The organism is Thermus thermamylovorans (assembly GCF_004307015.1).
Classification (GTDB): domain Bacteria; phylum Deinococcota; class Deinococci; order Deinococcales; family Thermaceae; genus Thermus; species Thermus thermamylovorans.
The window spans coordinates 1-55,335 of record NZ_SIJL01000002.1 but is presented as its reverse complement, the minus strand read 5'-3'; the positions used below and the strand labels follow the sequence as shown (position 1 = coordinate 55,335).

The window sequence follows — 55,335 nt, the reverse complement described above, 5'->3', positions numbered from 1 at the left end:
CCGGAAGGCCTCCGTGAGCCTGGGGTGGCCGAGGCCGCAGAGGACCGCCAGGGGCATCCCGTGGATGTTGCCCGAGGGGCTGGTCTCGAGGGTGTTGAAGTCCCCGTGGGCGTCCACCCAGACAACCCCCACCCGGCCCCGGGCCACCCCGGACACGGAGCCCATGGCGAGGGAGTGGTCTCCCCCCAAGACGACGGGCAGCACCTCCTGGGGCAGAGCAGCGAGGCGCTCCTTGAGCGCCAGGGCCGCCTGGCGGACCTGTTCCAGATAATCCCCTTTCTGGCGGCGCAGGACCTCCGCTGGGGACACGGGCACATCCCCCAGGTCCTCCACCTCGTATCCCAAAGCCTCCAGTTCCTCCAGGAGCCGGGCGTAGCGCAGGGCGGAAGGCCCCATGTCCACCCCCCGTCGCCCCGCGCCCAGATCCATGGGCACGCCGATGACGGCAATCCGCTCCACGCAGGGCATGGTAGCAGAAAGGCCTATGCGGCGCCGGAGAAGTTTATGCAGCCAACCCAGGACCGCGGGGAAAGCCCTGGCCAAAGCCGCCTCGCCGGGCTATACTCAAAAGGATGGCATACCGCGAGGTGGCAAGCATCAACCTGGCCCGCCTACTAAGGGAGGGGGGCACCGCCCGCGCCTCCGGGGTGGTGCTGGAAGCCTTTTCCGTGGGGCAGGAACGGTTTCCCCTGGAGGGCGAGGCCTCCTGGCGCGTGGCCGTCTCCTCGGTGGGAGGGGAGGAGTACTGGCTTTCCGGTGAGGTGGAGGGGGTGGCCCTCATGGAGTGCCGCCGCTGCCTCAAGCCCACCCCTACTCGGGTCCACGCCCACTTCCAGCACCTCCTCCGTTACCAGCCAGGGCTAGAGGAGCTGAGCTTCCACGAGGAAGGCGAAGACGAGTACTACGCCTTCGGTGAACCCGACCTGGACCTCCTCCCCTTTCTCACCGAAGCCTTCGTGACAGAGCTGCCCTACACCGTGCTGTGCGAGGAGGGGTGCAAGGGGCTGTGCCCGGTGTGCGGCGCCGACCGCAACCGGGTGGACTGCGGCCACGAGGTGGAGGCGCACCACCCCCTCTTGGGCCTCAAGAACCTCCTTCCCGAACTCTAGCGGTTCTGCTATACTACCAGGGGTTTAGCGGGGGTACCCCCCTGGAGGACTGGAGATGGCCAAGCACCCTGTACCCAAGAAGAAGACCTCGAAGGCGCGGCGCGATGCCCGCAGGAGCCACCACGCCCTCACCCCCCCGACCCTGGTCCCCTGCCCAGAGTGCAAGGCCATGAGGCCCCCCCACACCGTCTGTCCCGAGTGCGGCTACTACGACGGGCGCAAGGTGCTGGAAGTCTAGACCGGGTCAAAACCCCAGGGCCCCAGGCTATGGGGCCTCAACTTTTTCCCTTTTTGGTGGGTATAGTGGAGCCCATGACGGGAGGTCGGAGATGAGTGGCGTTCTAGCCCTGGGGGCCTACGCGCCCCAGAGGGTCATGGGCAACGAGGAGTTCGAGGCCTACCTGGACACCTCCGACGAGTGGATCGTGACCCGGACCGGCATCAAGGAAAGGCGCATCGCCGCCGAGGACGAGTACACCTCGGACCTGGCCTTCCGGGCGGTGGAGGACCTCCTCGCCAGGCACCCGGGGGCCCTGGAAGGGGTGGAGGGGGTCATCGTGGCCACCAACACCCCCGACGCCCTCTTCCCCGACACCGCCGCCCTGGTGCAGGCCCGCTTCGGTCTTAACGCCTTCGCCTACGACCTTCTGGCGGGATGCCCGGGGTGGCTTTACGGCCTAGCCCAGGCCCACGCCCTGGTGGAGGCGGGCCTGGCCCGCAAGGTGCTGGTGGTGGGGGCGGAGGCCCTTTCCAAGATCCTGGACTGGAACGACCGGGCCACCGCGGTCCTCTTCGGGGACGCGGGGGGCGCGGCGGTGGTGGGAAGGGTGCGGGAGGGCTTCGGCTTCAAATCCTTCGTCCTGGGAGCCGACGGCACCGGGGCCAAGGAGCTTTTCCACGCCTGCGTGGCCCCGCGCCTGCCCGACGGCACCTCCATGCGCAACCGCCTCCACATGAACGGCCGGGAGGTCTTCAAGTTCGCGGTGCGGGTGATGAACACCGCCACCCTGGAGGCCATCGAGCGGGCGGGCCTCACCCCGGAGGACATCAAGGTTTTCGTGCCCCATCAGGCGAACCTGCGCATCATCGACGCCGCCCGGGAGCGCCTGGGCCTCCCCTGGGAGCGGGTGGTGGTGAACGTGGACCGCTACGGCAACACCTCCACCGCCTCCATCCCCTTAGCCCTCAAGGAAGCGGTGGACGCGGGGCGCATCCGGGAGGGGGACCACGTGCTCCTCGTCTCCTTCGGGGCCGGGCTCACCTGGGCCGCGGCCGTCCTCACCTGGGGAGGGGCCTGATGTACGGGGCGCTTTTCCCGGGCCAAGGCTCCCAGCGGGTGGGGATGGGCAAGGCCCTCTACGAGGCCTTCCCCGCCGCCCGCGAGGTGCTGGACCGGGCCGAGGCCGCCCTGCCGGGCCTCCTAAGGCTCATGTGGGAAGGACCCGAGGAAGCCCTCACCCTCACGGAAAACCAGCAGCCCGCCCTCCTGGCCGTGGGCTACGCCGCCTACCGGGCCTTTTTGGCAGAAGGGGGGAAGGAACCCGCCCTGGCCGCCGGGCACTCCTTAGGGGAATGGACGGCCCACGTGGCCGCGGGCACCCTGGAGCTGGAGGACGCCCTCCGCCTGGTGCGCCTCAGGGGGCGGTACATGCAGGAGGCCGTACCCCCCGGGGAAGGGGCCATGGCCGCCATCCTGAAGCTTCCCCTCGAGGCCATCCAGGAGGCTTTGGCGGGGCTAGAGGGCGTGGAGATCGCCAACCTCAACAGCCCCGAGCAGACGGTGATCTCCGGCAGGAAGGAGGCAGTGGAGGAGGCAGCGGAAAGGCTAAGGGAAAGGCGGGCCCGCATTGTCTTCCTCCCGGTTTCCGCGCCCTTCCACTCCTCCCTCATGGCCCCGGCCCGGGAGCGCCTGGCCCGGGACCTGGCCCAGGTGGCCCTGAGGAGGCCCCGCTTCCCCGTCTACGCCAACGCGACCGCCAGGCCCGAGGAGGACCCTGAGCGCATCCGGGACCTCTTGCTGGAACAGATCACGGCCCCGGTGCGCTGGGTGGAGATCCTCTTGGACATGGAAAGGCGGGGCCTAAGGCGCTTCCTGGAGTTCGGGAGCGGGGAGGTGCTCAAAGGCCTGGTGGCCCGCACCTTGAAGGAGGCCCAAGCCCTTTCCGTGGGGGACCCGGAAGGGGTACGGAAGGCGTTGGAGGTGGAGGATGCGTAAGGCGCTGGTGACGGGGGCCAGCCGGGGCATCGGCCGGGCCATCGCCCTGAGGCTGGCCCAGGAAGGCTACGCCCTGGTGATCCACTACGGCCAGAACCGGGAGAAGGCCGAGGCGGTGGCCGAGGAGGCGAGGAGGCTGGGAAGCCCCCTGGTGGGGCTTTTGGGGGCCAACCTCCTGGAGGCGGAGGCGGCCAGCGCCCTGGTGCACGGGGCGGCGGAGATCCTGGGGGGCCTGGACACCCTGGTGAACAACGCCGGCATCACCCGGGATACCCTCCTGGTGCGCATGAAGGACGAGGACTGGGAGGCGGTGCTGGAGGCCAACCTCTCCGCCGCCTTCCGCACCACCCGGGAGGCGGTCAAGCTCATGATGAAGGCCCGCTTTGGGCGCATCGTGAACATCGCCAGCGTGGTGGGCCTCCTGGGCAACCCGGGCCAGGCCAACTACGTGGCCTCCAAGGCGGGGCTCATCGGCTTCACCCGGGCGGTGGCCAAGGAGTACGCTGCCAGGGGCATCACGGTGAACGCCGTGGCCCCTGGGTTCATAGAAACCGAGATGACGGAAAAGCTCCCGCCGGAGGTGCGGGAGGCGTACCTCAAGGGCATCCCCGCGGGCCGCTTCGGCCGACCGGAGGACGTGGCCGAGGCGGTGGCCTTTCTGGTCTCAGAGGGGGCGGGCTACATCACCGGCCAGACCCTTTGCGTGGACGGGGGGCTCACCCCCCACTGAGCCCCCTTTTGCGGCCCATACCCGGAAAGAGGCCCAAACCCTGGGGCGTGGTACAATCCCTGCGGGAGGTTTGCATGACCGAGCAGGAGGTCTTTGAAAAGGTCAAAGCGGTTATCGCGGACAAGCTCCAGGTGGAGCCGGAGAAGGTGACCCTCGAGGCCCGCTTCATCGAGGACCTGGGGGCGGACAGCCTGGACACCGTGGAGCTCATCATGGGCCTGGAGGACGAGTTCGGCCTGGAGATCTCCGACGAGGAGGCGGAAAAGATCCGCACCGTCAAGGACGCGGTGGCCTACATCCAGAGCAAGCTGGGCTAAGCCAAGGGGCAGGGCCAGCGCCCTGCCCCAAAGCCGCTTCCCGCCAGGAGGCCTTACCTCCTGGCTACCGCCTCGATGTGGCCGTAGAAGGCGTTCACCCCGGTGACGAAGGCCGCCAGGGTCATGAGCCCCAAGACCGCGGCCCCCAGGTAGGCCAGGGGCTTGCGGTAGGCTTCCAGGTAGGCGTAGAGGAGCAGCCCGATGCTGGCCAGACCGGCGCTGAGCCAGAGGAGGAAGGTCATGGCGGGGTTTCGGGTGAGCTCGAAGTCCAAAACCGCCCGCGCCCCCTGGAGGAGAAAGAGGCCCACCAACACCCCCGGCCAGGCCAGGGCCTTCAGGTCCATGCCCAGGACCAGGTAGAGCCCGGCCAGGATCATCACCAGGGCGAAAAGCCCGGTGGTGACCCCGAAGAGCTCGGTGAACTGCCGGAAGGCGGCGTGCCACTCGGTCCAGAGGAGCTGGACAAACCCCCCCAAGGAGAGCACCCCGATCACCAGGAAGAAGAGACCGTACTGCCGCCTCAGGGCGGGGCTGTCCTGCCCGCGGGCCACCTGAAGCAGGTAGGCCACCCCGGAAGCCCCCGCTACCGCCACCAGGGCCAGGACCAGGACCAGGGGGTTGTAGGTCTGCATACCCTTCACCTCCCAAACTCACTTTAAAGGTCAAAGTCCCAAGGCGCCAGGGGCGGATGTACCTGGGGTGAAGCCCGTTCCGTCCCCCGAGGCCTGGTATACTACCCCCATGCGGCGCGTGGTGGTCACCGGCCTCGGAGCCCTAACCCCCATCGGTATCGGGGCCGAAGCCTTCTACCGGGCCCAGATTGCGGGCAAAAGTGGGGTAAGGCCCATCACCCGCTTCGACGCCTCGGCCCTTCCGGTGCGCATCGCCGCCGAGGTGGAGGTGAACCCCGAGGACTACCTGGACAGGAAGGAGCTTAGGCGCCTGGACCGCTTCGTCCAGTACGCCCTCATCGCCGCCGAGCTGGCGCTAGAGGACGCGGGGCTGAAGCCCGAGGAGCTGGACCCCGAGCGGGTGGGCACCCTGGTGGGCACGGGCATCGGGGGGATGGAGACCTGGGAGGCCCAGAGCAAGGTCTTCCTGGAACGGGGCGCAAACCGCATCAGCCCCTTCTTCATCCCCATGATGATCGCCAACATGGCCTCGGCCCACATCGCCATGCGCTACGGCTTCATGGGACCCAGCTCCACCGCGGTCACCGCTTGCGCCACGGGCTCGGACGCCATCGGCCAGGCCTTCCGCATGGTCCAGCTGGGGGAAGCCGACCTCGTCCTGGCCGGGGGCACGGAGGCGGCCATCACCCCCATGGCCATCGGGGCTTTCGCGGTGATGCGGGCCCTCTCCACCCGGAACGAGGAACCCCATAAGGCCAGCCGTCCCTTCACCCTGAGCCGGGACGGGTTCGTGATGGGGGAAGGGGCCGGGGTCCTGGTGCTGGAAGAGTACGAGCACGCAAAGAGGCGGGGGGCCCGCATCTACGCCGAGGTGGTGGGCTTTGGCCGGAGCGCGGACGCCCACCACATCACCGAGCCCCATCCCGAGGGGAAGGGGGCCGCCTTGGCCATGCGCCGGGCCCTCTGGGACGCCCAGGTGAATCCCGAGGCGGTGGGCTACATCAACGCCCACGGCACCTCCACCCCCGTGGGGGACCGGGCGGAGGTCCTGGCCATCAAGGAGGTCTTTGGGGCCCACGCCCAAAAGCTCATGGTCTCCAGCACCAAGAGCATGATCGGCCACCTCCTGGGGGCAGCCGGGGCGGTGGAGGCCATCGCCACGGTGCAGGCCCTCCACCACGGGGTCATCCCCCCCACGGCCAACCTGGAGGACCCGGACCCCGAGCTGGACCTGGACTTCGTGCCCGAACCCCGGGAGGCCCGGGTGGACTACGCCCTCTCCAACTCCTTCGCCTTCGGCGGGCAGAACGCCGTGCTCCTCTTCCGGCGGGTCTAGGGATGCTCTTCCCCCGGGAGCGGCTTCTGGAGCTGGAGGCGGAAAGGCTCGCCCCCTACGCCCAAAGGGCCCGGGACACCCGGGGGCGGGAGCACCCCGAGGCCGAGCCCGCCTACCGCACCCCCTACCAGAAGGACCGGGACCGCATCCTGCACACCACCGCCTTCCGCCGCCTGGAGTACAAGACCCAGGTCTTCCCCATCTTCACCTACCGGGGCGAAGGGCCCATCTACGGGGGGGACTACTACCGCACCCGCCTCACCCACACCCTGGAGGTGGCCCAGGTATCCCGCTCCATTGCCCGCGCCCTGGGCCTCAACGAGGACCTCACCGAGGCCATCGCCCTCTCCCACGACCTGGGCCACCCCCCCTTCGGCCACACGGGGGAAAAGGTCCTGCACGGGCTCATGGAGAACCACGGGGGCTTTGAGCACAACGCCCAGGCCCTGCGCATCCTCACCCGGCTGGAGGTGCGCTACCCCGGCTTCAGGGGCCTAAACCTCACCCACGAGGTCCTGGAGGGGATCGCCACCCACGAGGCGGCCTACGCCCCCCACTTCAAGCCGGGGTACGAGGGCAAGGGCACCCTCGAGGCCCAGGTGGTGGACCTCTCGGACGCCATCGCCTACGCGGCCCACGACCTGGACGATGGGCTCCGCAGCGGCCTCCTCCGGCCCGAGGGGCTTGTGGAGGTGCCCCTCCTGCGGGACCTCGCCCGGGAGGAGGGCCTGGACTTTCTGCGCTTCAGCGAACTCTCCCGCCGGGTCTTGGTGCGCCAGCTCCTGGGCTACCTCATCGCCGCCGCCATAGGGGCCACCCACGCCCAGGTGGCGGCCGCAGGGGTGCAAAGCGCCGAGTCGGTGCGCCGGCATCCCGAACGCCTGGCCTCTTTGACCCCGGAGGCGGAAAAGGCCCTCCATGAACTCAAGGCTTTCCTTATGGAGCGGCTCTACCGCCACCCCGAGGTCCTGAGGGAACGGCGCAAGGCCGAGGCCGTGCTGGAAGGCCTCTTCGCCGCCTACACCCGCTACCCGGAGATCCTGCCCAAGGAGGTGCAGGCCCAAATCCCCGAGGAGGGGCTTTACCGGGCGGTGTGCGACTACGTCGCCGGGATGACGGACCGGTACGCCCTCGAGGCCTATCGGAGGCTATTCCCCTGAAAGCCCAAGGGGGAAGGGATAAAATGGGCGGGTGAAAACCCTGGAGTGGAATACCCTTTTCGGCGAAGGGGCCAGGCGCATCCAAGCCTCCACCATCCGCGAGCTTTTAAAGCTAACCCAGCGCCCCGGAGTCCTGAGCTTCGCCGGGGGACTCCCCGCCCCCGAGCTTTTCCCCAAGGAGGAGGCGGCCCATAAGGCGGCAGCGATCCTAAAGGAGAAGGGGGAGGTGGCCCTGCAGTACGGGCCCACGGAGGGCTACTTCCCCTTGCGGGCTTGGATAGCGGACTGGCTTGGGGTGAGCCCGGAGGAGGTCCTCATCACCACGGGAAGCCAGCAGGCCCTGGACCTCCTGGGCAAGGTCTTCCTGGACGAGGAAAGCCCGGTTCTGCTGGAAGCCCCCAGCTACATGGGGGCCATCCAGGCCTTCCGTGCCTACGGGCCCCGTTTCCTCACGGTGCCCGCGGGGGAGAAGGGGCCGGACCTGGACGCTTTGGAGGAGGTCCTTAAGCGGGAGCGCCCCCGCTTCCTCTACCTCATCCCCTCCTTCCAGAACCCCTCGGGGGGCCTCATACCCCTAAAGGCCCGGGAACGGCTCCTGGAGATGATTATGGAGGGGGGCTTGGTGGTGGTGGAGGACGACGCCTACCGGGAGCTCTACTTCGGGGATGGCCGCCTGCCGAGCCTCTTTGAGCTCTCCCGGGAGGCGGGCTACCCCGGGGTGGTCTACCTTTCCAGCTTTTCCAAAATCCTCTCCCCTGGCCTGCGGGTGGCCTTCGCCGTGGCCCACCTCGAGGCCATCCTCAAGCTCACCCAGGCCAAGCAGGGGGTGGACCTGCACACCCCGGTCCTGAACCAGATGCTGGTGCACGCCCTGGTGCAGGAGGACTTCCCCGAACGCCTTGAGAGGATACGGGCCACCTACCGGGCCAAGGCCAAGGCCATGCTGGAGGCCCTGGACCGGGAGATGCCCGAAGGGGTGCGCTACACCCGGCCCCAGGGGGGCATGTTCGTCTGGATGGAGCTTCCCCAGGGGCTTTCCGCCGAGGCCCTCTTCCGGGAGGCCATCGCCCAAGACGTGGCCTTCGTGCCGGGTGGGCCCTTCTTCGCGGGTGGCGGCGGGGAGAACACCCTGAGGCTCTCCTACGCCACCCTGGGGCCGGAGGGGATCGCCGAGGGGGTAAGGCGGCTCGCCAAGGCCTTGAAGGGGCTACTGGCCCTGGCCTAAGAAGAGCAGGGGTTCCCTCTGGCGCAGGGCCTCCACCAGGGCATCCAGGAAGCCCTCGCCCTCTTGGGCCGTCCGCAAAGGGTCCCGTAGAAGGGGATTCTTTCGGGTGTCCACCTCTATGGCCCAGTAGCCCTCCACCAGGCCCTGGGCCCATAGCGGAGGCTGCCTTTGGGAAAGGGCTTTCAGGCCCGCTTTGAAGCGGTCGTACAGGGGAGCAAGCTCGTCCCCTTCCGGATATTGCTCCACCCCCTTCCGCTTGGTGGGCGCCCCGTAGTCCAGGACCACCACGTACCCCACCACCACTTCCGGGAAAAGCATCTGAACGGAGGAAACCTCCCCCACCAGGTCGTCCAGGCGGTTAGGCCAGGAGCCGCTCGGGTTGCGCAGGATGGACTTTAGGGAGAGGAGGAGTCGAGGCTTTGGGGGAAGCTCAGGCCCCCCGGGATACACCAGGCCCACATCCCAGGACTTCTCGCGGGCCAGACCCGGTACCGGGGCTTCCCTCTGCAGGTGGGGCCAGAGGTAGGGGGGAAGCCGGGAGCGAAGCCTGTGCAGCAGGTAACCCGCCAGGGGGTTTTGCCGCCCGCTATCTTGAGAAGAAGCCTGGAGAACCCCCAAGAGCGCCTTCTGCAAATCTTCTGCCAAAGCGGCTGGGTCCACTAGGCCTCCTCCACCCTAAGGGCGTAGCCCTCTGCTTCGCGCAGAAAGCGCCTCCGCGCCAGCTGGGCGTACCGGGGCACCAGCTCCACCCCGATGGAGTTCCGCCCGTGCCGGGCAGCGGCGATGAGGGTGGTGCCCGTACCGGCGAAGGGGTCCAGCACCACGTCCCCCACGAAGCTGAACATGCGCACCAGCCTCTCCGCCAGCTCCAGGGGGAAGGGGGCGGGGTGGGCCTTGGTGCTCTCCCCGGGGATGTCGTCCCAGATCTGGCGGAACCACTTGGCAAAGAGGTCCCTGGGGATGCGGCTCAGCTCCCTTTGCTCGGGGGTGGGCCTGCGGTAGCCCCCGGGCTTCCTCTGCATCAGGATGTACTCCACCTCGGTCTTGATGATGGCCCCGGGCTCGTAGGGCTTGCCCAGGAAGAAGCCAGGGCGCTGGGCCTCGAGGGCCGCATTGGTATGCTTGTGCCAGAAGATGGGGTTGAGGTTGTCAAAGCCGATCCTGCGGCAACGCACCTGGATGTCCGCGTGCAGGGGGAAAACCAGGTGGCGCCCGAACCGCCTCCGGGCCACGGCCACATCCCCCACCACGATCACCAACCGCCCCCCCGGCGCCAGCACCCGGAAGACCTCCCGCCACACCCGGTCCAGCTCGTCCAAAAAAGCTTCGTAGTCCTGCACGTGTCCCAGCTGCCCAGGGGTTTCCTCGTAGCGTTTTAGGGTCCAGTAAGGGGGCGAGGTAAGCGCCAGATGCACCGAGGCCTCGGGAAGACCCTTCAAGACCTCGCGGGCATCCCCCACCAGCAGGCGGTGAGCGGTGGGAGGAGGCGCAAGGGCAGGCCCGTCCCGCCCCTCCTGGAAAAGGGGGTTCGGAAGCTCCCCCTCGGGGTCCAGGAGGTGCGGCGGCGTGGGCAGGCTCATTGGGCCTCAGTATACCGGGGGGCTTCCTGGAGGAAACCTTCCGGCCACCGCCCCCCCAGGGCCTCCCAGGCCTGGACCATATCCCCGGGCACCGGGGCCAGGAATTCCAGGATCCGCCCGGTGCGGGGGTGGGGGAAGCGGAGGGCGTAGGCGTGGAGGGCCTGCCGCCCGATGTGGGGGCTTTTCCTGCCGTAGACCTCGTCCCCCAGGATGGGGGCCTTGAGGTGCTTAAGGTGTACCCGGATCTGGTGGGTGCGGCCCGTGTGGGGCCGGGCCTCCACCAGGGCGTAGGGCCCGGCGGTGGCCAGCACCCGGAAGCGGGTCTCGGCGTAGCGGGGGGCGACGCCCCCTATGTGCATCCTGTGCCGCTCCACCGGGTGGCGGCCGATGGGGGCGACGAGGGTGCCCTCCCTGGGGTGCCCCTCGGTGATCGCCAGGTAGCGCTTCAGCACCAGGCGGTCCCGGAAGGCCTGGGCCAGGGCCTCGAGGGCCCCCTCGTGCTTGGCCACCACCAGAAGGCCGCTGGTGTCCTTGTCCAGGCGGTGGACGATGCCGGGGCGCACCTCCTCGGGCCGCTCCGCCCTAAGCCCCTCCTCCGGAAAGTGGCGCGCAAGGAGGGCGTTCACCACCGTGCCCGTGTAGACCCCGGGGGCGGGGTGGGTGAGGAGGCCCGGGGGCTTGTTGAGGACCAGGAGGTCCTCGTTCTCGTAGAGGACAGGGATGGGCAGGTCCTCGGGCACCACCAGGGGCCTTTCCTCCTTTGGGAAGACCACCACCTCCTCCCCCTTGAGGCGGTAGGCGGCCTTCTCCACCACCTTCTCCCCCACCCGCACCCGGCCCTGGGCGATCCACGCCTGGGCCCGGGCCCGGCTCACCCCGCAGGCCTCGGCCACCGCCTGGTCCAGGCGCACCCCCTCCGCGCGAAAGCGCACCACGCCCCCTATTGTAGGCGCCAAAGGGCAGGGATGGGCACAGCGTAGGATATGCCCCCCCAAGCTAGCACAGAGGTCGCCGAAAATAAACGGCTTTGCCGCAGAAAATCTGCGAGAAGCTCGCAGATTTTTCACGGCAAGAGAGGCTAGAAGCTATGCTCCTGCCCGGGGAAGACCCCCTCCCGCACCTCCCGCACGTACTGGCCCAGGGCCTCGAGGAAAAGCCGCTCCCCCTCCAGGTAGCGCTTGACGAAGCGGGGCTGGAACTCCCCGTAAAGCCCCAGCACGTCGTGGAAGACCAGGACCTGGGCGTCGGTGTGGGGCCCGGCCCCGATGCCGACGGTGTGCACGGCAAGCCGTTCCGTGATCTCCTTGGCCAGGAGGGCGGGCACCATCTCCAGGACCACCCCGTAGGCCCCCGCCGCCTCCAGGGCCAAGGCCCCCCTCAGGATGCGCTCCGCTTCCTCGGGGCGCTTCCCCTGAAGCTTGTAGCCCCCGAGGAGGCTTGCGGTCTGGGGGGTGAGGCCCATGTGGCCCAGGACCGGCACCCCGGCCCGGGTGAGGCCCTGGACGATCTCCGCCACCTCCTCGCCCCCCTCCAGCTTCACCGCGTCCGCCCCCCCCTCCTTGAGGAGGCGCTCCGCGGCGAAAAGGGCCCGGTCCAAGGTGGCGTAGGCGAGGTAGGGCAGGTCCGCCACCAAGAAGGTCTCCGGGGCGCCGCGCCTTGCCGCCTTGGTGTGGTGGAGCATCTCCTCCAGGGTCACGGGCACCGTGGAGGGGTAGCCCAGGACCACCATCCCCAAGGAGTCCCCCACCAGGATGGCGTCCACCCCCGCCCGCTCCGCCAGCCGGGCGCTGGGGTAGTCGTAGGCGGTGAGGTAGACGAGCCGCTTGCCCTTGGAGGTGCGAAACGCCTTCACCGTGCGCCTCATGGGGAAAGGCTATCATAAGGGGGCGTGGCGACCTCCCCTCGAGGACCCCAAGAGGACCTGGCCCTAAGGCCCAAGACCCTGGAGGAGTACATCGGCCAGGAGAGGCTGAAGCGCAAGCTCCGGGTGTACCTGGAGGCCGCCCGGGCCCGGGGGGAGCCCCTGGAGCACCTCCTCCTCTTCGGGCCCCCTGGCCTGGGCAAGACCACCCTGGCCCACGTGATCGCCTTTGAGCTCGGGGTGAACCTCCGGGTCACCTCGGGGCCGGCCATCGAAAAACCCGGGGACCTGGCCGCCATCCTGGCCAACTCCCTGGAGGAGGGAGACATCCTCTTCATCGACGAGATCCACCGCCTAAGCCGCCAGGCGGAGGAGCACCTCTACCCGGCCCTGGAGGACTTCAAGATGGACATCGTCATCGGCCAGGGGCCGGCGGCCCGCACCATCCGCCTGGAGCTTCCCCGCTTCACCCTGATCGGGGCCACCACCCGCCCCGGCCTGATAACCGCGCCCCTCAGAAGCCGCTTCGGCATCGTGGAGCACCTGGAGTACTACTCCCTGGAGGAACTCGCCCAAGGGGTGAAGCGGGACGCGGGGCTTCTGGGGGTGGGGATCACCGAGGAGGCGGCCCTGGAGATCGCCCGGCGTAGCCGCGGCACCATGCGCATCGCCAAAAGGCTCTTCCGGCGGGTGCGGGACTTCGCCCAGGTGGCTGGGGAGGAAATCATCACCGAGAAGCGCGCCCGGGAGGCCCTAAAGGCCCTGGGCCTGGACGAGCTGGGGCTAGAAAGGCGGGACCGGGAGATCCTCGAGGCCCTCATCCTCCGCTTCGGCGGGGGGCCCGTGGGCCTCCAGACCCTGGCCACCGCCCTGGCCGAGGACCCGGGCACCCTGGAGGAGGTGCACGAGCCCTACCTCATCCAGCAGGGCCTCCTCAAGCGCACCCCTCGGGGCCGGCTGGCCACGGAAAGGGCCTACCGCCACCTGGGCCTGCCCCCACCGGTGGAGCCCCTCCTCTAGATGCCCCCTTGAGCCAACGGACCGGCACAGGGGCTCGGGCACAAGGAAGCGGCCTCGCCCTTGCGCGGTGGGACGGGCCCAAGGCCTTGCGCCCCGGGGGGAAGCCTTGGAGAATGGGGGGCGTGATCCGGGCCACCCTGGAGGAGCTGGACCTAGGGGAGCTCCTGAAGGCCCTGGCCGCGGGCCGAAAGGGGGCGGTAGTGAGCCTGAAGGGGCGGATCCACGGCCGGGTCCACCTCCAGGGGGGCCGCATCCTCTACGCCCGCACCGAGCCGGGGCCCCACCTGGGGGAGTACCTGGTGCGCCTCGGCCACCTCTCCCTGGAGGAGGTTCAGGAGCTGGTGGAGCGCCAGGGGCGGGAAAACCCCGGCACCCCCTTGGGGGCCCTGGCCCTGGAGCTCGGCCTCGTCGGGGAGGAGGAGCTTAAAGAAGCCCTAGAAGCCCAGGTGCTGGAGGCTCTGGCCACCCTCTTGGGGGAAAAGGAAGGGGAGGTCCTGGCGGAGCCCCTCTCCGAGGGTAGCCAGGTGGCCCTGCCCCACACCCTGGAAACGGGGTGGGTCCTCATGGAGGCCGCCCGGCGCCTGGACGAGTGGCGGCGGGGCCAGGTGGACCCGGACGCGGTCTTCCACCTGGCGGAGGACCCCACCCGCCATCCCCTGCCCCCCGAGGCCTGGGCGGTGCTGGAACACCTGGACGGGGTGCGGCGGGCAAGGAGCGTGGCCCTCCTTTCCGGGCTCCCCGAGGAGGAGGTCTACCACCTCCTCCACGAGCTCAAGGGCCGGGGCCTGGTCCGCCCCTCCACCCTGCTCCTGGAGGACCCCCTGGTCCTGGTTCTGGCGGAAAGCGGGGTGGTGCGGAGGCTTCTCCTCTACCTCCTGGAGGCCCACCGCTTCCGCGTCCTGCTGGCCCGGGACCTGGAGATGGCCCTAAGGCTCCTCAAGGAGCGGCCCAAAGGCATCATCCTGCAAGGGGAAAGGCCCCTGGAGGCGGCCCGCAAGCTCCGGGCCCACCCGGCAGGGCGGCTCGCCTCCTTGTACCTGGTGAGCGAAACACCCCCCGGCCTCCTCTTCCGACCCCTAAGGGTTTTGCACCTGCCCAAGCCCCTTAGAGCCCAGGAGGTGCTAAGGGCCCTCGCTCCCTTACGGCGGGGAGGCTAAGCGTCCGCGCGCAGATGTTGCCCCACGGGGTGAAGGAGAAGAGGCCCGCGCTCCCTTACCTCTTGCTGGCAGGGCAAACTCCGTACGCAGCCTTTCATCCCGCTGAACCCCTCGCCCCTTCGCCCGGGGCGGAAGCCGTACCCGCCCTTTCACCGGGGCCCCCACCCGCAAAGTAGCCCTTCGGACCGACGAAGAAGTCAGGGTGGGGTGGTATCAGTTGGGCCGCCGGCCCTCCCGCAGGATGGCCCCCGCCCGCTCCCGGTAGGCCAGGAGGGCCTGGTGCCACTCGTCGCCGGGGTGGACGTAGGGCAAAACGGCCTCGGCCCGGGCCAGGATCTCCTCGGGAGAGCGGTAGCCCAGCTGGGCCAGGGTGTCCACCACCATCTCCTGGGCCCCCACCCACTCCCGGCTCCCCTCCTCGGCCACCTCCGCCGCCTTCCGGTAGTGGAGGAGGGCCTCCTCCAGGTGCATGAGGTCGTAGGCCACATGGCCCAGGATGAGCTCCCCGGCAGCCTCCACCCCCTCCTCTATGGCCGCCTTTGCCGCCTCCTCCGCCTCCCCATAGCGCCCCTGGCGGTAGAGGGCCTCGGCCAGGTCGGCCAGGGCCTGGGCCCGGTAGGGGTAGCCTTCCTCCCGGAGAAGGGCCTGAAGGTGGGCCTCCGCCTCCAGGTAAGCCCCCTGGTCCAGGGCGGCCACGGCCATCTCGTGGAGGACATGCCCCCGCTCCCCCCCCTCGGCCCGCCTGAGGGCCTCCTGGAAGGCGTCCATGCCCTCAGGGTAGCGGCCCAAGCGGAGGAGGATCTGCCCCTCCAGCAGAGGGGTGCCGTAGGCCTTGTGCCCCCCCTCCTCCTCCAGGCGCAAAGCCTCCCGCACCTCCTCCAGAGCCCGGTTGGGATTCTCCAGGAGGAGGTGGGCCCGGGCCAGGAGGTAGTGGCGGGTGGCGGCGTCCTCCACGGGCTCCTCCCCCACCGCCTCCGCCGCCTCCTCCAGGGCCAGAAGGGCCCTTTCCGCCTCCCCTGCCTCCAGCCACATGGCGGCAGCGTCCAGGAGGAGCCAGTACCGCTCTACCCCCAGGGCGAGCTCCGCCCCCCGCTCGTAGGCGAGGGCGGCCTCCGCGGGGTGGCCCAGGCGCTCCAGGGCCCGTCCCCTTAGCCCCTCCGCCCGCCAGGCCAGAAAGGCAGGGAGACCCTCCTTCAGGGTCCTCAGCACCTCCTCGAAGCGGCCCAGGTAAAAGAGGGCCTGGGCCTGGTGGTAGCGGGCCCGGGGATCTTCCGTGGGCAAGAAAAGGGGGAGGACCTCCCGCTCGTCCCGGCCCTCCTGGGCCAGGAGCTCCCCCAGGAGGGCGCGGTAGAGGGGATCGAGCTCCAGCCCCCCCAGCTCGTAGGCTTCCTCCAGGGCCCGGTGGGCCCGCTCCAACCCCTCCTCCCCGTAGAGGCTGTGGACCTCCGCCAGGAGAAGGAGGGCCTCCTTGGCCTCGGCCCTGGACCCGAAGAGGGCCTTGCGGGTGAGGCGCTCGATGGCGGTGTCGTAGTCCCCCTGGTGCAGGGCCTCGAGGACCCCCCTCATCGCGGCTAGAGGATACCACACCCCTCAGTCCTCTCACCCGCCAGGCGCTACCATAGGGCCAGGGAGGTAGACCTTGCCGCAGCGGATCAACCCTTTCACCCTCATCTTTTTGCTCCTTCTGGGCTATCTGGTCTATACCGCCTTTACCGGCCCTCCGGCCCCTACGGTCTCCTACACCGAGTTCCGGGAGCTGGTCCGGCAGGGGAAAGTGGCCGAGGTGACCCTGGAGGAAACCCGCCTCCAGGCCCTGCTCAAGGAGCCGGAGCGCTTTCCCACTCCGCAAGGGGGGAGCCAGGTGACCCGGCGCTTCACCGTGCCCCTGCCCCCGCCCGCCGTGGCGGACCGCGACCTCCTGCCCTTCCTGGAGGCCCAGGGGGTGAGGATCGTCACCAAGCCCCCTTCCCTCTGGCCGCAGGTCCTCCTCTACGTGGGCCCCACCCTACTTCTCATCCTCTTCTTCTTCTGGTTCTTCATGCGGGCCCAGGGCGGGGCGGGACAGGTGATGCAGTTCGGCCAGAGCCGGGCCAAGCTCTACGGCAAGGAGAAGCAGGTCTCCACCACCTTCAAGGACGTGGCCGGGCACGAGGAGGCCAAGCGGGAGCTCATGGAGGTGGTGGACTTCCTCAAGGACCCCAAGAAGTACCTGGATCTGGGGGCGGAAATCCCCAAAGGGGTCCTCCTGGTGGGCCCCCCGGGCACCGGCAAAACCCTGCTGGCCCGGGCGGTGGCGGGAGAGGCCGGGGTGCCCTTCTTCTCCGTCTCCGCCAGCGAGTTCATGGAGATGTTCGTGGGGGTAGGGGCCAGCCGGGTGCGGAGCCTCTTCGAGGACGCCCGGAGGAACGCCCCCAGCATCATCTTCATCGACGAGCTGGACTCCATCGGCCGCAAGCGGGGCGCGGGGATCGGCGGGGGGCATGACGAAAGGGAGCAGACCCTGAACCAGATCCTCTCGGAGATGGACGGTTTCGAGAAGGACACCTCGGTGATCGTCCTGGCCGCCACCAACCGCCCGGATATCCTGGACCCCGCCCTCCTGCGCCCCGGGCGCTTCGACCGCCAGGTGGTGGTGGGGCTGCCCTCCCTGGAGGAGAGGAAGGAAATCCTCCTGGTCCACATGCGGAAAAAGCCCGTGGACGAGGGGGTAGACCCCCTGGAGCTCGCCCACCTCACGCCGGGCTTCTCCGGGGCCGACCTCAAGAACCTGGTGAACGAGGCCGCCCTCTTGGCCGCCCGGGAAGGGGCCAAGCGGATCCGCAAGGACCACTTCCAGAAGGCCCTGGACAAGATCGTCCTGGGACTGGAGCGGCCCACCCTGAAGCTTTCGGAGGAGGAAAGGCGGGCGGTGGCCTACCACGAGGCGGGGCACGCGGTGGTGGGGGAGGTCCTGCCCCACGCGGACAAGACGGAGAAGGTCTCCATCGTGCCCCGGGGGATGGCCCTGGGGGCCAGGTGGAGCAAGCCGGAAGAGCGGGTCTTGGTCTCCCGGGAGCACCTCATGGACGAGCTCTCCGTCCTCCTGGCGGGCCGGGCGGCGGAGGAGCTCTTCACCGGCACCGTGACCACCGGGGCCCAGGACGACTTCAAGCGGGCCACGGCCCTGGCCAAGCGCATGGTCCTGGACTGGGGCATGGGGGCCCACTTCCGGAACATCGCCTGGGGCTCGGATTCGGGGCCGGTCTTCCTGGGGGAGGAGATCGCCAAGAAGAAGGACCACTCCGAGGAGACCGCCCGCCTCATCGACCAGGACATCCGCGCTATCCTGGACGAGGCCTACGAGCGGGCCCAAGGGGTGCTCCGGGAGCACCAGGAGGCCATGCACCGGATCGCCGAGGAGCTCCTGCGGGAGGAGACCATCCCCGGGGAAAGGGTGCGGGCCATCCTCAAGGAGGCGGAGGAGGCCCAGCCCGTGCAGCGGGCGGCCGAGGAGTAGCTCAGCAAAGGGCCGGCAGACACCTCCTGGCCTCTTCCAGCCGGGCCCTCCTCTCCTCCTCCCCCCAGCCCAGGAGGGGGGCCATCAGGTCCACCACCCGGGGCAGGGCCGCTTCCGCCCCCTTCTGGTCCAGGAGGGCCAGGCCCAGCCTGCGGGCCAGGACGTCCAGAGGCTTCCTGGCGAGCTCCGCCCGCACCGCCCAGGCCACCTCCCCCTCCAGGTAGGGAAGCCCGGGGAGGAGGGGCCTCTCCCCCAGGGCGGCCACCCGGGGGGCCAGGGCGCCGTAGGTGGCCCAGAGGTGCTCCACCACCTCCTTCGGGAGGGGAAGAGCCGGCCTCGGCCCCGAGCCCACGAGGGGGGTGCGGTGGCTTTCCGAGGGGGGAAGGGAAAGGGAGAGGTCCCGGGCCAGGCGCTCCAGGAGGTCCAGGGCCATGAGGCGGAAGGTGGTCCACTTGCCCCCGGTGAGGGTGTAGAGGCCCCGCTCCTCCAGGATGAGGTGGTCCCGCACCAGAAGCCTCGTCTCCCCCTGCCCCACCAGGGGCCTCAGGCCGGCCCAGGCCGCCCGCACCCGGCCCGAGAGGTCCCCCAGGTAGGGCCTCACCTCCTCCAGGAGGTAGGCCACCTCCTCCTCCCGGGGCAGGGGGCAGGCCGCGGCCTCGGCGGGGAGGTCGGTGGTGCCCAGGAGGGCCTTCCCCCGGTAGGGGAGGAGGAAGAGGACCCGGCCATCCCGGGTCCTGGGCAGGAGGAGGCCCACCTGCAAGGGGTAGTCCAGGACCAGGTGGGCCCCGGAAGAGGGGGTGAGCAGGGGGGGCAGGTGGGGGTCCAGGAGATGGCGCACCCGGTCCGCCTGGGGGCCGGCGGCGTTCACCACCGCCTTGGCGTAGACCTCCACCTCCTTCCCCGTGAGCCGGTCCCGCACCGCCGCCCCCTGCACCCTTCCCCCCTTCCGGAGGAAGCCCGTAGCCTCCGCGTGGTTCAGGGCCACCGCCCCCCGCTCAAGAGCGGAGAGGACCAGGGCCAGGTTCAGGCGGTGGTCGGCGAACTGCCCGTCCCAATAGAGCACGCCCCCCAGGGTGGGGGGCAGGTCGGGGAAGAGGGCCCGCACCTCCTTGGGAGGAGCGTAGCGGCTTGGGGCCAGTTGCCTCCTTCCCGCCAACAGGTCGTAGAGCTTGAGGCCGAGCCCATAGTAGGGGAGCTCCAGGGGGCGGAAGAGGGGGGTGAGGAGGGGGAGGGGGCGGGCCAGGTGGGGGGCGAGGTCCAGGACCACCCTCCTTTCCCTCAGGGCGTCCGCCACCAGCCTCAGCTGGCGGCGGTCCCGGCGCCTTACCGCCAGCTCCAGGTAGCGCACCCCCCCGTGGAGGAGCTTGGTGGAGCGGCTGCTGGTGCCCGAGGCGAAGTCCCCGGCCTCCACCAAGGCGGCCCGCAGGCCCCTCAGGGTAGCCTCCCACAACACCCCGGCCCCCGTGGCCCCGCCCCCGATCACCAGGAGGTCCAGGGGCTCCTTGAGGTGTTCCCAGAGCTCCTCCCGGCTTGGGGTCATCCCTCCTCCCTCGCCCAGCCCAAAGTCCGCTCCACCGCCCGCCGCCAGCCTTGGTGCAGGGCCTGCCTCCGTTCCAGGGACATACGGGGAGGGAAGGAAGCTTCCAGGATCCAAGCCCCCTTCACCCCCTCCAGGTCCAAAGCTCCCGCCCCCACCCCCGCCATCAGGGCCGCCCCCAGGGCGGTGGTCTCCGTGACCTCGGGTCTCAGGACCGGCACCCCCAGGAGGTCCGCCTGGATCTGCAGGAAGAGGTCGTTCCGGACCATACCCCCGTCCACCCGCAGCTCCTTGAGGGCCACCCCCGCCGCCTCCATGGCCTGCGCCACATCCCGCACCTGGAAGGCCACCCCCTCCAGGGCCGCCCGGGCCAGGTGGGCCCAGGTGGTCCCCCGGGTAAGGCCCAAAATCGCCCCCCGGGCGTGGGGGTCCCAGTAGGGGGCCCCCAGGCCGGTGAAGGCGGGGACCAGGTACACACCCCCTGAGTCCGCCACCTCCCGGGCCAGGGCCTCCACCTCGGCGCTCTCCCGGATGAGCCCCAGGCCGTCCCGGAGCCACCCCACCACCGCCCCCGCCATGAAGACGCTCCCCTCCAGGGCGTAGGTGGGCTTCCCCGAGAGGCTCCAGGCCACCGTGGCCAGGAGGCCCCCGGGCGAGGCCACGGGGGCTTCTCCCGCGTTCAGGAGGAGGAAGGCCCCGGTGCCGTAGGTGCACTTCCCCTGGCCCACCTCCAGGGCCCCCTGGCCGAAGAGGGCCGCCTGCTGGTCCCCCAGCACCCCGCGGATGGGGATGGGGGCTCCCAAAAGCTCGGAAAGGGTTTCCCCGAAGTCCCCGTCCGAGGGGCGCACCTCGGGGAGCATAGCCCCAGGAATGCGCAGAAGGTTTAGAAGTTCCTCGTCCCAGGACAGGGTGTGCAGGTTAAAAAACAAGGTGCGGCTGGCGTTTGTGGGATCCGTGGCGTACACCCGCCCCCCGGTGAGGCGGTAGAGGAGCCAGGTGTCCACGGTGCCGAAGAGGGCCTCGCCCCGCTCAGCCCTCTCCCTTAGCCCGGGGACGTTCTCCAGGAGCCAGCGGAGCTTGGTGCCGGAGAAGTAGGGGTCCAAAAGAAGCCCGGTGCGTTCCCGGAAGAGGGGCTCCAGCCCCTCCTCCTTGAGCTCCTGGCACAGGGGGGCGGTGCGCCGGTCCTGCCAGACGATGGCGTTATGGAGGGGCCGTCCCGTGGCCCTCTCCCAGACCAGGGTGGTCTCCCGCTGGTTGGCGATCCCTATGGCCGCCACCGCCTCCGGCCCCACGCCCGCCTCCTTTAGGGCCTCCCGGGCCGCCCAGAGCTGGCTCTCCCAGATCTCCAGGGGGTCGTGCTCCACCCAGCCGGGCCTGGGGTAGAGCTGGCGGAAGGGCCGCTGCGCCAGGGCTACCGGCTCCCCCCGGAGGGTGAAGAGGAAGGCCCGGCTGCTGGTGGTGCCTTGGTCCAGGGCGAGGAGACACTTCATAAGGCCTCCCGAAGCCGCCTGGCGGTCTCCTCCGGCAGGGCGTCCACCACGAAGGTGCCCGCCCCGAGCTCCGTGCCCGCCAGGAACTTGAGCTTGTCCCCGGTCCGCTTGGGAGGATAGAACTCCACGTGGAAGTGGAAGGTGCGCTCCTCCCCCAAGGGGGCGGCGTGGAAGACCATCACGTAGGGGAAGGGCTCGCCAAAGAGAGCGTCGTAGCGGGCCACCACCCGGCCAAGAAGCCTCGCGAAGGCGGCCATCTCCCCCTCGGAGAAGGTCCAGGGCCCCGGGTGGCGCTCCAGAGGGGCCACCCAGACCTCAAAGGGGTAGCGGGCGAAGGGGGGGACGAAGGCCAGGAAGCCCTCCTCCCCGTCCACCCGGTAGGGCTCCAGGTGGGGGAAAAGCTCCAGGAGCACGGGCCTTTCCCGGAAGGCCTCGCTTTCCCGCTCCAGCAGGGGGGGCACGAAGGGGTAGGCGTAGATCTGCCCGTGGGGGTGGTGCAGGGTCACCCCCACCGCCTCCCCCCGGTTCTCGAAGGGCATGACGAAGCGCACCCCCTCGAGGGCGTAGAGGGCCCGGTACCGGTCCCGCCAGACCCAGGCCAAAAGGAGCCTCGCCTCCTCCGGGAGGGTGGCCAGGCTTCCCGTGTGGCTTGGGGTGTAGACCACCACCTCCGCGCGGCCCAAGGCCCTTCCCACCGGGACGGGAAGCCCCTCAGGGGGCGGGGGCGGGTCGGGGAGGAAGGAGGGAAAGCGGTTCTGGAAGACCGCCACCTGGAAGGTGGGGAAGGGGATCTCCGTGGGGAAGCCCCCCTCCCGGCCGGGGCACAAGGGGCAGTGGGCCTCGGGGGGCAGGAAGGTGCGCTCCTGGCGGTGGGGGGCGTAGACCACCCATTCCCGCCGCAAGGGGTGGTAGCGGAGGTGGGGGGCAGGGGCGAAGGCCTCCTGGAGCTCGGCTAGAGGAGGCTCCTCCAAAGGCTTCAGGCCGTAAAGGATGAGCTCCCGCCCGTCGGGCTTCTGGTGGTGGCGCCTATAGAACGGGCCCATAGTCCAAAACCTCCTCCCCCACCTGGAAGCGGTGGGGGCCAAGAGGCTTTACCCTCTGGTCCTGGCTCAGGAAGGCGAAAAGCCGTTCCCGCTCCTCGGGGGTAAGCCAGGAGGGCGGGTCGGAGGTGGCCTTGAAGCCGGTGAGGTGGGCCATGCCCTCCTGCAGGCGCCGTTCCTCCTCCCGCAGGAGGGCGAAGCGGTTGCGGAAATAGACCACGTCGGGGTCCACCTGGACGTTTTCCCCAAGCCACAAGCGGTGGAAGGTGGTGCGGATGGCGTTCCTAAGCCCCGGCCCCGTGGGGTCATGGAGCCATAGGGTCCGGTCCTCGTTGTCCCAGTAGGGGGCCGCGTCCGGCCCCACCCTGAGCCCATCGGCAAGCCCTAAGGAGGCCAGGATGGGAGCCCCGCAGAAAAGCAGGTAGGCATCCCCTGCCTCCTCGCGGATCCGCTCCATGGCCCTCCGGTACCGCCCCTCCCCCTCGGCCCCGGGGAGGGCGGCGGCGTAGAGGAAGTCCAGCTTCAGGTAGTCGTACCCCCAGGCTCGCACCTCGCGCACCAAGCCCGCCACATGGTCCAAAACCTCCTCGTTGCCCGAATCCAGGGCGTAGAGGGGCTTCCCCCAGTTGAACCCCGCGGGAAGGGGCCTCCCCTCCCCGTCCCGCAGGAGCCACTCGGGGCGCTCCCGGTAGAGGGGGCTTTCCGCCGTCACCAGGAAGGGGGCGAGCCACAGCCCCGCCCGCAGGCCCTTCTCCCGGATCCTCTCCGCCAAAAAGGCCATGCCCCGGGGGAAGCGCCCGTTGGCCTCCCAGTCCCCCAGGGCCCGCTGCCAGCCGTCGTCCACCTGGAAAACCTCAAAGGGAAGCCCCGCCACCTCCTCCAGCACCTGGAGGAGCAGGGCCTCGCCGATCTCGGTGAAGAAGCTGTACCAGGAGCACCAGACCCTGGGGGGCCTGCCGGAAAGCCGCCTGGGGAGGAGGCGGGCGTAGGCGGCGAAGACCTCCGCCTCCGGGCCGTAGGCCAAAAACCAGCGCCCCTCCCCGGAGGCGTACCGGCCCAGGAGGAGGTCCTCCCGGCCCAAAACCCTGGCCCCCAGGTCCAAGGCCCCCAGGAGGAGGACCTCCCCCCCGGGGGCGCGCAGGGCCCCCAGGCCGCTCCCCCACCAGGCCCCCGCCTCCAGGAGGAAGGGGTCGTCCGCCTGGGGACGGCGCTCCTCCGGGAGGAGGGGCTTGGGGGGCTCCCTGGGGTCCACCCAGGCCGCCAGGCTCCAGCTCTGCCAGCCGTGGCGGAAGAAGGCCTCCCCCCGGAAGGGGGGAAAGGCCCGCACCTCCCCTCCCCGGAGGAGGTAATCCCCGGGAAGGGGCTCCAGGGCCCCCGCCTGGAGGGGCACCTCGAGGCCCCCAAACCGCGCCCGCATACCCCACCTCCAGGGGATTTTAACCCCTGGCCCCGTAGGGAAAGCGCCGCCCCAGGGCGAGGGCCAAAAGGGCCGCCAGGCAGGGGAGGACCCCCATGAGGAAGCGGAAGGCGGCCTCGGGGTTGGGCCCTGGGCTTTCCCCGCTCACGTAGCCGAACAGGGGGGTGAGGAGGGCGAAGGCCCCCGCCTGCAGGGGGCCGGAGAGGCGGTTGATGAAGCCGTAGACGCTGTAGTACACCCCTTCCCGCCGCCTGCCTGTGGCCCTCGCGTCCCGGTCGATGACCTCGGCCAGGAGCACATCCCCCAGGACCAGGACCCCCCCGAACCCCGCCCCCACCACCACCCCCACGGGGAGGGCCTGGGCGAGGCTTTGGGGGAAGAGGAGGAGGAAGGCCCCCAAGGCCAGCAGGCCCAGGGCCCAAAGCCAGGCCCGCTTGGGGCCTAAGGCCCCGGCCAGCCGGGCCCAGAGGAAGACCGAGGGCAAAGCGGCGAGGAGCACCGCCCCGAAGAGGAGGGCGGTGGCCTCGGGCCCCAGGCCCAGGGCGTACTTGGCGTAAAAGGGCATGGCCGCGGCGAAAAGCCCCACAGCGAAGAAGAAGAAAAGGGCGGCCAGGGAATAGACCCAAAAGGCCCGGTTCAGGAGGGTGTGGCGGAAGGCGGGGAGGAGGGGGAGGGGCTCGGGGCGGCGGGCCTCGGGGTCCTCCCGCACGGAGAGGAGGAAGAGGAGGACCAAAAGCCCCCCTAAGGCCCCGTAAAGGAGGGCCATCCCGGAAAAGCCGAGGGCGGTGTAGGCCAGGGGGGTGAGGGCGATGCTCACCGCCAGGCCCACGAAGTAGAAGGCCTGGCGCCAGGCGTTGGCCCTGGCCCGCGCCCCCTCCCCCCGGAAGAGCTCGGGGAAGAGGGCGGCGTGGTTCACCCAGGTGAGGGCGGCGAAGGTTTCGAAGAAGAGGATCACCCCAAGGCAGTACCAGAAGAGGGCCGCCCCCTGCCGGAAGGCCTCGGGGACGCTGAAGGTGAGGTAGAAGGCGAGGAGGAGGAAGGGGAGGCCGAGGAAAAGCCAGGGCCGCCTGCGGCCCCAGGGGGTCCTGGTGCGGTCGGAGAGGTAGCCGAAAAGGGGGTCGTTCACCGCATCCCACACGGAAAAGACGAGGCGGGCCAGGGCAAAGGCGCCGGCGGCCAGGCCCAGGTGGTCCAGGTAGTAGAAGGCCAGGTAGGTGCCGAAGGCCTGCCCCGGCAGGGTGAGGCCCAGGGCGCCCAGGGCATAGGCCAGGTGAGGAAGGATCACCAGGCGGCCTCCACCGGGACCAGGGGCTCCAGGTAGGCCACCTCCAGGGCGTGGCGGGACCAGAGCCTTTCCCCCTCGTACGCCTCCCCCACCAGGCGGTAGCGCCCCGGGGGCAGCCCCCTCAGGGCCTCCTGCACCGGGAGGAAGCGGGCCTGGAGGGGGAGGGGGCTTTCCCAGAGCTCCCCCAGGCTGAAAAGCCGCCGCACCTCCCCGGGGGCCAGGCGCACCTCCTCCTCCAAAAGCTCCAGGGCCTTTGGCCCCTCGAGGCGGAGGCGCACCCAGAGGCTTGCCGGCCTCTCCAGGTCGCTTACGAGCCAGGCCTCCCGCAAAGGGGGTCCTCCCACCTCCACCTCCTCCCGGTAGGGCACCAGGGAGAGGAGGACGGGGCTAGAGGCCTCCTTCAGGGCGTAAAAGCCCCTCTTGGGCACCCTTTCCACGTCCAGGACCGCCCAGGTGATCCCCTCCCAGGGCTCCACGAACAGGAACTGGAAGTAGCCCACCACCCGCCCCTTGCCCCGCCGGTAGGCGTGGACGGCGAACTCCAGGAGCTTCGCCTGATAAGCCTGGGAGTTTTCCACAAACTCCTCCAGGGACGCCCCCAGCGCCACCCCCGCCACCCGGAAGGTCTCGTGGGGCTGGAAGTTGTGGTAGGCCCAGGCCTCCCACCGGGGGGGCCAGGCGGCCTCCCCCAACACCCGCCTCAAGAGCTCCGCCCGGGGCAGGGCCTGGGCCCCGAACTCGGAAGGGAGAGGCGCCCCGGGAAGGGCCAGGAAGTCCCGCAGGTGCCCCCAGTACCAGCCGGGGTAGGGGTGCTCGCGGAAGTCCGAGGCCGCCTTCACGGGCCGGGTGGGGTCCTGGGCCCGGATCTCCGCCGCCAGGAGGGGACCCAGGGCGTGGCGGTTGTGGGTGGGCTCGTTCTGGGCGCACCAGAGGTAAAGGGAGGGGTGGGCCCCCAGGTGCTCCACCATGGCCCGCACCTGGCGCAGGGCCTCCCCCGCGAAGGCCTCGTCGGCGGCGTAACCCCACTGCAGGGGAAAGTCCTGCCAGACCAAAACCCCCTCCCGGTCGCAGGCCCGGTAGAAGGCGGGGTGGGTCACGTGGGCGTGGACCCGCACCGCGTTGAGGTTGGCCTCCTTGAGGAGGGCCACGTCCCTTTGGGCCAGGTCCTGGGTGTAGCCCGCAAGCCACTGGGTGGGGATGTGGTTGGTGCCCCGGAGGAAGAGCCTCTTGCCGTTCAGGAGGAGCCAGCCCTCAGGGTCCAGCTCCACGGTGCGGAAGCCCAGGGGGGCGCTGAGCCTGGCCCCCAAAAGCTCCGCCTCGAGGCGGAAGAGGTGAGGAAAGCCCCGCTCCCACACCTCCCAAAGGGGCATGGCGGGCAGGTCCCACACCACCTCCCGCCAGGCCCTCCCCGCCTCCCCTTCCAGGAGGGCCTCCCGCTCCCGGGCCTCCCCCGGGAAGTTCTCCGGGAGAAGCCTTAGGCTTAGGGGCTCCCGGAAGGCCCTGGGGGCATCCACCAGGAGCCGCACCAGAAGCCGCCACCCCCCGGGCCGGGGGTGGAGGCGGTGGCTGAGCCCGAGCAGAGCCACCTCCTCGCGGAAGAGCACCTCCACCCCGCCCCAAAGCCCCCCCGTGCCCCGCTCCTGGCCCCGGGGGCCGTTCCCCCCAGGGCGGCAGTCGTGCTGGCCCAAAACCCCCTTGATCTGCCGCTTGAACCGGGGCCAGACCCCCAGGGGCTCCTTGGGGGCGGAAACCCGGAGGAGGAGCTCGCGCCCGGGGGGAAGCTCCAAGAGCCAGGGGAAGAAGTACCCCTCGTGCCGCCCCAGGGGAACGCCCTCCACCCAGGCCTCCTGGTAGTAGTCCCCGAAGGCGCGGAGGAAACGCCTAGCCCCCCCCTCGGGAAGGGCCAGGCGGTACCAGCCCACCTCCGCCTCCACCCCCTCCAGGCTCCACTGGTGGGGGAGGGCCACCTCCCGCCACCCCGCCTGGGGCAGGCCTTCCGGCCCCGCCGCCCCGTGCGCCAGAAACCAAGCCCGCTCCAGCCGCACCTCCATACGCCCTCCTCTCCCAAGGGCCCTCCTAAGGGCCCTTCACCTCCAAGAAGGCCTCCCGGAAGGGGGGGAGGCGGACACCCCCTGCGTCGGCGGGGTACGCCTTCCCCTCCACCCAAGCCCCCAGGAGCCTCTTGCCGAAAAGCCGCAGGCCCACCCCCTCCCAGGGCCAGGGGTACGCCCCCTCCCCCTCCCAGAGGAGGCGGTAGCCCCCCGGAACGGGGAGGAGGCGGAAGCGGTCCCGCCGGTGGGGGCCTTCCCCTTCCCCCTCATCCCAGTACACCTCCCCCTCCGCCCCCTCGGGCCCGGGGTAGAGGTGGAGGGCGAGGCCCGCCCCCTCCAGGAGGGGCAGGAGGCTTCCTGAGCGCACCAGGAGGGGGATGCGGTCCAGGGGGGCAGGGAGCCGGACCCAGGCCGGCCCCTCCAGGAGCCCGTCCTCCCCCCAGGGGTACCAGCCCCCCGGGGGCAGGGGCACCTCCTTGGCCCGGGCCCCCGCCTCGAGGACCGGGGCCACCAGGAGGGCCTCCCCCAGGAAGAAGGCCTCTTCCCCATAGGGCCCCCCGGCGAGGAAAAGGGGCCTCAGGAGGAGCCTCCCCTCCCGGGCGGCCCGCCAGGCCAGGGTGTAGAGGTAGGGGAGGAGGGCTTCCCTCAGGGCCATGGCCCAGCGCACCCCCAAAAGCACCTCCTCCCCGAAGCGCCAGGGCTCCCGGGGCCGGGTCCAGCGGGCGGAGTGCAGGCGGAAGAAGGGGGTGAGGGCCGCAAGCTGGAACCAGCGCAGATAAAGCTCGGGGGGAGGGTTCCCGCTGAAGCCCCCGATGTCCGAGCCCACGAAGGGCACCCCGGAAAGGGAAAGCCCGAGGAGGGCCCGCAGGGTGGTCCTTAGGCCCTCCCAGGTGCTCTCCACGTCCCCCGTCCAGGCCCAGGCGTAGCGCTGAACCCCGGCGAAACCCGCGCGGGTGAGGAGGAAGGGCCGGACCCCAGGGGCATGGCGCCGGAACCCCTCCCAGGCCGCGCGGGCCATGAGGAGGCCGTAGAGGTTGTGGGCCAGGCGGTGGTCCCCCCCTTGCCCCTCCAGGCGGTGGCGCACGGAGGGGGGGAAGGTGGGCTCCCCCCAGGCGGCGAAGAGGGCGGGCTCGTTCATGTCCAGCCAGAAGCCGGAAACCCCCATCCCCAAAAAGGCCGCGAGCTTCCCCCCCCACCAGGCCCGCACCCCGGGGTCGGTGAAGTCGGGGAAGGCGGCGGGCCCCGGCCAGACCGGCCCCCGGAAGACCGCCCCCGAGGGGAGGCGGCAGAAGACCCCCTCCCTCAGGCCCTCCTCGTAAAGGGGAAAGCCCCTTTCCGCCTTCACCCCGGGGTCCAGGATGACCACGGTGCGCACCCCCTCCTTCCGGAAGCCCCCCACCATCCCCGGGAGGTCGGGGAAGCGCCCCTCGTCCACGGTGAAGACCCGGTAGCCCCGCATGTGGTCGATGTCCAGGTGGACCGCCCTAAGGGGCAGGCCCCGCCCCAGAAAGCCCGCCACCGCCTCCTCCACCGCCTTCCGGGTGGGGAGGCCCCAGCGGGCGTAGTGGAAACCCAGGGCCCAACGGGGGGGCAAGGGGGGTAGGCCGGTGAGGCGGAGGTAGCGGGCCAGGGCCGCCTCCAGGGGCCCCGGGAGGAGGTAGTAGCGGAAAGGCCCCCCCAGGAAGGCCACCACCCCCTCCTCCCCCTGGAGGTCCACCCAGCCCTCCGCGGGGTTCTCGTAGAAGGCCAGGTACCCCCCGCCCCCGGGGAGGAGGGAGAGCCATAGGGGCACGGAGAGGTAGAGGGGGTCCTCCCCCGGGCCGTAGCTCCCCCCGGGGTCCCGGTTCCAGAGCCGGTAGACCCCGCCCCGGCGGTCCAGGGGAGAGGCCCTCTCCCCCAGGCCCAGGACCCGCTCCCCGGGGCGCAGGGCCACCCGGTGGCGCCAGGCGGGCCCGGCCCGCTCGGGGTAGGCCTCCCGCCGCAGCACCTCCCCCTGGGGGTCCCGGAGCTCCAGCCCCTCCTCCCCCACCCAGAGGGCCATCCGCGGGGTGCGGAGGAGGCGGCCCCCCTCGAGGCGCTGGGGCTCCCAGGGGGTGGGGGCCTCGGCCAGGGGGTAGGGAGGCACCTCCTCCCCCGGGGACCAGGCCAGGCGGAGGAGGTCCTCCCCCAGGAAGACCGCCTCCAAGGCCGCCTCGGGGAAGCGCACCCGCACCCCCCCGGGGACGGGCTCCAGGCCTACGGGGGGACCCACCCCCTGCCAAGGGGAAAGGGGCCCCCGGGGGGTGAGCCGGTCCCGCCCCCAGGCGTAGGCCACCGCCTGGAGGAGGGCCTTTGGGCCCAGGAGGACCGCCATCCCCAAAGCGCTCCAAAGCTTTCTCGCCACGCCCCGCATCCGCCACCCCTACTCGGCCAAAAGCCGCCGGGCCTCGCACCCCTCGAGGAGGGCCCGCACCCCCTCGGGGGGCACCTTGGGCCTCCGCCAGAAGTCCAGAAGGCCGTTTTCCTCCTGGAAGGTGTCGTAGAGCTGGGTGTAGCAGAACCCCGCCAGGCGGCTGGCGCAGGCGGCCTCCAGGTAGCGGAGGACCTCGGCCAAAAAGGCCTCCTCCCCCTCGGCCTCCCGGTACCCCCAGCCCGGGGTGGGGGCCCTGAGGCGGAGCCCCCCGAACTCCGAGAGGAAGGGCCGCACCCCCGGGGGGAACCCCTCTCCCCGAAGGAGAAGGGGGCGGCCCATGGGGGCCTCGGGGAAGGGCTCCCGGGCGTAGCGGCGCCGGAGGACCTCCGGGGGGGCGTAGTCGTGGACGGTGAGGAGGTGGGAAGGGCCGTGCTCCCAGCCGTCGTTGTCCACCAGGACCCGGGTGGGGTCCAGGGCCCGGGCCAGGAGGAAGGCCCCCCGGAGGAAGGCCCGGCTGGCCTCCGTCCAGGGGGTGAGCCCCCAGCTCTCGTTGAAGAGGATCCAGGCCACCAGGCTGGGGTGGTTGGCGTACCGCTCCAGGGCGGGGACGAGCTCCGCCAGGTAGCGCCGGGCGGCCTTGGGGGAGAAGCGGAAGAAGCTCGGCATCTCCATGAAGACCAGAAGCCCCAGCCGGTCCGCCAGGTGGAGGTACCGGGGGTCTTCCAGCTTCTGGTGCTTGCGCACCCCGTTGAAGCCCATGGCCTTGGCGAGCTCCAGGTCCCGCCGCAAGGCCTCCGGCCCCGGGGGGGCCAGGTGCCCCTCGGGCCAGAGCCCCTGGTCCAGGGCCAGCTTGGGGAGGTAGGGCTCCCCGTTGAGGAAGAAAACCCCCCGCCGGGCCGCGACCTCCCGCAAACCCCCGTAGCTGTAGGCCTCGTCCAAGAGGCGCCTTCCCCCCAGGAGGCGCAGGCGGAGGCCGAAGAGGACGGGGCGCTCCGGCCGCCAGAGGGAAGCCTCCGGGTCCCCCCTTCCGGGGAGCCCCAGAAAGCCCCGGGCCACCCCCCCGAGGAGGGGGAAGCGGGCCTGGGCCAGGGGGGCCTCCCCCGGCCCCAACCCCGGGAAGAGGGCCACCTCCACCGCCTCCCCCTCCCCCACCGCCTGGACCTCCAGGTGGAAGCCCAAGGCCTTCAGGTCCGGGGTGAGGCGGAGGGCCTCCAGGCGGCTTTCCGGCACCCACTCCAGCCAGACGGGCTGCCACACCCCCGTGGTCCGGGGGTAGAAGGTGCCCTCAGGCTCCCCCAGGGCCTGCTTGCCCCGGGGCTTCTCGGGGTCCAGGGGGTCGTCCTCCGCTCGGAGGAGGAGCTCCAGGGGGCCTCCCAGGAAGGGGGTGAGGTCCAGGCGGAAGGGGGTGTGCCCCCCCTCGTGCTCCAGGACCCGGGCCCCGTTCAGGAAGAGCTCCGCGCGGTAGTCCACCGCCCCGAAGTGGAGGAAAAGCCGCCATCCGGGCCGGGGCCTGGGCCGCAACACCTTCCGGTACCAGCAGGCCTCCACGAAGGCCGCCCCCACCCCGCTCCCCGGGGCCTCCGGGGGGAAGGGGAGGCGGATCCTCCGGTGGAAGCGCACCCTTCCGGGCCCTTCCGCCCCGCTCAGGGCGAAGCCCCAAAGGCCCTCCAGGCTCCGCCAGCCCGGCCTCTGCAGGGTGGGCCGGGGGTGGTTCGGGTCCAGGCGCATGCCCGCCTCCCTCACGCCCGCACCTCGTCCGGGAAAAGGGCGGCCAGGGCGTAGGCCAGGAGGATGGCCGCCCCCGGGATCACCGCCACCAGGAAGCGGAAGGCGAGCCCCGGGTTGGGCCCCGGGTCCTCCCCGCTCACATAGCCGAAAAGGGGCCCGAGGAGGGCGAAGGAAAGCCCCACCAGGGCCCCCGAGGCCCGGCCGAAGAGGCCCACCAGGCTGTAGTAGGCCCCCTCCCGCCTCGTGCCCGTCCTCTCCGCGTCCAGGTCGATGACCTTGGCCATCACCACCTCCCCTGTGACCCTCACCCCGGCGAAGCCCACCCCCACCAAAGCCCCCACCAGGAGGGCGGGGAGAAGGCCCTGGGGCAGGAAGAGGAGCAGGGCGGCGAGCCCCATGAGGAGGTGGGCGAGCCGCCAGGCCCGCTTGCCCCCCAGGGCCCCCGCCAGCCAGCCCCAGAGGAAAACCGAGGGCAGGGCCACCAGGAAGACGGCGGCGAAGAGGAAGGCGGTGGCCCCCTCGGGCAGGCCCAGGCTGTAGGTGGCGTAGAAGGCCATCCCCGTCTGGATCACCATCCGCCCGAACTCGAAGAGGAGGCCCACCAGGGCCACCACCAGAAAGGCGCGGTTCCCCAGGACCAGGCGGAAGGAGGGGAGGAGGCCGAGGCCGCTTCCCGCCTTGGGGTCCTCCCGGATCCCAGGGAGGAAGAGGAGAAAGGCCAGGAGGGCGAGCCCGGCGAAGAGGAGGGCCATCCCCAAGAAGTCCACCCGGGCGAACAGGAGGGGGGCGAGGGCGATGCCCAGGAGGAGGCCGAAGAGCTCCGTGCCCCGCCTAAGGGCCGCGGCCCTAGCCCTTTCGGCCAGGGAGCGGAACATCTCCGGGAAGAGGGCCCCGTAGTTCACCCAGACCAGGGTGGCCGCCCCCTCGTAGAGGAAGACCGCCAGGAGGAAGTAATAGGGGAGGACCTGGGGGCTTCGCGCCCACTCGGGAACCCCGAAGGCCAGGAGGTAGGCGAGGAGGAAGAGGGGAAGGCCCCAAAGGAGCCAGGGCCGCCTGCGGCCCCAGGGGGTCCTGGTGCGGTCGGAGAGGTGGCCGAAGAGGGGGTCGTTTACCGCGTCCCACAGGGCGTAAAGGGTGCGGCCCAGGGCGTAGAGGGCGGCGGAGAGGCCGAGCCTTTCCAGGTAGAAGAAGGCCACATAGGTGCCGAAGCTCTCCGAGACCAGGGTGAGGCCCAGCTGCCCCGAGGCGTAGCGCCAGGGCCTCATAGGGCCTCCCGGATGGCCCCCCAGGTGAGGGGGTGGAACTCGGCGAGAATCCGGCGCACCTCGGGGTGGGCCAGGGCGAAGTAGTCCGCCTCCCGCGTCCGCCAGTCGGGCAGGGCCCGGCCCTCGGGGGTGGGGAGGGCGCTGTGATGGAGGAGCTGGTAAAGCCCCGGGGGCAGGGCGGCGAGGCCCAGGTAGAAGCCGAGCCGCTCCTCCGGGGGGAGGCCGTAGGGGTCCAGGAGGCGGACCCTGGGGAAGGGGGCCTGGGCCAGCAGCCGCTCCAGGTCCGGGAGGAAGAGGGGGGGCACCCCGAGGCCCTCGAGGCTTTGGGGAAGGAGGGGGGGCAGGCGGTAGGCCTGGGCCAGGCGCAGGTAGACCTCCGCCAGGTCCGGGCGGAGCACCGCCCCCTGGTGGGCGTCCAGGTGGGTGGGCCGGAAGAGCCTAGAGGCTGCCTCAATCTGGGCCTTCAGCTCCCGCTCCACCTCCTCCGCCCGCGCCCTCTGCCAAAGCGCCTCCAAGGAGGCGGGGAAATATCCGGCCTCGTCCCTAAGGCTTTCCCCCCCCGTGAGGGGGCGCATCCGGGGGGCGGGCCACTCGCTGGTGAGGGTGAGGTGCACCCCCAGGTCCTCGCCCCGCACCGCCCCCGCCCAGGCCCCCGGCACCATCACGCTCCCCGTGGGAAAGCCCAGGGCCTGGTAGGCCCCGTTTTGCGCGTGGGAAAGGCCCAGGTCGTCGTGGTGCAGGAGGAGGACCCGCCGCCCCCCAAGGCCTAACCGCTCCAAAAGGTCCATGGGACCTCCTTTCCCTTCCCGGCCCCATTCTAAGGGGGAAGGGCGGGGGCGGGCTACGCCAGGGCCAGCTCCACCAGGCGCCTGAGGAGCTGGGGATAGGGTAGCCCCCCGGCGGCGAAGAGCCTGGGGTACATGCTGGTGGGGGTGAAGCCGGGGAGGGTGTTCACCTCGTTCAGGTACACCTCCCCCTCGAGGAGGAAGAAGTCCACCCGGGCCAGGCCGCGGATGCCCAGGAGCCGGTAGGCCTTCAGGGCCAGCTCCTGAACCGTCTCCTGGGTACCGGGATCCAGGGGCGCGGGGACGAGGAGCTCGGCCCTCCCCGGGGTGTACTTGGTCTCGTAGTCGTAGAAGGGGCCCCGGTAGCGCACCTCCCCCACGGGACTTGCCTCCCCGAAGACGTTCCCCAAAACCCCCACCTCCAGCTCCCGCACCCCCGGAAGGGCCTTCTCCACCACCGCCTTCCCGTCGTGGCGGAAGGCCTCGGCCAGGGCCGCCTCCAGCTCCCCGTACCCCTCTACCCGGCGGATGCCGATGCTGGAGCCGGTGTTGGCGGGCTTGACGAAGAAGGGGGGGTCAAAGGGGACCAGGGGAGCCTCCCCAGGGTAAAGGGCCACCCAGGGCACCACCGGCACCCCCGCCTGGGCCAGAACCCGCTTGGAGAGGTCCTTGTCCATGCACAGGGCGCTGGCCGCCACCCCCGCCCCCACATAGGGCTTGCCCAAAAGCTCCAGGAAACCCTGGACGGTACCGTCCTCCCCCCACCTCCCGTGGAGGAGGGGGAAGACCACCCCGTAGCGGTCCCAGTCCAGGGGCGGGGGAAAGGGGTGTTCCCCCTTGGGGGCCGCCCCCGCCTTCAAGGCCTCCCGGGCCCTTTCCCCAAGAAGCCAGCGTCCATCCTTGGCGATGACGGCCAGCTCCGTGGGGAAGGGGATGTGCTCCAGGACCCCCTTGGCGGAGGAGAGGGAGACCTCGTGCTCGGGGCTCCTTCCCCCGGCCAGGAGGAGGACCTCAGGGCCCTGCATGCCTAAAGCTTAACCCCTTGCCGCAGGTCGAGGCCGTTGTAGCGGTCCGCGCAGGGGAGAAGCCCTTCCCGCACCCAGCAGAGGACCGCCCCCTTGGCCACCTCCAGCACCCGCTCCGCCAGGGGCTCCTCCTCGGGGGCGAAGGGGGAAAGCACGTAGGCCGCCCCCAGCTCCCGGCTGGGGGGCTTGCCGATGCCCAGGCGCAGGCGGTGGAAGGAGGGGGTGCCCAGGGCCAGGGCGATGGAGGCCACCCCCCGGTTGCCCGCGGGGCTTCCCCCCGCCTTGAAGCGCAGGCGGCCCAGGGGGAGGTCCATCTCGTCGTGGACCACCAGGAGGCGCTCCGGGGGGATCTTGTAGGAGCGCACCAGGGGAGCTACCGCCTGGCCGCTCAGGTTGTAGTAGGTGAGGGGCTTGAGGAAGAAGCCCCTTTCCCCCTCCACCTCCGCCTCGGCCAGCAGGGCCTGCCCCTTCTCCCGAAATGCGAGGCCCAGCCGGTCCAAGACCATGAAGCCCAGGTTGTGCCGGGTCCTGGCATAGCTTTCCCCCGGGTTTCCCTGACCCACCACTAAAAACATGGGTTCCCCTGCAAGAGGGCGGGGGGCACGGCGCACCCCCCGCCCCGCGTCCAAGGGGGCCTAGGCCTCCTCTTCCTTCTTCCCCTTCTTGATGACCTCAGGCTCAGCGGGCATCTCCGCCGCCTCCGCCGCCAGCCGCTCCACGTCCTCGGGGGGCACCACCGCGGCGATGGTCTCCTCCGGGGAGAGGGCCAGACGCACCCCTTCGGGCAGCTTCAGCTCGGAGGCGTGGAGGCTGTCCCCGATGCCCAGCCCCGAAACGTCCACCTCGATGAACTCGGGGATGCTCCGGGGGGAGACCCGCACCAGGATGTCCCGGCGCACCTCCTGCAAGACGCCCCCCTCCCGCACCCCCTGGGGCGTGCCCAGGAAGCGCAAGGGGATGTACATCTCCACGGGCTCGTCGGAGAGGACGAAGAAGTCCACGTGCTCGGGGCGGCGCCGGCGCTTGTCCAGGTTCACCTGCCGCACCAATGTGGGGAGCTCCTGGCCGTCGGGAAGCTCCAGGACGATGACGCTGTGGATGGAGGCCTGGCGGAAGACCCGGTCGAACTCCCCCAGCTCCACGTAGACCTTCCGGTTCAGGCTCCGGTTGTACATGACCCCGGGGAGCTTGCCCGCGCGCCGCAGGGCGGCAGGCTTCTCCCCTTCCCGGTAGTAGGCCTTCAGGCGGTACTCCATGGTCCCTCCTCAAACCCCTGGCCCCCAAGGGGCACACGAAGAAGAGCTTAGCACATCGCCGCGCCCCGCCCAACCCCGGCGAGCCCCCCACCGCGAAGGCCGCCGCGCCCCCAAGCCCGGACGCCCTGGGCCCCCCCTGGCCTCTTTCCGCAAAGCCCGTCGCCCCCTCCCCCCAGCGGGGGCCCGGGCATCAGATCAGGGCGCTCACCGAGCGGTTGGTGTGCACGTGCTGGATGGCCTGGGCCAGCAGCTCGGCGGTGGAGAGGACGGTGTACCCCCCATCCGCCAGGGGGATGGTGTCGGTGAAGACCACCTCGCGGATGGCCGGGTGGGCCAGGTTCTCCCGGGCCTCCCCCACCAGAACCGGGTGGGTGGCCAGGACCACCACCTCGGGCAGGGCCCCGGCCCCGAGGAGGGCCTCCACCCCCCGCCGGATCGTGCCCCCGGTGGAGACGATGTCGTCGATGAGCAGGGGCCGCAGGCCCGCCACGTCCCCGATCACGTAGGTCACGGAGGTCTCCTTGGGCCCGTGCCGCCTTTTGGCCAGCATGGCCAGGGGCAGGCCCAGCCTCTCCGCCAGGCGCCTGGCCTCCTCCGCCCGGCCCGCGTCGGGGGAGACCACCACGGCCTCCTCCGTGAGGCCCCGCTCCTTGAGGTAGCGGGCGAAGAGGCGCACCGCGGAGAGGTGGTCCACGGGGATGTCGAAGAAGCCCTGGATCTGGGGGGCGTGGAGGTCGATGGCGATGACCCGGTGGACCCCCACCGCCTCCAGGAGGTTCGCCACCAGCTTGGCGCTCACCGGCTCGCGGCCCTCGGTCTGCTTGTCCTGGCGGGCGTAGCCGAAGTAGGGGACGACGGCGTTGATGCGCCCGGCGGAGCTCCGCCTCGCGGCGTCCGCCAGGAGGAGGAGCTCCATCAGGTGGTCGTTCACCGGGGGGCTGGTGGGCTGGATGAGGTACACATCGTCCCCCCGCACGCTCTCCAGGAGGCGCACCCGCACCTCCCCGTCGGGGAAGCGGTCCACGGTGGCCCTCCCCAGGGGCACCCCCAGGGCCTCCGCCACCCTGCGGGCCAGGTCCGGGTGGGCGTTCCCGGTGAAGAGCTTGATTTCCATAGGACGGTCCCTTCCTCAGTATAGGGAAAGCTCCCGGGCGAGGAGGCCGAGCCGCCTCGAGGCCTCCCGCAAAAAGGCCTGGAAGTCCCAAGCCGCCCCCGCCCCCGCCCCGTCGGTGACGGCCCGCACCAGGGCCATGGGGTGGCGGTAGCGCCAGGCCACCATGAGGGCCGCCGCCCCCTCCATCTCCACCGCCTGGGCCCCGAAGAGGGCCCTAAGCCTCTCCGCCTCCTTCCCGTCCGCCAGGAAGCGGTCCCCCGTGGCCACCACCCCCCGCCGGAAGGGAAGGCCCAGGGCCCGGGCCGCCCCTTCCGCCCGGGCCAGGAGGTGGGGGTCCGAGGGGAAGAGGCCCAGCCCGAAGGCGGTCTCCCCCGGCTTCCGGCCGAAGGGGGTGAGGTCCACGTCCCACTGCACCGCCCCCTCCGCCAGGAGGAGGTCCAGGGCCTTCAGACCCGGGTCCAGGGCCCCCGCCACCCCCAGGAAGAAGCTCTCCCGGGGGGGGAAGCGGGCGAGGACGTGGGCCACCGCCGAGGCCGCCGCCACCTTCCCCACCCCGGTTTCCGCCACCAAGACCCCCGCCCCCCGGTAGAGGGGGAAGGGGGCCTCCAGGGCCTCCCGGGCCCCCAGGGCCTCCTTTAGGGCCTCCGCCTCCTCGGGCTCGGCGGCAAAGAAGGCGGTCACGGCCGTAGGGGGACGGTGGGCTGGACCCTGAGGCCTTCCCGGAGGACCCGCTCCGCCCAGGCCCGGGCCCCCTCGAGGTCGTGGTCCCGGTAGTTGCCGCACTCCCGGAGGCCCGCCCCCGGCACGGGCCCCTCGTGGAGGAGGACGTCCCGCAGGGCCCGCTCCAAGGCCACCAGGACCCTCTCCTCCTCCAGGGAGCCTTCCACCACCAGATAAAACCCCGTGCGGCAGCCCATGGGGGAGAGGTCGATGACCCCCTCCAGGTGGTCCCGCAGGTAGCCCGCCAGGAGGTGCTCCAGGGTGTGGAGGCTGGCGGTGGGAATGGCCTCCCGGTTGGGCTGGGCCAGGCGCAGGTCGTACTTCTCCACCACCCCGCTCCCCACGGGCTTCCTCCCCGCCAGGCGCACATAGGGGGCCTGCACCTTGGTGTGGTCCAGGGCGAAGCTCTCCACCTCGGCCATGGCCCCATTACACCACAGAAAGCCTCCCTAAGACCTCAGAAAGGGCGACAGTCCATCCCGGGTTCCAAGCCATCCGCTTACCGCTACTTGTACGGCAAGTACACCCTGCCTTGCACTCGGGCGGTAAAGGGCGTCCGGTTCCCATGGAGCAGAAACTGTTCCTGGAGGCCGAAAAGGACCAAGCCCAAGGTATCCCCCGGAGTGAGCCTTGCCCCGACTCCGACCAGCTCCCCGACGTGTACCCCAAAACCCTTGAGGGGATAAACTTGCTCATCTACGATCTCCATGCGTCCGTCGGACCTCCAGACGCCCACTCCCACGAAGACAACAGGATTGCTCACCTCCAACACGCCTCGGACCTCCAGCTGGAAAAGGGGTATCCCTGCCAGAATAGCCTCCTCGTGGAAGGTCTTCAGGGGCACGAAGGCGGGCCCTGCTAGGGCCCCGGTAAAGCTACTTATCCCCCGTTCCAGCAACCCAAGGGCAGGGTTCAAGTAAGGGAGGAGAGGAGAGGAAACCGGGCGCAATAGGCTTTCCAAAAGCCTTAAAGCGGCATCGCCCAGCCCGGAAAGCCCCTGGAGAGGCAGGAGCCAAGTTGGAGGAACCTCGTGCTCCACGCCCCCCCGTGGGACCTCCAAACGCTCTGCGATAAGGGCTTCTTCGTGGTCTAGGGACAAACACAAGCGGGGAATCCCGGCAGCCCTTCCTGCTTTTCCCTTGAGCTTCTCGTCGAACCAGGCCAAAACTATTTCGGCAGGATCTTCTTGGCCAACAGGACCGCAATTCACTCCGCCAGCAGGTGCCTGAAGGTAGGGCAAAACATGCCCCCCTTGAACGGTTAGAAGGCGCACATCCCCGCCTTTTTGGGCCAGGCAATGGGCTATCCAGGAGCCCTCGTTGAGGTTGAACAGCGTATCCCGCATGCCCTGGATAACCAAGGCGTCTGTAGGGTAAGGCCCCCCGTGCTCGCAAAAGTACGCCAGGGAGCGGTAGTGAAAAAAGGCCCGGGCCTCTGGAGCCAAGCCGCCGCTGAGGAGTCCACGGATGTAGTTCTCATACAGGTAGGGATCCATACGCCCCCCGCTGCCTAGGGTACCGCCAAGAAGGAGCAAAGAACTCCAAGCGGTCTTCACCACATTCCCCGGCGCCAGGCTGTAAGGCAGGTCGTACCAGGTAACCATGGGCACCATGGCCACGATGCGGGGGTCACGGGCAGCTGTTAGGAGCTGGAACCCTCCTCCGTAACTAGCACCGAAGGTGCCTATTAGGGGCCTGTCCCCTCGGTAGGCCAGGCGCAAGTTAGCCTGGGCCCAATCCAGCAAGGCCTGGACATCCCGCACCTCCACGTCCGGATCCATGACCCGGACATAGCCCCCGGAGTCTCCGAAACCCCGCTGGTCAAAACTGATAACATAATACCCGGATCTCCAAGCCCGTAAAACCACTTCGCCGATGACAGGGTGATCGGTAGAGGTATCCTGAGGCGAGCGGATACGGTGCCCGCCGAAGCCATGCCCGTGAAGGATAAGGGGAGCCTTCTCCCCAGCCTGAAGGGAAGGCTGGAACAGGGTAAACGCTATGGAAGTGCCATCGAAGGAAGGGACAGTAACCGATTGATAGGCTGCGCCCCGGGCTGGAAGGTTTCCCGGCGGGGAAAGCCTAGACTCCGGGCCCTGGGGAAAAGAGCCCGTGCCCCCGCAACCCCCGAGGCCCAGGATCCCTAAAGCAAGACCCAACAGCCCAACCAGCCAGCTTCGCTCCATGGTTCCGCTACCCCACTTCTCCTATGGGCGACGGTTAAGGCGTTCGCCCTCCGCCTGCCCTTGGTAGGTGGTGGTCAGGTTAAGGTAACCCCGCACCTCTGCTTTCCAGGTCCCCGGCCTAGGGTTAGGCACGGCTACCTCTTCGCTCACAGACACGCCCTGGGTGGAAGAGGCAGCTAGATTCCCGTCGGGGTCGTAGACGTATAGATCTAGATCGTAGAGGGGATTACCCCAACTTACGCGGACCCGTAAGGCGCTGAGCCCAGAAGGGACCTGAATCTCCTTTTCGTGACGGGCATTCACAACGCAGTCGATAAGGCATACAGCTGGCTGCACCGTGCCCGTCCAGGTTTCAAGAGGAATGGTTTCCAGGACAAACCGGCTGGGGTTGCGCCGGACAGCCTCCTGCACAGCAGCATAAGCATCCAGATACCCGTAGCCCACTTCCCACAGGTCCATCTCCCTTCCGTCCTGGTCGTACATCTTGCGGGCAGTATCTTGGAAAATAGCCAGAATATCCTCAAGGGTGAGCCCGGGGTTGGCTTCCAACATAAGGGCGATGGTCCCAGAAACGTGAGGGGTAGCCATGGAGGTGCCGCTCATAGTGGTATAAAACAGGGCATTCTGCGGATCCCCCGTGGGCGTTCTCGTGTCCAGGGCGCAGAGAGAACAGGTCGAGGCCCTAGCAGCAACGATATTCACCCCGGGAGCGGTAATGTCGGGATGGTGAAAGGGATCTCCAGGAATGCCCCGGCTAGAAAATCTGGCAAGGTTACCGCTCTTGTCGCCAGCGGCTACAGAGATAGCGCACGGGGAAGCGGAGTAGGGGTTAAGGGTATCCGGGTTCGGACCGCTATTCCCAGCGGCGAAGACGACAACGATCCCGAGATCGTAGGCGCGCTTGGTAGCCAGGGAAATAGGGTGGTAGGGAGCGAAACGTCCGCTCGATCCCCACGAGTTGGAGATGATCCGGAGGTTGTAACGCTCCCGGATCTCCGGCCTCAGAAGGAAGTCAAATCCCTGGAGGGCGTAGAGAATGAAGAGAGCATCCCCAGCTCCCACTCCCACCAGAGTAGCTTCTGGAGCAATACCAATGTACTTGTTCTGGTTAAGGGAAGCCCGGCNACCCTTACACATAAATCCTTACACGACCCCCGGCCCAAGCCGGCGATAGTGGAGGCCACATGGGTCCCATGCCCGCTGGTGGTGTCAGTGTTGGGAAGGTCCATCCAGAGGACGCCGCCCAAAGGACTTTCCAGAACGGAACCCACGAGTTTCACGTTCCGCCCAAGGTTCACCCGGGGGTCGAAGTCCTGGTGAAGACCGTCTATGCCGCTGTCAAGAACCCCTACGCCAACCCCCTTTCCCGTGACCCCGAAGGCTTCCCGGGCCTGGGGAGCTCCAATGAAGGGGCTGCTCTCCTTGAGGAAATATTCCAGTTGACGGTCAGCGTAGATGGAAAGTAGCCCCAAGGGGGCTAAGCCCTGCACCAAGCCCTCTACCACCTCCCGGGTCACAGGAAGGTGTGCAGCCACCATAGGGAGGTTCTCAAAGGACCCCAGGTTTTGCCCAAGCCGAAGGGAAAGGTGGGTTTCCATCCAGTTGATGGCCCTCGCCTTGACTGCGTCCTGGGCGAAGGAAAGAATAAGAGTAGCAACCTGCCCATAAGGCAGATCCTCCTCTACCACAGGCTGGGCAGGGGGTTGGTCGTAAAGGGCTCGGCACGCTGTCAGGGGGGTACCCGGACCGGGGGGGCCTACCAGAGGAGGATCAGACGTAGACGGTTGATCAGGGGTGGGAACGCTGTCAGAAGGCAGCTGGGCAAAGCGCTGGCCGCAGCCGTACAAAAGGCCTATGGTCACAGCTAAAACCAAGGGCAAGAAGCTGCGAATCCGCATCCACACACCTCCTCCGACACGGTCGGTACTGGCCTCACTTACGGTCATACGATAGATCATGGACCTCAAAAGTACATCAAACCTGCCCTTACCCCCAGCGGCCCTAGCCAAACTAGACCGGATGGCGGAAAGGGGGACAGCCTGGGTGGTTGCTCCGGTAGGATGGGGATACGCGGGGGGACTTCTAGCCTGGGCCCAAGGCAAGGGTGTGCCCTCAGGATCAGACCTGAAGAAGCTGAAGCCACCTGCCCTCTGGCTACCCCATAGACGGGTAGAGCTACTAAAGGAGGCACCCCGCTTGCTTCGCGAAGGTGCCCTCTTCTTCGCTGAAGCGGACTTGACCCTGGACCAGGCTTCATGGCACCGGTTTCTCACTGGCCTGCCAGAAGACCTACGAGCCCGGACCTATGAGGAAGGAGAAGGCTGGCCCCTCGCCCTGGAGTTGGTCAGGACCCTTAAGGTTTATCCTCTGCACACCCATCCCCAAGCTCAGGCCCTCATCCTGGGGCAGATCCTCGAGGAGTTTCGGCCCGCCCTGGTCAAGGCAGCCCGGGTACCCCTTCTTCTCCCCGCGCTTTGGCCCAAGCTAGGCCTTACTGAAGAAGAAGTCCACCTCCTCTGGGACAGGGGGCTTCTGGTAGGGCACGGGCCCGGCCTAGCCGTACCCCGTTTGCTGCGCCTTATTCTTTGGCCTTCCTTACCACCTGCGGAGGCCCGGCAGCTGGCCACGGCCCTCCTAGAAGCCCATTCCCAGACCCTGGTGCCAGCCTTGGAACTCCTACTGGGTTCGGGACTTGCCGAAGAAGCCTTGGTGCTAGCAGCTGCTCGGGAGGAGGCCTTGGATCTCCCATCCCTTCGGCGGCTCCTCGCCTCCCTGCCCGAAGCCCTTCGCGAGCACCCAGCCTCCCTGCTCCTCACCGGGAGAGCCGCGCGGCAACAAGGGCATCTGGACCTGGCCGAGATCTGGCTTCAGCGGGCGGCCGAGACCGAGGCCTACCGAGCCAAGGCTTGGTTTGAACTGGGGCTGGTGCAACTGCAGGTTCAGGGACCGGAGGGAGCCAGGGGAGCTTGGGAAGAAGCCTTCCGTCTAAGCAACAAGAGGAGCTTGGTCCGGGGCAAGGCCGCCCACAACCTCGGGGGGGTGTACCTATCCCAAGGGGCTTGGCAGGAAGCGCAGAGCTACCTAAGCGAAGCGGTGGGTACCTTTCGCCTTCTAGGCTACTCCGAAGGGGAAGCCGAGAGCCTGCACCTCCTGGCCCTTGCTCTCCACAGCCAAGGCCGCCTTCGAGCGGCGGAAGCCCGGTATCGGGAAGCCTTACGGCTGCTCGCGGAACGAGGCAGGCCTACCGGCCTGATCCTGAGCAACCTGGCGGAGGTTTATCTGCTGCAAGGAAACCTCGATAAGGCCAAGGCCACGATTCTTGCAGGTGAAGAGGTGGGAGAAACCCGAGCCCGGGGCTACCTCCAGCTCAACCGGGCCTGGCTGCACTTACTGCAAGGGGAGCTGGAGCAGGGTCAAGCGCTTTTGGAAAAGGCTCACAGCCTCGAGGGAAGCTGGGAGCTGGAACAGGAATACACGCTCCTCTCCGCCCGCTTTGCCCGCTACAAGGGGGATAGGGAGAAGGCCGAGCAGGAGTTGCGAAAGCTGCCTCCCAGCCTCAGGCGGAACTTAGAGCTGGCCTTGCTCGGCAGCGTGGATCCTTACGCTCTGGAGGCAGAGGCACGTGCCCAAGGAGCTCTTTTTGAACTAACTGCTTCCTTGCTGCTCCAGGGTCGGTTCAGCGAAGCCTTACCTCTCCTGGAACAGGAGGGGTTTGGGTCTCTCGGCTTTGATCCTGACATAGCAAAGAAGGTACTTCCCCTCGCCAACAAGGAGGCTCGACTGCGCAGGCTATTCCCCTTGAAGCTCTACGGAATGGGCACTCTTCGTATAGTCTTCGCGGGTAAAAGGTACCTCTTGAAGGACTTCCCCACACGGAAGGCAGCTGCACTCCTAGTCCTGCTGGTGCTAGGGGAGAAGCCGCAACCCCGAGCAGCTCTGGCGGAAAGGCTTTGGCCTGAAGCGGATAACCCCCTGGGGAGTCTGTCCACCGCTCTGTATCACATCCATCGCCTGGTAGGAGCGAGAGTGATCGAAGGGAAAGGAGGCTTCCTCTCGCTCGCCTACCCAGCAAACACAGACCTCACCCGGATAGAAGAGCTGGAGGATTTCCATGAACTTTCCCTCCCTGTGCTGCCGGAGCTCCAGGACATCCTGGTCGATGAGGCTATGATATTGGAGGCACAGCGGGAGCGGCGACTGAGATACCTGGTAGAGCAAGAGACAGGCCGGGCCTTACAGTACATGGAGGATCTCGTCATGAAAAGCCCCTTGGACATAGGGGCACGTGAGCACCTCATAAGCCTTTATGAGGAGGTCGGGCAGAAGCGCTTTGCCCATCTACAAAAGAGACGCTTGGAGCAACTCCTAGGGGCTTGAGGCAGCCCCGTCCCAAACCAGGGTCCGGTAATGCCACCGAACGTCGATTCCATCAGCGCAGAGTGGGGTCAGAGAGGGTAGCCGAGGGCCTCCAGGACCGCCCGCACCCGGAAGGCCAGGAGGTCCTCCGGGGGGTAGACCCCGTGCACCCGCCCGTAGACCGCGGGGTCCACGGGGACCAGGGCCAGAAGGGCGTGGAAGGGCTGCAGGTACTCCGGGGAAAGCCACCCCCCAGCGTAGAGGAGGAGGTCGGCCTTGAGGGCCAGGGCCGCCACCTCCTCCCGCCTCAGGGCCACGTGCCCCCGGGCCCGTCCGGGCAGATGCGCGAGGAAGCCCTCCCCCTCGGCGAAGCTCCCCGCGGCCACGGAGACCTGGGTCAGGGGCCGGAGGAAGGGGGCAAGGGCGGGGCGCAGGGGGCCGAGCCAGAGGGCCCGGGCCCCGGGGAAGTGGCTCGCAAGGAGGCGCTCCAGGGCCACCCCTTCCGCGTACTGCCCGGCGAGGCCCCCGGCCCCGGGAACCAGGAGGTCCACCAGGCCCGCCGCCTGGGCCTCGGGTTCCAGGCGCACCGCCTCCGGGGGAGGTAGGGCCTCGGCCAGGACCATCCCCGCCAGGCCCAGGGGGGCCAGACAGGGCAGGGCCTTCCAGGGATCCTCCGCCTCCACGGGGTAGGGGAAGAGGGGAAGCCGCAGGCCGACCACCTCCGCCACCAGGCGGTCGAAGAAGGGGGAGGGCCCGCGGTGGAGGAGGACCAAGGGGCGGGTTTTGTGGTACTCCGGCCGCATGGGCCACCTCAGGCGGGGCGGAGGTCCGCGTACCGGAGGGAGAGGCGCTTCAGGCCCACCCCCTCGAAGTGCACCGTGACCTCGTCCCCGCTGGCCGCCACCACCGTGCCCGGGCCGAAGCGGGGGTGGACCACCTTCTCCCCCCCCCTATAGGCCCCGGGCTTGGGCTTGTGGGTGGGGGGAGCGGGCCTTGGGGGCCTTTCCCGGTAGGGGTCGTACTCCTGGTAGAGGCCCTCCTCCACCTCTTCCAGGAAGCGGCTCGGCCGGGCGGATTCGCTGCGCCCGTAGACCTCCCGCTCCTCCGCGTGGGAGAGGTAAAGCCTTTCCTGGGCCCGGGTCAGGCCCACGTAGAAGAGGCGGCGCTCCTCCTCCAGGCCCTCCAGGGTGCTCGCCGAGGAGCGGTGGGGCAAAAGCCCCTCCTCCACCCCCACCAGGAAGACCACGGGGAACTCCAGGCCCTTGGCGTTGTGCAGGGTCATGAGGGCCACCCTGCCCCCCGCCTCCGCGGGCTCCTCCGCCCTGGCGGTGAGGGCCACCTTGTCCAGGAACTCCACGAGCCCCTCGGCCTCCCGGGCGGCCCGGAGGAGCTCCTCCACGTTCTCCAGGCGGTCCTCGAGGTCCTCGGGGTAGGCCTCCTTCAGATAGGCGGGGTAGTCCGTGGCCTCGAGGAGGTGGCGGAAAAACCCTTCCGCCGGGCCAAAGGCCAGGTCCCCTAGCTCCTCCATCAGGGCCAGGAAGTGGCGGAGGGGCTCGGGCCGGGGGAGGGCTTCCGCCCCCACCCTCAGGGCCTCGTAGAGGGGAAGCCCCCTTTCCTGGGCAATGCGGGTGAGCTTTTCCACCGTGGCCGGGCCGATGCCCCGGGGAGGGGTGTTCAGCACCCGCTTGAGGCTCACCCCGTCCAGGGGGTTCAGGGCGAGGCGGGCGTAGGCCAGGAGGTCTTTCACCTCCGCCCGCTCGAAGAAGCCCACGCCCCCCACCACCCGCGCCCCGATGCCCCTAGAGGCCAGGGCCTGCTCCAGGAGGCGGCTTTGCGCGTTGGTGCGGTAGAGGACCGCCACCCGGTCAAAGGGGGGGCCCAGGCGCTGGATCTCCTCCGCCACGAAGCGGGCCTCGTCCCGGGCGTCCCTGGCCCGGTAGAGGCGCACCGGCTCCCCCCCGGGCCTCACCGCCCTCAGGGTCTTCTCCAGCCGCAGGGCGTTCCTGGCGATGACGGCGTTGGCGAAGCGGAGAATGGCCTCGGTGGAGCGGTAGTTCTCCTCGAGGCGGTACACCTTGGCCCCGGGGAAGTCCCGGGTGAACTCCAGGATGTTCTTGATGTCCGCGGCGCGGAAGGAGTAGATGCCCTGGTCCGGATCCCCCACGGCCATGAGGTTGGCCTCCTCCCCCGCCAGGAGCTTGGTGAGGCGGTACTGCACGGGGCTCGTGTCCTGGTACTCGTCCACGTGGATGAAGCGGGCCCGCCGCCGCACCCGCCGCAAGACCTCCCCGTCCCCTTCCAGAAGGCGCAGGGCGTAGAGGAGGATGTCCCCGAAGTCCAGGGCCCCCTGGGCCCTGAGGGCCTCCCCGTAGCGCCGCACCACCTCCAGAAGCCGCCCCCGGCTCAGGCCCCCGTAGTACTCGGGGAGGTCCTGCAGGAGGGTTTCCGGCGCTTCCCCCCGGTTCTTGGCCCGGTCCAGGAGGGCCTTGATGGGCCCGGGGCGCGCGGCAAGGCCCAGCTCCTTCAGGACCTCCTTGAGGAGGGCCGTCTGGTCGTCCTCGTCGTAGACCACGAAGCCAGGCTTCAGGCCCACCCGCTCCCCGTAGACCCTGAGGAGGCGCAGGGCGGCGGCATGGAAGGTGGAAACCCAAAGCTCCCCCGCCCCCCGCACCATGCGCCTCAGGCGCTCCCGCATCTCCTCCGCGGCCTTGTTGGTGAAGGTGACCGCCAGGATCTCCGAAGGGAAGACGCCCCTCTGGGCGATGAGGTAGGCCACCCGGTGGACCACGGTGCGGGTCTTGCCGCTGCCCGCCCCCGCCACCACCAGGGCCGGGCCCTCAAAGTGCAGGACCGCCTGGCGCTGGGCCTCGTTCAGGGAGTGGAGGAGCTCGTCGTCCACGGGGGAGAGTGTACCACGGGGTAGACTTTAGGGCATGGAGCTCTACCCCACGCAAGAGGGCTTCCTGGGGGAGATCGCCCGGGGCTTCACCTTCGCCCAGGTGGCCCGGCTGGCCGCGGGCTTTGGGGAGAGGGTGCGGGCGGAAGGGCTAAGGCGGGCGGTGGTGGCCCACGACGCCCGCTTCCTGGCGAAGGAGATGGCGGAGGAGGCCGCGGGGGTGCTCGCTGGCCTGGGCTTGGAAACCCACCTGCTCCGAGGACCCACCCCCCTCCCCCTTTTCGGCTTCGCCCTGGAGGAACGGGAGGCCGCGGGCTTCTACCTCACCGCAGGCCGCAGGCCCGCCCGCTACCAGGGGGTGAGGCTCCGCCTGGGGCCGGGCCTGCCCCTCGCCCCTCAGGACCTTCCCCTTTCCGAAAGGGCGCCCGAGGCCCGGGGGAGCTTCCAGCCCCTGGACCTGAAAAAGGCCTACCTGGAACGCCTGGCGCAAAGCGCCGGGGAAGGGGCCAAGGAGAAGAAGGGCGTGGTCTACCTGGACACCCTGGGGGGGGCGGGGGGTGGGGTGATGCCCCAAGCCTGCAAGCTCCTGGGCCTGCAGGTGGAGCTCCGGGAGCTCCACCCCCTCCCCCACCCCCTGTTCTACGGGGTGGACCCGGACCCCAGGCCGGAGAACCTCGGCACCCTTCTGGCCTTGCTGCGAGCCCAGGAGCCCCCGGCGGCGGGCTTCGCCCTGGACGGGGACGGGGACCGCCTGGCCGTGATCCTCCCCGGGGGGGAGGTGCTCCCTCCCCAGGAGGCCTTGGCCCGCCTGCAGGAGGCCCTGGGGGGCCTCGAGGTGGAGGCGGACGGGGAAGGGGGGTACCTCTTCCCCTGGCACCTCAAGGAACGGGATCCCTTCCTGGCCGCCCTCCTCCTCCTGAAGGTGCTCCTATGAGGGAGCTCCTCCCCGGGCTCTACCTCCTCCCCGTCCCCATCCCCTACCCCCTTAAGACGGTGAACCTCTACCTCCTGAAGGGCGGAGGGGAGGTGGCCCTGGTGGACACCGCCCTGGGCACGCGCACCGCCCGGGGGGCCCTGGAGCTCTACCTGGCGGAGCTCGGCCTCTGCTTCCAGGATGTGAAGGCCATCCTCCTCACCCACCATCACCCCGACCACTACGGCCTGGCGGGGTTCTTCGAGGGGCTTGGGGCAAGGGTCTACCTACACGAGGAGGAACTCCCCCGGGGCCACCGCTTCTGGGTGGCGCCCGAGGCCTTTGAGGAAGCCTCCTGGCGGCTCTTCCGGGAGCACGGCACCCCCGAGGCTGCCCTCCTGGGCATCCGGGAGGCCATGACCAAGACCCGGGAAAGGGTCCACCCCCCAAGGCACCCCATACCCCTGAGGGACGGGGAGGTCCTGGAGGTGGCGGGCCGGCGCCTCAAGGCGCTCTGGACCCCGGGGCACGCGGACGGGCACGTGGCCTTCTTGCTGGAGGACGAGGGGGCCTTGCTGGCGGGAGACGCCCTCCTGGAGCGGGTCTCCCCCAACGTGGGCCTCTGGGCCTACACCCGGGAAAACCCCCTCAGGGACTTCCTCTCCTCCCTCAAGCGCCTGGCGGAAGTCCCCGCGGAAGTGGCCCATGCGGGGCACTTCGGGCCCATCGGCGAGGTGGCGAAGAGGGCCCATGAGCTCATCGCCCACCACGAGGCGCGCCTTCTGGCCCTACTCGCCCACCTGGAAGCCCCCAGGACCGCCTGGGAGCTCTCCCTGAGGCTCTTCCCCCAGGAGCTGGACGCCGCCGGCAGGCGCTTCGCCTTCGCGGAGACCCTGGCCCACCTGGAGTACCTGCGCCAGGAGGGGGAGGTGGGGCGGGAAGGCCCCCCCTACCGCTACTTCCGGAGATGAGGCCTGGGGCTCAGTCCAGCACGAAGCGGTCCTCCCTCTCGTGCAAGCGCACCCGGTGGACGATCCGTTGGTCCCCACCGTTCCCCTCGGCCACGGCCACCACGCTCACATAGGGCCGCAGAGGGCTCCGCAGAACCTTCTTGGTGAGGGTCTCCTCCACCTGGAAGATGCCCGCGGAGTTGTTCAGGGTCACCTGGATCTCCACGGGCACCTTCTCCCCCCGCAGGATCCGCACCTCGTCCACGGCCAAGGCGCTGATGGAGTGGATGTCGATGCTCCCCAGGGCGAAGGCCTTCCTGCCCCGGCCCTTGGTGATGTCGGTGCCGTCGGCCACGGCGGTGACGCCGGCCTCGATGGTGAGGGGCTCCGGGCTGAGGTCATGGCTGTAGATGCCGTGGAGGATGAGGGCCCTGAGAGCGGTGCGCTGCTCGGGATCCGGGTAGATCTTCTCCAAGATGCGGTTCAGGATGGGCAGGGCCAGGGTGACCCCGAAGGCCTCGTGGTGGTCCCGGTGGACCCCGTTGCCCAGGTCGTGGAGCATGGCCGAGAGGAGGACCACCGCGTAGGCGTCCTCCAGCTCCCCCGCCCCCGAGTCCACCGTGTCCAGCCGCACCCCGGCCTCGGCCAAGAGGGAGAGGATGGCCACGCTGGCCGCCCCCGTGAGAAGGGCGTGAACCCGGCCGTGGTCGTTGTAGCCCAGCTTGCGCATGGTGAGGTAGTTGGCCATGTTCCAGCCAGCGCGGGCCTCGGGGTCTTGGATGAGGAGCTCATAGGCCTTTAAGGCTTTGGGGAAGGGTTTGAGGCGCTCACGGATGGCCTGGTCGGCCTCCGCGTAAAGCTTGGCCTTGGGGCTGGCGACATGGACCACGCGCTCCCCGGTCATGGGCAACCCTTACCTTACACCATCCCGGAGTGAGAAGAGGGGGAAGCCTGCCCTCAAAGGGCTTCCCCTATGGTCGCGCCCCGGGAGGTTCCCCGAAGCCCTGAGGCCAGAGGGTGGGGCTCTACCCCTTTCCGCCGAACCCTTGGCTCCCTTCTCCTGGTGGGAGCCTCGGGCGCCCCTTTGCTGGGGCCCCCCCGCGGACTTCGTCCGCGGGGGGTGGCGTTACTCGCCCCGGAAGCCAGGGGGGCGCTTTTCCAAAAAGGCCCGCACCCCCTCCCGCATGTCCTCGGTGGCTGCGGCGTAGCCGAAGAGGTCGGCCTCGATCTCCAGGGCCTCCGCCAGGTCCAGCCCCTCTCCCCGCACCACGCTCTCCTTGGCCAGGGCCAGGGCAACGGGGGCGTTCTTGAGGATCTGCCGGGCGAGCTTTTTGGCCTCCTCCAGGGCGTCCTCCCCCAGCCGGTTCACCAGACCCAGGGCCAGGGCCTCCTCCGCGGGCACGTGCCGCCCGGTGAGGATCAGGTCCAAAGCCCGCCCCCGCCCGATGAGCCGGGGCAGCCTCTGGGTGCCCCCGAAGCCGGGGATGAGGCCCAGGCCCACCTCGGGCAGGCCCAGCTTGGCCCCCTTGGCGGCCACGCGGAGGTCGCAGGCCAGGGCCAGCTCCAGCCCGCCCCCCAGGGCGTAGCCGTGGATGGCGGCGATGGTGGGAACGGGCAGGGCGGCGATCTCCGCGAAGACCTGCTGCCCCAAAAGGGCGTACTCCCGGGCGGCGAAGGGGTCCTTGAGGGCGGCGATCTCCTTCAGGTCCGCCCCGGCGGCGAAGGCCTTCCCCTCCCCGGCGAAGATAACCGCCCGGACCTCGGGGTCTTGGGCGATGACCTCGGCCACCTCGGCGAGCTCCTGCAGGAGGTCCTGGGAGAGGGCGTTCAGGGCCTCCGGGCGCTTCAGGGTCACCAGGGCGAGGCCCTCCTCCACCTCATAGGCAAGGTGGGCGAACTCCGGGATTTCCAGGACAAACTCGTGCTTGTGCTCTTCCATGGCTACACCTCCAAAAGGGCCTCGAGGGCCACCTCCACCATACGCCGAACCCCCTCCCCTAGCACCTCCTGTGGGGCCAGCGCAGGATCGCCGATGCGGTTGGACACCGCAAGGATGGCCCCCGCCCGCACCCCCCGTATCCGGCCCAGGAGGAAAAGGGCGCTGGCCTCCATCTCAAAGGCCAGCACCCCGAAGCGGGCCCAGCCCTGGGCGCTCTCCGGGGTGGTGGCGTAGAAGGCGTCCTCCGTGGCCACCAGGCCCACGTGGTGGGGGTAACCCTTGGCCTCGGCCTTGGCCCACAGGGCCCGGAAGAGTTCGGGGTCGGGCACGGGGGCGTAGGGGCGGCCCTCCAGGTACTGCCGCGTGGCCCCGTCCAGGGGCACCGCCCCCTGGGCGATGACCAGGTCCCCCGGGGCCAAGGCCCCGTCCACCGCCCCGCAGGTGCCCACCCGCAGGAGGACCCGGGCTCCCAGGCCCACCAGCTCCTCGGCCACGATGCTGGCCGAGGGGGCCCCCATGCCCGTGGCCTGCACGGAAACCGGCACCCCCCGGTAGCGGCCTGTGAAGCCCAGGAGGCCGCGGTGGGAGGTGTAGAGGCGGGGATCCTGCAAAAAGGTCTTGGCGATCCACTCCGCCCGGCCCGGATCCCCCGGCAGGAGCACCCTTTCCGCCACGTCTCCTGGTTCGCCCCGCACGTGGATGGGACTCATACCGCCCAATCATAATCCCTCGGGGACGGGGGCTAAAGCCTCAGGACCGGGAAGCCCTCCACCAAACCCTCGTCGTGGGTGGCCAGGACCAGGGCCGCCCCCACCTCCTGGCAGAGCTCCCGCATGAGGCCGAGCACCTCCCGGGCCTGGCGGCGGTCCAGGCTGGCGGTGGGCTCGTCCGCCAGGAGGAGCCTGGGCCGGAGGTAAAGGGCCCTAGCCACCGCCACCCGCTGCCGCTCCCCGCCGGAGAGCCTTTGGGGAAGGAAGTGGGCCCGCTCCCCGAGGCCAAGCCGCTCCAGGAGCCAAAGGCCCCAGGCCCGGTCCACCCGGCCCGCCAGGTAGCCGGGGGCCAGGACGTTTTCCAGGGCGGTGAGCTCGGGGAAAAGGAAGTGGTGCTGAAAGACGAGGCCCAGAAAGCGGAGCCGCCTCCGGGCCCGGAGGGACTCGGGCCAGGGACGGATGGGCTCCCCTTCCCAGTACACCTCCCCCTCCTGCAAGGGCAGGAGGCCCGCAAGGAGGTGGAGCAGGGTGGTCTTGCCGCTTCCCGAAGGCCCCAAGACGGCCAGGCTCCCCCTCGGGAACAACCCCAGGGCCAACCCCCGGAAGAGGGGGCCGTTCCCGTAGGCAAACCCCAGGTCCCGAGCCTCGAGAACCGGGCTCACCCTCCCATGCTCTAGGCAGAAGATGAAGGTTCGGTTAGAGTAAGGCCGATGTCCGGAAGCCCCCTCTTCCTGGACCTCAACTTGGAGGAGGCCCGGCTGGCCCGCTCCTACTTCACGCCCCTCGCCTACCCCCGGGGCAAGCCCATCTTCCACCAGGGGGATCTGGGCCAGAGCCTTTACCTGGTGGAGTGGGGCCGGGTGCGGCTCTACCGCACCCATCTGGGAGGGCAGGAGAAGACCCTGGGCTTCCTGGGCCCCGGGGGGGTCTTCGGGGAGATGAGCCTCCTGGACGCCTCGGAAAGGAGCGCCAGCGCCGTGGCCGAGGAGGACACCCTCCTCCTCGCCCTGTACCGGGAGCCCTACCTGGGGCTCATCCGCCGCCTGCCCCTCGTTGCCCACAACCTGGCCCGCATCCTGGCCCACCGCCTGCGGGAGGCCAACCTGGAGCTGGACCTCCTGGCCTTTGAGGAGGCGCAAAGCCGCGTGGCCTACGCTCTCCTCAAGCTCCTGCGCCAGGGGTACGGACCCAGGCTGCGCCTGCGCCACCAGGACCTGGCGGCCCTGGCCGGGGCCAGCCGGGAAACCGTGACCCGGGTCCTGCACCAGCTCAAGGATCAGGGGGTCTTGCGCCTGGCCCCCGGGGAGGTGGAGGTTGCCGACGCAAAGCTCTTGGAGGAAGTGGCCTTCGGCCTGGCCTGAAGGGGGTGTGCCGTGCGCTTGAGGGTGGACGTCCTGCCCGGGGAGGCCCTGCCCTACCCCGACGTGGTCCTGGTGGTGGACGTGATCCGGGCCACCACCACCGCCTGCTGCCTTCTGGAGGCGGGGGCGGAGGCCCTGTACCTGGTGGCGGGCCTGGAGGCCGCCCGGGCCTTCAAGGACCGGGATGTGCTCCTGGCGGGGGAGGTGGGGGGGCTCAAGCCCCCCGGCTTCGACCTGGGGAACTCCCCCCGGGAGGCCCTGGAGGCCCCCGTGGGGGGCAAGGTGGTGGTCCTGAGCACCACCAACGGCACCAAGGCGGCCCACGCCGCGGCCAGGACGGCCAAGCACGTCCTCCTGGCTTCCCTCTACAACGCCCACGCCGCCGCCCGCCTGGCCCGGGAGCTGGCCTCGGAGGAGGTGGCCATCCTCTGCGCGGGCAAGGAGGGGCGGGCGGGCCTGGACGACCTCTACGCCGCCGGGGTCTTGGCGGAGTACCTGGGCCTCCTGGGGGAGGTGGAGCCCGAGGACGGGGCCCGGATCGCCCTCTCCGTGAAACGCTCCTACCAGGACCCCCTGGAGGCCCTCGCCCTCTCCGCCGCCGCCCAGGCCCTGAGGGCGGTGGGCCTCGAGGCCGACGTCCCCTTCGCCGCCCAGGTGGCCAGAAGCGCCACCGTGCCCCTCCTCACCGGCCGGGTGGGGGAGGCCCTCATCTTCCGGCGGGCCCACCCCGGGCAGGGGGGCTAGGGGAAAAGCCGGGGCACCAACCGCACCGCGGCGCCCATGCCCAAAAGTTCCACCAGGGCCTGGAGGACGATGGCCAGGGGGGCAAGCCCCATCCCCTCCGGCAGGGCCAGGGCCAGGGGGAGGACCAGAAAGGAGTTGCGGGTGCCCAGGCTGAAGGCCAGCGTCCGCCCCGCCCTGGCCTCGAGGCGGAAGAGGCGGGCCAGGGCCCAGGCCAGGCCCAGGGCCAGGAGGAGGTAGAGGGCGAAGAGGGCCAGGAGGCTCCCCAGGTGGGCCCGAAGCCCTGGGAGGTAGCCCGCGTGCCCCAAGGCCACCAGGAAGACCACCAGGGCCAAAAGGGGCACCGGCCAGGAGGCGGTCCGGGCGGCCAGGGCGGGCCCCAAGGAGCGGGCCTGGAGGAAGAGGGCGAGGAAGAGGGGCAGGAGGACCACAAGAGCCGCCTCCAGCAGGGAGCGGGCAGGCACACCGCCCCCACCTCCCCCCAGGAGGAGGAGGAGGTAGAAGGGGAGAAGAAGGAGCTGGAGAAAGAGGTTCAGGGGGGTGAGGATCAGGGCCCGGGCCACATCCCCCCGGCCCAGGTGGGCGAAGGCCAAAAACCAGTCGGTGCAGGGCACGAGGAGGACCAGGGCCACCCCCAGGCGCAGGCCCGGATCGGGGGGCAGGAGGGGAAGGAGGCCGAAGACCAAAAGGGGGATGAGGAGGAAGTTGCCCACAAGCCCCGCCAGGAGGAAGGCCCGGTCGCGGAACGCCCGGCGCAGGGCCAGGAGGGGCACCTGGAGGAAGGTGGCGAAGAGGAGGGCCGCCAGGGCAGGCCAAAGGAGGGCCTCCCCCCAGGGGGCGAGCCCGGGGGCCCAAAACCCAACCCCCGCCCCCAGAAGGGCCGCCCCGAGGTAGAGGGGAAGCTGGTAGCGCTCCAGGGCCGCCAAGCCCTAGCCCCCCGCCAGGAGCTCGTGAAAGCGCCTTATGGCGGCGATCCCCTTCTCCAGGTTCACCAGGTCCAGCTTCTCGTTGGGGGCGTGGAGGTTGTCGTCGGGAAGGCCCAGGCCCAGGAGGACGATGGGGGCCCCCAGGGCCTCCTGGAGCTCCGCCACCACGGGGATCGTCCCCCCCTCCCGGGCGTAGACCGGGGGCCGGCCCCAGACCTCCTCCAGGGCCTTCGCCATGAGGCGCATGGGAGGGCTATGGGGGTCGGTGAGGACGGGCCTGCCCCCGTGGAGGCGGCGGACCTCCAGGCGGTAGCCCGGGGGGCAGGCCTGCTGCAGGTAGGCCTCCACCTGGGCCGCCACCTCCTCCGGGTCCTGGTCCGGCACCAGGCGCATGGAAAGCTTCATCCCCGCCTCGGCGGGGATCACCGTCTTGGAACCCTCCCCCTGGTACCCGCCCCAGACGCCGTTCGCGTCCAGGGTGGGCCGGGCCCAGAGCCTTTCCAAGGGGGTGTAGCCCTCCTCCCCGGGCAGGGTCTCCACCCCGAGCTCCGCCCTCAGGGACGCCTCGTCCAGGGGGGGCCAGAGGCGGCGCTCCTCCGCGGACAGGGGGCGCACCCGCTCGTAGAAGCCGGGGATGAGGATCCGGCCCGTCCCCTCGTCCTTCAGCCTGGCCAGGAGCCAGCCCAGGGCCTGGATGGGGTTCGGGGCCACCCCGCCGAAGGCCCCGGAGTGGAGGTCCCGCCTGGCCCCCTTGAGGCGCACCTCCAGGTAGCAGAGGCCCCTCAGGCCATAGGTGAGGGTGGGGGTGTGGGGGGCGAACATGGCCCCGTCGGAGATGAGGACCACGTCGGCCTTTAGCTTCTCCCGGTTCACCCGGACGAAGGGAAGGAGGTTCGGGCTTCCGATCTCCTCCTCCCCCTCCACCAGGAACTTCACGTTCACCCGGGCGGAAAGGCCCTCGAGGGCGGCCACGTGGGCCCAAAGCTGACCCTTGTCGTCCGAAGCCCCCCGGGCGTAGAGGCGGCCCTCCCGCACCGCGGGGCTGAAGGGGGGGGTTTCCCAGAGCTCCAGGGGGTCTGGGGGCTGGACGTCGTAGTGGCCGTAGACCAGGACCGTGGGGGCCTCAGGGTCCAGGACACGCTCCGCGTAGAGGATGGGGTGCAGGGGGGTTTCGTGGAGCTCGGTGCGGAAGCCCAGGGTCCCGAGCTTCTCCGCCAGCCACAGGGCCGCCTTGCGGACATCCTCCCGGTGGGCCGGGTCGGTGGACACGGAGGGGATGGTGAGGAACTCCAGAAGGGGCTCTAAGGCGCTCACGCCCCCATGCTACTCCCTTCCGGAAGGGCCCGGCCTTCCTCCAGGAGGAGGAGCCTGAGCCGGGCCACCTCGGCCTGGAAGCGGGCCTGCAGGGCCTCGAG

The 55,335-nt window shown here is 69.9% G+C and carries 51 protein-coding genes and 1 pseudogene (1 of these 52 only partly in view); 17 read left to right on the top strand and 35 right to left on the bottom strand.

The genetic code is table 11. The features are described from left to right. On the bottom strand, positions 1-468 hold the 5' portion of the coding sequence (gene rocF, locus ETP66_RS01805; protein WP_201738444.1) for an arginase. Its footprint begins 408 nt before the window's first position; only the first 468 of its 876 coding nucleotides appear in the window; the start codon lies at positions 466-468; its stop codon lies beyond the left edge, outside the window. A gap of 104 nt (positions 469-572) precedes the next feature. Between rocF and ETP66_RS01800 the strand changes: the two genes are divergently transcribed. The 6 genes from ETP66_RS01800 (at position 573) to acpP (ending at position 4,371) form a co-directional block, all read left to right on the top strand. Then, a complete protein-coding gene (locus ETP66_RS01800; RefSeq protein WP_130840057.1) occupies positions 573-1,109 on the top strand; it encodes a DUF177 domain-containing protein in 537 nt (178 codons plus the stop codon). A gap of 55 nt (positions 1,110-1,164) precedes the next feature. Beyond that, complete coding sequence (gene rpmF / locus ETP66_RS01795) at positions 1,165-1,347, top strand: 50S ribosomal protein L32 (protein WP_014515146.1); 183 nt, start codon at positions 1,165-1,167, stop codon at positions 1,345-1,347. Positions 1,348-1,438: 91 nt separating this feature from the next. Then, positions 1,439-2,407, top strand: coding sequence for a beta-ketoacyl-ACP synthase III (locus tag ETP66_RS01790; protein ID WP_130840055.1), 969 nt, complete (start codon positions 1,439-1,441; stop codon positions 2,405-2,407). Then, complete coding sequence (gene fabD / locus ETP66_RS01785) at positions 2,407-3,324, top strand: ACP S-malonyltransferase (protein ID WP_130840053.1); 918 nt, start codon at positions 2,407-2,409, stop codon at positions 3,322-3,324. Before ETP66_RS01790 ends, fabD begins: the two co-directional genes overlap by 1 nt. Further along, the gene (fabG, locus tag ETP66_RS01780) at positions 3,317-4,054 is read left to right on the top strand and encodes a 3-oxoacyl-[acyl-carrier-protein] reductase (RefSeq protein WP_130840051.1); all 738 of its coding nucleotides are present in this window, start codon (positions 3,317-3,319) and stop codon (positions 4,052-4,054) included. Before fabD ends, fabG begins: the two co-directional genes overlap by 8 nt. A 74-nt stretch (positions 4,055-4,128) precedes the next feature. After that, entirely contained in the window at positions 4,129-4,371 is a 243-nt protein-coding gene (acpP, locus tag ETP66_RS01775) for an acyl carrier protein (protein WP_130840050.1), read from the top strand. 53 nt (positions 4,372-4,424) lie between these two features. Here acpP and ETP66_RS01770 read toward each other — a convergent pair whose 3' ends face one another. After that, positions 4,425-5,003 carry a DUF981 family protein gene (locus tag ETP66_RS01770; protein ID WP_130840048.1) on the bottom strand — a complete coding sequence of 193 codons (579 nt, stop codon included), beginning with the start codon at positions 5,001-5,003 and terminating at the stop codon, positions 4,425-4,427. A gap of 109 nt (positions 5,004-5,112) precedes the next feature. Between ETP66_RS01770 and fabF the strand changes: the two genes are divergently transcribed. Genes fabF through lysN form a run of 3 tightly spaced genes read left to right on the top strand, consistent with a single transcriptional unit; the run spans position 5,113 to position 8,724 of the window. Then, positions 5,113-6,339, top strand: a complete 1,227-nt coding sequence (fabF, locus tag ETP66_RS01765; RefSeq protein ID WP_130840046.1) for a beta-ketoacyl-ACP synthase II — start codon at positions 5,113-5,115, stop codon at positions 6,337-6,339. A 2-nt stretch (positions 6,340-6,341) separates the two neighbouring features. Continuing rightward, positions 6,342-7,499 carry a deoxyguanosinetriphosphate triphosphohydrolase gene (locus ETP66_RS01760; RefSeq protein WP_130840044.1) on the top strand — a complete coding sequence of 386 codons (1,158 nt, stop codon included), beginning with the start codon at positions 6,342-6,344 and terminating at the stop codon, positions 7,497-7,499. Positions 7,500-7,530: 31 nt separating this feature from the next. Next, positions 7,531-8,724 (top strand): 2-aminoadipate transaminase, encoded by a 1,194-nt coding sequence (gene lysN, locus ETP66_RS01755; RefSeq protein WP_130840042.1) that lies wholly within the window; start codon positions 7,531-7,533, stop codon positions 8,722-8,724. On the opposite strand, the gene ETP66_RS01750 is transcribed toward lysN, so the two are convergent. The 4 genes from ETP66_RS01750 to panB form a co-directional block, all read right to left on the bottom strand. Next, a complete protein-coding gene (locus tag ETP66_RS01750; protein WP_236630069.1) occupies positions 8,707-9,357 on the bottom strand; it encodes a hypothetical protein in 651 nt (216 codons plus the stop codon). The two genes, lysN and ETP66_RS01750, sit on opposite strands and share 18 nt — an antisense overlap. Positions 9,358-9,383: 26 nt before the next feature. Continuing rightward, complete coding sequence (locus ETP66_RS01745) at positions 9,384-10,304, bottom strand: DNA-methyltransferase (protein WP_130840038.1); 921 nt, start codon at positions 10,302-10,304, stop codon at positions 9,384-9,386. Next, the gene (locus tag ETP66_RS01740; protein WP_130840036.1) at positions 10,301-11,239 is read right to left on the bottom strand and encodes an RluA family pseudouridine synthase; all 939 of its coding nucleotides are present in this window, start codon (positions 11,237-11,239) and stop codon (positions 10,301-10,303) included. The genes ETP66_RS01745 and ETP66_RS01740 overlap by 4 nt, the downstream gene beginning before the upstream one ends. 143 nt (positions 11,240-11,382) lie before the next feature. Continuing rightward, positions 11,383-12,168, bottom strand: a complete 786-nt coding sequence (panB, locus tag ETP66_RS01735; RefSeq protein ID WP_130840034.1) for a 3-methyl-2-oxobutanoate hydroxymethyltransferase — start codon at positions 12,166-12,168, stop codon at positions 11,383-11,385. A 24-nt stretch (positions 12,169-12,192) separates the two neighbouring features. On the opposite strand from panB, the gene ruvB reads away from it, so the two are divergent. Both ruvB and ETP66_RS01725 read left to right on the top strand, forming a co-directional pair. Continuing rightward, positions 12,193-13,185 (top strand): Holliday junction branch migration DNA helicase RuvB, encoded by a 993-nt coding sequence (ruvB, locus tag ETP66_RS01730; protein ID WP_130840032.1) that lies wholly within the window; start codon positions 12,193-12,195, stop codon positions 13,183-13,185. A gap of 122 nt (positions 13,186-13,307) precedes the next feature. Then, positions 13,308-14,342 carry a DUF4388 domain-containing protein gene (locus tag ETP66_RS01725; RefSeq protein ID WP_130840030.1) on the top strand — a complete coding sequence of 345 codons (1,035 nt, stop codon included), beginning with the start codon at positions 13,308-13,310 and terminating at the stop codon, positions 14,340-14,342. 213 nt (positions 14,343-14,555) lie between these two features. Here the strand turns inward: ETP66_RS01725 and ETP66_RS01720 are convergent, their stop codons facing one another. Further along, on the bottom strand, positions 14,556-15,908 hold the full coding sequence (locus ETP66_RS01720; protein ID WP_130840028.1) for a tetratricopeptide repeat protein: 1,353 nt from the start codon (positions 15,906-15,908) through the stop codon (positions 14,556-14,558). Between the two features lie 73 nt (positions 15,909-15,981). Between ETP66_RS01720 and ftsH the strand changes: the two genes are divergently transcribed. After that, positions 15,982-17,838 carry an ATP-dependent zinc metalloprotease FtsH gene (gene ftsH / locus ETP66_RS01715; RefSeq protein ID WP_130840026.1) on the top strand — a complete coding sequence of 619 codons (1,857 nt, stop codon included), beginning with the start codon at positions 15,982-15,984 and terminating at the stop codon, positions 17,836-17,838. Position 17,839: 1 nt separating this feature from the next. Here ftsH and ETP66_RS01710 read toward each other — a convergent pair whose 3' ends face one another. The 20 genes and pseudogenes from ETP66_RS01710 to ETP66_RS12350 form a co-directional block, all read right to left on the bottom strand. Then, a complete protein-coding gene (locus tag ETP66_RS01710) occupies positions 17,840-19,378 on the bottom strand; it encodes a glycerol-3-phosphate dehydrogenase/oxidase (protein ID WP_130840024.1) in 1,539 nt (512 codons plus the stop codon). After that, positions 19,375-20,865 (bottom strand): glycerol kinase GlpK, encoded by a 1,491-nt coding sequence (gene glpK, locus ETP66_RS01705; RefSeq protein ID WP_130840022.1) that lies wholly within the window; start codon positions 20,863-20,865, stop codon positions 19,375-19,377. The genes ETP66_RS01710 and glpK overlap by 4 nt, the downstream gene beginning before the upstream one ends. Continuing rightward, positions 20,862-21,908, bottom strand: a complete 1,047-nt coding sequence (gene galT, locus ETP66_RS01700; RefSeq protein WP_130840020.1) for a galactose-1-phosphate uridylyltransferase — start codon at positions 21,906-21,908, stop codon at positions 20,862-20,864. Before galT ends, glpK begins: the two co-directional genes overlap by 4 nt. Continuing rightward, a complete protein-coding gene (locus tag ETP66_RS12355) occupies positions 21,892-23,322 on the bottom strand; it encodes a glycoside hydrolase family 36 protein (RefSeq protein ID WP_130840018.1) in 1,431 nt (476 codons plus the stop codon). Before ETP66_RS12355 ends, galT begins: the two co-directional genes overlap by 17 nt. Before the next feature lie 19 nt (positions 23,323-23,341). Continuing rightward, positions 23,342-24,604, bottom strand: coding sequence for an MFS transporter (locus ETP66_RS01690; protein ID WP_130840466.1), 1,263 nt, complete (start codon positions 24,602-24,604; stop codon positions 23,342-23,344). Beyond that, entirely contained in the window at positions 24,604-26,658 is a 2,055-nt protein-coding gene (locus tag ETP66_RS01685) for a glycoside hydrolase family 2 TIM barrel-domain containing protein (RefSeq protein ID WP_430731870.1), read from the bottom strand. Before ETP66_RS01685 ends, ETP66_RS01690 begins: the two co-directional genes overlap by 1 nt. A 25-nt stretch (positions 26,659-26,683) precedes the next feature. Continuing rightward, positions 26,684-29,050 carry a glycoside hydrolase family 31 protein gene (locus tag ETP66_RS01680; RefSeq protein WP_201738443.1) on the bottom strand — a complete coding sequence of 789 codons (2,367 nt, stop codon included), beginning with the start codon at positions 29,048-29,050 and terminating at the stop codon, positions 26,684-26,686. Positions 29,051-29,059: 9 nt separating this feature from the next. After that, positions 29,060-30,778, bottom strand: coding sequence for a glycoside hydrolase family 2 protein (locus ETP66_RS01675; RefSeq protein WP_130840016.1), 1,719 nt, complete (start codon positions 30,776-30,778; stop codon positions 29,060-29,062). 11 nt (positions 30,779-30,789) lie between these two features. Further along, complete coding sequence (locus tag ETP66_RS01670) at positions 30,790-32,043, bottom strand: MFS transporter (RefSeq protein WP_130840014.1); 1,254 nt, start codon at positions 32,041-32,043, stop codon at positions 30,790-30,792. Then, a complete protein-coding gene (locus ETP66_RS01665; protein ID WP_130840013.1) occupies positions 32,040-32,831 on the bottom strand; it encodes a carbohydrate deacetylase in 792 nt (263 codons plus the stop codon). The genes ETP66_RS01670 and ETP66_RS01665 overlap by 4 nt, the downstream gene beginning before the upstream one ends. 53 nt (positions 32,832-32,884) lie before the next feature. Beyond that, positions 32,885-33,853 (bottom strand): D-alanine--D-alanine ligase, encoded by a 969-nt coding sequence (gene ddl / locus ETP66_RS01660; protein ID WP_130840011.1) that lies wholly within the window; start codon positions 33,851-33,853, stop codon positions 32,885-32,887. A 2-nt stretch (positions 33,854-33,855) separates the two neighbouring features. Then, positions 33,856-34,428 carry an aminoacyl-tRNA hydrolase gene (gene pth / locus ETP66_RS01655; RefSeq protein ID WP_130840009.1) on the bottom strand — a complete coding sequence of 191 codons (573 nt, stop codon included), beginning with the start codon at positions 34,426-34,428 and terminating at the stop codon, positions 33,856-33,858. 60 nt (positions 34,429-34,488) lie between these two features. Next, positions 34,489-35,109 carry a 50S ribosomal protein L25 gene (locus tag ETP66_RS01650; RefSeq protein WP_130840007.1) on the bottom strand — a complete coding sequence of 207 codons (621 nt, stop codon included), beginning with the start codon at positions 35,107-35,109 and terminating at the stop codon, positions 34,489-34,491. A 190-nt stretch (positions 35,110-35,299) separates the two neighbouring features. Further along, on the bottom strand, positions 35,300-36,223 hold the full coding sequence (locus ETP66_RS01645) for a ribose-phosphate diphosphokinase (protein ID WP_130840005.1): 924 nt from the start codon (positions 36,221-36,223) through the stop codon (positions 35,300-35,302). A gap of 15 nt (positions 36,224-36,238) precedes the next feature. After that, positions 36,239-36,904: a 5'-methylthioadenosine/S-adenosylhomocysteine nucleosidase gene (gene mtnN, locus ETP66_RS01640; RefSeq protein WP_130840004.1), complete on the bottom strand. Its 666-nt coding sequence runs from the start codon at positions 36,902-36,904 to the stop codon at positions 36,239-36,241. Then, entirely contained in the window at positions 36,901-37,365 is a 465-nt protein-coding gene (locus ETP66_RS01635) for an S-ribosylhomocysteine lyase (protein WP_130840002.1), read from the bottom strand. Before ETP66_RS01635 ends, mtnN begins: the two co-directional genes overlap by 4 nt. A gap of 83 nt (positions 37,366-37,448) precedes the next feature. After that, on the bottom strand, positions 37,449-38,438 hold the full coding sequence (locus ETP66_RS12080; protein ID WP_236630068.1) for a hypothetical protein: 990 nt from the start codon (positions 38,436-38,438) through the stop codon (positions 37,449-37,451). Positions 38,439-38,462: 24 nt separating this feature from the next. Further along, positions 38,463-39,128: pseudogene (locus ETP66_RS12525) on the bottom strand (alpha/beta hydrolase); the annotation flags it as partial. Between the two features lie 21 nt (positions 39,129-39,149). Beyond that, positions 39,150-40,196 (bottom strand): S8 family peptidase, encoded by a 1,047-nt coding sequence (locus ETP66_RS11970; RefSeq protein WP_201738442.1) that lies wholly within the window; start codon positions 40,194-40,196, stop codon positions 39,150-39,152. Further along, positions 40,130-40,666, bottom strand: coding sequence for a S8 family serine peptidase (locus tag ETP66_RS12350; RefSeq protein ID WP_430731871.1), 537 nt, complete (start codon positions 40,664-40,666; stop codon positions 40,130-40,132). The genes ETP66_RS11970 and ETP66_RS12350 overlap by 67 nt, the downstream gene beginning before the upstream one ends. A gap of 1,129 nt (positions 40,667-41,795) precedes the next feature. On the opposite strand from ETP66_RS12350, the gene ETP66_RS01620 reads away from it, so the two are divergent. After that, on the top strand, positions 41,796-43,505 hold the full coding sequence (locus ETP66_RS01620; protein WP_161569057.1) for a tetratricopeptide repeat protein: 1,710 nt from the start codon (positions 41,796-41,798) through the stop codon (positions 43,503-43,505). A 68-nt stretch (positions 43,506-43,573) separates the two neighbouring features. Here ETP66_RS01620 and ETP66_RS01615 read toward each other — a convergent pair whose 3' ends face one another. Together ETP66_RS01615 and ETP66_RS01610 are read right to left on the bottom strand one after the other, a co-directional pair. After that, on the bottom strand, positions 43,574-44,287 hold the full coding sequence (locus ETP66_RS01615; protein ID WP_130839996.1) for a hypothetical protein: 714 nt from the start codon (positions 44,285-44,287) through the stop codon (positions 43,574-43,576). Between the two features lie 8 nt (positions 44,288-44,295). Further along, positions 44,296-46,383, bottom strand: a complete 2,088-nt coding sequence (locus ETP66_RS01610) for an ATP-dependent helicase (RefSeq protein ID WP_130839994.1) — start codon at positions 46,381-46,383, stop codon at positions 44,296-44,298. 34 nt (positions 46,384-46,417) lie between these two features. Between ETP66_RS01610 and ETP66_RS01605 the strand changes: the two genes are divergently transcribed. Both ETP66_RS01605 and ETP66_RS01600 read left to right on the top strand, forming a co-directional pair. Then, positions 46,418-47,314, top strand: a complete 897-nt coding sequence (locus ETP66_RS01605; RefSeq protein ID WP_130839992.1) for a phosphohexomutase domain-containing protein — start codon at positions 46,418-46,420, stop codon at positions 47,312-47,314. Continuing rightward, complete coding sequence (locus ETP66_RS01600; RefSeq protein WP_130839991.1) at positions 47,311-48,264, top strand: MBL fold metallo-hydrolase; 954 nt, start codon at positions 47,311-47,313, stop codon at positions 48,262-48,264. Before ETP66_RS01605 ends, ETP66_RS01600 begins: the two co-directional genes overlap by 4 nt. Positions 48,265-48,274: 10 nt before the next feature. Here the strand turns inward: ETP66_RS01600 and ETP66_RS01595 are convergent, their stop codons facing one another. The 4 genes from ETP66_RS01595 to ETP66_RS01580 all read right to left on the bottom strand — a co-directional run bounded on the left by ETP66_RS01595 (position 48,275) and on the right by ETP66_RS01580 (position 51,554). Next, positions 48,275-49,147, bottom strand: a complete 873-nt coding sequence (locus ETP66_RS01595; RefSeq protein WP_130839989.1) for an HD domain-containing protein — start codon at positions 49,145-49,147, stop codon at positions 48,275-48,277. 222 nt (positions 49,148-49,369) lie between these two features. Continuing rightward, on the bottom strand, positions 49,370-50,182 hold the full coding sequence (locus ETP66_RS01590; protein WP_130839987.1) for an enoyl-CoA hydratase/isomerase family protein: 813 nt from the start codon (positions 50,180-50,182) through the stop codon (positions 49,370-49,372). Positions 50,183-50,184: 2 nt separating this feature from the next. Beyond that, entirely contained in the window at positions 50,185-50,892 is a 708-nt protein-coding gene (locus tag ETP66_RS01585; RefSeq protein WP_130839985.1) for a phosphorylase family protein, read from the bottom strand. Positions 50,893-50,924: 32 nt separating this feature from the next. After that, positions 50,925-51,554 carry an ABC transporter ATP-binding protein gene (locus ETP66_RS01580; RefSeq protein WP_130839983.1) on the bottom strand — a complete coding sequence of 210 codons (630 nt, stop codon included), beginning with the start codon at positions 51,552-51,554 and terminating at the stop codon, positions 50,925-50,927. 48 nt (positions 51,555-51,602) lie between these two features. On the opposite strand from ETP66_RS01580, the gene ETP66_RS01575 reads away from it, so the two are divergent. Then, entirely contained in the window at positions 51,603-52,253 is a 651-nt protein-coding gene (locus ETP66_RS01575; RefSeq protein ID WP_130839981.1) for a Crp/Fnr family transcriptional regulator, read from the top strand. A gap of 12 nt (positions 52,254-52,265) precedes the next feature. Then, entirely contained in the window at positions 52,266-52,997 is a 732-nt protein-coding gene (locus ETP66_RS01570; RefSeq protein WP_130839979.1) for a 2-phosphosulfolactate phosphatase, read from the top strand. Here ETP66_RS01570 and ETP66_RS12345 read toward each other — a convergent pair. Continuing rightward, entirely contained in the window at positions 52,994-53,920 is a 927-nt protein-coding gene (locus ETP66_RS12345) for a bile acid:sodium symporter (RefSeq protein WP_130839978.1), read from the bottom strand. The genes ETP66_RS01570 and ETP66_RS12345 overlap by 4 nt on opposite strands. Positions 53,921-53,923: 3 nt before the next feature. Next, entirely contained in the window at positions 53,924-55,234 is a 1,311-nt protein-coding gene (locus ETP66_RS01560; protein WP_130839976.1) for a dipeptidase, read from the bottom strand. Between the last annotated feature and the right edge of the window lie 101 nt (positions 55,235-55,335).

What these genes read in the sequence shown, in the direction of transcription:
- ETP66_RS01605 (WP_130839992.1), top strand. Translation starts at nt 46,418, where the DNA reads ATGGAGCTCTACCCCACGCAAGAGGGCTTCCTGGGGGAGATCGCCCGG.
- ETP66_RS01575 (WP_130839981.1), top strand. Translation starts at nt 51,603, where the DNA reads ATGTCCGGAAGCCCCCTCTTCCTGGACCTCAACTTGGAGGAGGCCCGG.
- ddl (WP_130840011.1), bottom strand. Translation starts at nt 33,853, where the DNA reads ATGCAGGGCCCTGAGGTCCTCCTCCTGGCCGGGGGAAGGAGCCCCGAG.
- ETP66_RS01800 (WP_130840057.1), top strand. Translation starts at nt 573, where the DNA reads ATGGCATACCGCGAGGTGGCAAGCATCAACCTGGCCCGCCTACTAAGG.
- ETP66_RS01645 (WP_130840005.1), bottom strand. Translation starts at nt 36,223, where the DNA reads ATGGAAATCAAGCTCTTCACCGGGAACGCCCACCCGGACCTGGCCCGC.
- galT (WP_130840020.1), bottom strand. Translation starts at nt 21,908, where the DNA reads ATGGGCCCGTTCTATAGGCGCCACCACCAGAAGCCCGACGGGCGGGAG.
- ETP66_RS12355 (WP_130840018.1), bottom strand. Translation starts at nt 23,322, where the DNA reads ATGCGGGCGCGGTTTGGGGGCCTCGAGGTGCCCCTCCAGGCGGGGGCC.
- ETP66_RS01685 (WP_430731870.1), bottom strand. Translation starts at nt 26,658, where the DNA reads ATGGAGGTGCGGCTGGAGCGGGCTTGGTTTCTGGCGCACGGGGCGGCG.
- acpP (WP_130840050.1), top strand. Translation starts at nt 4,129, where the DNA reads ATGACCGAGCAGGAGGTCTTTGAAAAGGTCAAAGCGGTTATCGCGGAC.
- ETP66_RS01635 (WP_130840002.1), bottom strand. Translation starts at nt 37,365, where the DNA reads ATGGCCGAGGTGGAGAGCTTCGCCCTGGACCACACCAAGGTGCAGGCC.
- fabF (WP_130840046.1), top strand. Translation starts at nt 5,113, where the DNA reads ATGCGGCGCGTGGTGGTCACCGGCCTCGGAGCCCTAACCCCCATCGGT.
- panB (WP_130840034.1), bottom strand. Translation starts at nt 12,168, where the DNA reads ATGAGGCGCACGGTGAAGGCGTTTCGCACCTCCAAGGGCAAGCGGCTC.
- ETP66_RS01720 (WP_130840028.1), bottom strand. Translation starts at nt 15,908, where the DNA reads ATGAGGGGGGTCCTCGAGGCCCTGCACCAGGGGGACTACGACACCGCC.
- pth (WP_130840009.1), bottom strand. Translation starts at nt 34,428, where the DNA reads ATGTTTTTAGTGGTGGGTCAGGGAAACCCGGGGGAAAGCTATGCCAGG.
- ETP66_RS01710 (WP_130840024.1), bottom strand. Translation starts at nt 19,378, where the DNA reads ATGACCCCAAGCCGGGAGGAGCTCTGGGAACACCTCAAGGAGCCCCTG.
- ETP66_RS01770 (WP_130840048.1), bottom strand. Translation starts at nt 5,003, where the DNA reads ATGCAGACCTACAACCCCCTGGTCCTGGTCCTGGCCCTGGTGGCGGTA.
- glpK (WP_130840022.1), bottom strand. Translation starts at nt 20,865, where the DNA reads ATGAAGTGTCTCCTCGCCCTGGACCAAGGCACCACCAGCAGCCGGGCC.
- rpmF (WP_014515146.1), top strand. Translation starts at nt 1,165, where the DNA reads ATGGCCAAGCACCCTGTACCCAAGAAGAAGACCTCGAAGGCGCGGCGC.
- ETP66_RS01790 (WP_130840055.1), top strand. Translation starts at nt 1,439, where the DNA reads ATGAGTGGCGTTCTAGCCCTGGGGGCCTACGCGCCCCAGAGGGTCATG.
- ETP66_RS12080 (WP_236630068.1), bottom strand. Translation starts at nt 38,438, where the DNA reads ATGGATCCCTACCTGTATGAGAACTACATCCGTGGACTCCTCAGCGGC.
- ETP66_RS01595 (WP_130839989.1), bottom strand. Translation starts at nt 49,147, where the DNA reads ATGACCGGGGAGCGCGTGGTCCATGTCGCCAGCCCCAAGGCCAAGCTT.
- ETP66_RS01650 (WP_130840007.1), bottom strand. Translation starts at nt 35,109, where the DNA reads ATGGAGTACCGCCTGAAGGCCTACTACCGGGAAGGGGAGAAGCCTGCC.
- ETP66_RS01670 (WP_130840014.1), bottom strand. Translation starts at nt 32,043, where the DNA reads ATGAGGCCCTGGCGCTACGCCTCGGGGCAGCTGGGCCTCACCCTGGTC.
- ETP66_RS01590 (WP_130839987.1), bottom strand. Translation starts at nt 50,182, where the DNA reads ATGGAAGAGCACAAGCACGAGTTTGTCCTGGAAATCCCGGAGTTCGCC.
- fabD (WP_130840053.1), top strand. Translation starts at nt 2,407, where the DNA reads ATGTACGGGGCGCTTTTCCCGGGCCAAGGCTCCCAGCGGGTGGGGATG.
- ETP66_RS01680 (WP_201738443.1), bottom strand. Translation starts at nt 29,050, where the DNA reads ATGCGGGGCGTGGCGAGAAAGCTTTGGAGCGCTTTGGGGATGGCGGTC.
- fabG (WP_130840051.1), top strand. Translation starts at nt 3,317, where the DNA reads ATGCGTAAGGCGCTGGTGACGGGGGCCAGCCGGGGCATCGGCCGGGCC.
- ETP66_RS01760 (WP_130840044.1), top strand. Translation starts at nt 6,342, where the DNA reads ATGCTCTTCCCCCGGGAGCGGCTTCTGGAGCTGGAGGCGGAAAGGCTC.
- ETP66_RS01585 (WP_130839985.1), bottom strand. Translation starts at nt 50,892, where the DNA reads ATGAGTCCCATCCACGTGCGGGGCGAACCAGGAGACGTGGCGGAAAGG.
- ETP66_RS01615 (WP_130839996.1), bottom strand. Translation starts at nt 44,287, where the DNA reads ATGCGGCCGGAGTACCACAAAACCCGCCCCTTGGTCCTCCTCCACCGC.
- ETP66_RS01745 (WP_130840038.1), bottom strand. Translation starts at nt 10,304, where the DNA reads ATGAGCCTGCCCACGCCGCCGCACCTCCTGGACCCCGAGGGGGAGCTT.
- ETP66_RS01675 (WP_130840016.1), bottom strand. Translation starts at nt 30,778, where the DNA reads ATGCGCCTGGACCCGAACCACCCCCGGCCCACCCTGCAGAGGCCGGGC.
- ETP66_RS01665 (WP_130840013.1), bottom strand. Translation starts at nt 32,831, where the DNA reads ATGGACCTTTTGGAGCGGTTAGGCCTTGGGGGGCGGCGGGTCCTCCTC.
- ETP66_RS01600 (WP_130839991.1), top strand. Translation starts at nt 47,311, where the DNA reads ATGAGGGAGCTCCTCCCCGGGCTCTACCTCCTCCCCGTCCCCATCCCC.